The sequence below is a fragment of the Vibrio sp. 10N.261.55.C5 genome, from assembly GCF_041470505.1.
In the GTDB taxonomy this organism is placed as follows: domain Bacteria; phylum Pseudomonadota; class Gammaproteobacteria; order Enterobacterales; family Vibrionaceae; genus Vibrio; species Vibrio crassostreae_C.
Genome location: NZ_JBFRMS010000035.1, coordinates 1 through 57,671, shown reverse-complemented (window position 1 = coordinate 57,671; position 57,671 = coordinate 1). Strand labels below are relative to the sequence as shown.

Below are 57,671 nucleotides of genomic sequence, written 5' to 3'. Positions count from 1 at the left end.
ACTATCAAATACCACACCACCGCCAGCCCAAGCATAAAGCGTGTTGTTCTCGGCGACTAATGTACGAATGGTAATACTGGTATCCATTCTGCCATTTCGGCTGATGTAGCCAATACTGCCGCAGTACGCTGAACGTCGATGCGGTTCTAACTCTTCAATGATCTGCATCGCGCGAACTTTTGGTGCGCCAGTAATCGAGCCTCCAGGGAAACAGGCTCTCAGAAGGTCAGTTGCAGAGTATTGGTCATCAAGGTCCGCTCGTATCGTGCTCACTAAGTGGTGCACGGCAGGGAAGCTTTCAATATCGAAGAGCTTTGGTACATGCACTGTGCCCGGTTTTGCTACTCGGCCAATGTCATTACGAAGTAGGTCGACGATCATCAAGTTTTCCGCCTGATCTTTATCGGCGCTTGCTAGGTCTTGCGCGTTGGCATTATCAATCATCGGGTCCTCAGAACGAGGTCGTGTGCCTTTGATTGGCTTGGTTTCAATGACGTTGTCTTTGAGTTCTAAGAAACGCTCTGGCGAAACACTGATGATTGCGCAGTCGGCCAAACGGATAAAACCCGAAAAGGGCGCTGAGTTGTACTGTTCTAACTTGTCATAAGCCAGCCATTCACTACCTTGGTATTGGGCATTGAAGCGCTGAGCTAAGTTAATCTGATAGCAGTCCCCGGATAACAGGTACTCTTGAACACTATCGAACTTAGTGGCGTAGCTCTCTTCGCTCATATTGGATTGCCACGGTGTGGTTAACCCAAAGGGCGCATGTGATAGGTGTGATTGAGCCACCTGCTGCATTAGCCAATCATGATGTTCATCGATATTGCTACCGACAATACACGCCGTTTTCAATTGGTGGTCAACGATAACAGCCCATTCATACAAGCCAACTGCCATGTCAGGTGCTTCAATATCACGCTTTGCGAGTGATGGAAGTGTCTCGACTCTGCGCCCTAAATCATAGCTAAAATAGCCTAAAGCGCCGCCAACGAATGGCAACTGAGTGTGCTCTTTAGTCGCAGGCAATAATTGTTGCTGATATTGGTCGAGTAGTTCGAAAGGATCAGAGTCTGAAACCTCGCACGTCTCATTAACATTAACGGTCGTTTCTGCACCGATTGTCTCGAAGGTGGCGATGGGTTGAGCAACTAAAATATCGTATCGACTATCAACGTGGCTTTCTGAAGCGGAGCGTAATAGCATTGCCCACGGCAGGTTTTCAATATGGGAAAACAGCTGTTTAGCTAAAGTTGATTGATATTCAAGCGGCTTGATTTGGATAGAGCGAAATTCGTTGTTATTCATTTGTTTAATTTGTGACAAAGAGTTCGATCACTGCATGGCGTGTGAGAGGAAGCAAGAGTATCATAAATTGAAAATAAAATGGGTTCTTGATTAGAACGGAGTAATCCAAGTGGTTTAGTTTAAAGCTATGCAAGCGATTGCTAAAGCAACTAAATACAGCTCAACACAATAAAAAGCTAAACCACCTAATTCGATTTGGCACATATAGTCAAACTGTGAACCCACATGGAACCAGAACAATAAAGAGGCATGCAATGACGGTTATTCGTAAGCAAGATGTGATCAGCAGTGTCGCTGACGCACTTCAGTACATTTCTTATTATCACCCTTTAGACTTTGTCCAAGCCCTAGAAAAAGCGTACGAGAAAGAAGAGAGCCAAGCAGCTAAAGATGCGATCGCTCAGATTCTTATCAACTCGCGCATGTCTGCGGAAGGCCATCGTCCAATTTGTCAGGATACGGGTATTGTTACTTGTTTCGTGAACATCGGTATGGATGTTAGGTGGGAAACGGATCAAACAGTACAACAGATGGTTGATGAAGGCGTTCGTCAAGCTTACAACAACCCAGATAACCCATTGCGTGCATCTGTCCTAATGGACCCTGCAGGTAAGCGTATTAATACCAAAGACAACACACCAGCGGTTGTCCACATTAATATGATTCCAGGCAACAAAGTTGAAATTCAAATCGCGGCTAAGGGCGGCGGTTCTGAGAACAAAACCAAGATGGTTATGTTGAACCCTTCTGATGATATTGCAGAATGGGTAGAGAAGACGCTGCCAACAATGGGTGCAGGCTGGTGTCCACCGGGTATGCTAGGTATAGGCATTGGCGGTACGGCTGAGAAAGCAGCGGTACTAGCGAAAGAATCTTTGATGGAACACATCGATATTCAAGAGCTTATCGAAAAAGGCCCTGAGAACGCAGAAGAAGAGCTTCGCCTAGACATCTTCAACCGTGTAAACAAGCTAGGTATTGGTGCACAAGGTCTTGGCGGTCTAACGACTGTGGTTGACGTAAAAATCAAAACAGCACCAACACACGCAGCATCTAAGCCAGTTTGCTTAATCCCGAATTGTGCAGCAACGCGTCACGTTCACTTCACACTAGATGGCAGCGGCCCAGCAGAGCTAACGCCACCTAAGTTAGAAGAGTGGCCAGACATCACTTGGGAAGCGGGCGCAAATACACGTCGTGTTAACCTTGATGAAGTGACTAAAGAAGACGTACAAGAGTGGAAGACCGGCGAAACGGTTCTTCTGTCAGGTAAGATCTTAACCGGTCGTGATGCTGCTCATAAACGTATTCAAGGCATGCTAGAAAGCGGCGAAGGCTTACCAGCCGGCGTTGATTTCAAAGGCAAGTTCATTTACTACGTGGGTCCTGTTGATGCTGTAGGTGATGAAGCGGTAGGTCCTGCGGGCCCAACAACTTCAACACGTATGGATAAGTTCACTGACATGATGCTGAACGAAACTGGCATTATGGGCATGATCGGTAAAGCGGAACGTGGCCCTGCAACGGTTGAATCAATCAAAGAGCACAAAGCGGTTTACCTAATGGCGGTTGGTGGTGCAGCTTATTTAGTCGCAAAAGCAATTAAAAAAGCACGCGTTGTTGCGTTTGAAGATCTCGGTATGGAAGCGATTTACGAGTTTGAAGTTGAAGATATGCCTGTAACGGTAGCGGTTGACTCTAACGGCGTGAACGCACACCAGATCGGCCCTGACACGTGGAAAGTGAAGATTGCTGAAGCTGAGAAAGCGTAATTAATCGACGCCAAAAAATCGTAATTGTCGCTAACTTCAGCGTTTGAATTGCAATTTTTGACAGAAAGTTAAAGACAAAAGTGCAGCATTATCTGCACTTTTGTCTTATTATCAATGATATAGTGATAAACACATAGTTTGATATAAGAACATAGGAGAGAGGAATGCCTCGTTTTATTCAGATCCTACAGATTATCTTGGCAGTGGTGATTGGTGCTTTTGTTGGCTACGACCTGATCTTGAAAGGGATCAGTATCTTTGATAATAAATACGTGACGATTACATGTGCGCTTTGGCTAATTGCAGAGATTGCACTGTTTGTTATCTACAAGTTGATTGAAGACGATTAGACGTCGGATATCGTGCAAAAATTCTAAAGCCCCTGATTATGAATGTAGTCAGGGGCTTTTATTCATCTAGCATTAAGAATGTGTATTGCATACTCATCAACATAAGCAAAAGCATACAAACTATCCCAACGGGGAAAGAACATAGGCTTGCCTTTCTATTATCATAACCAGCTAGCCTAACTATCACGGAGTCGTTCAAATGAAACACCTAACTCAAGAAATGAGTGACTTTATAAGCAGAGGAACGGATTCTCATATTCGAGTAGCGGTCACGGGGCTCTCTCGTGCGGGTAAGACAGCATTCATTACTTCGCTGGTTAATCAGCTTCTTCATACGTCTACCCACAAAAACTTGCCACTGCTTGCATCGGCGAGAGATGGAAGAATTATTGGCGCAAAGCGTATCCCGCAACACAACATGATGATCCCACGCTTCTCTTATGATGAAGCGATGGAGTCGTTGAATGCACAGCCACCAGAATGGCCGGTGCCAACGCGTGATGTCAGTGAGATTCGTTTAGCAATCAAATATAAGCCTGCGAAGGGCGCAAAGAAGCTACTGAGTAAAAATAGCACCCTTTATCTCGATATTGTCGATTATCCAGGTGAATGGTTGCTTGATTTGCCGTTACTGGATATGGACTTCGATACCTGGAGCCAATCTCAGTTTGCCGCATTGAAAGGCGACAGAGAAACTTACTCGCAACAGTGGAACGTAATGCGTGGTGATATCGATTTGCTAGCAGAAGCGGACGAAAAGAAACTGGTCGCGATTGCCGATAGCTACACCCAGTACCTGCATACTTGTAAAAGTAACGGGTTGCATTGGGTTCAACCGGGTCGATTCGTATTACCCGGTGAGCTTGAAGGCGCACCTGTGCTGCAATTCTTCCCGTGTATCGCACCTGAGGGTAAGTTCTCAAAAACAAGTAATTACGCGGTACTGAAAGCGCGTTATGAAGAGTATCAACAGAAGGTCGTCAAAGCGTTCTACAAGAATCACTTCGCGACGTTCGACAGACAAATCGTGTTGGTGGATTGCTTACAGCCACTTAATGCGGGCTATGACTCTTTCATGGATATGCGTGGCGCGTTAGAACAGTTACTTAAGAGCTTTAAGTACGGTCGAAGCAATATCTTAAGACGTTTATTCGCGCCGAAGATCGACAAGATCTTGTTTGCAGCCACAAAAGCTGACCACGTGACACCGGATCAACATCCGAACTTGGTGTCACTGTTACAACAGATGGTGCATCCAGCTTGGCAGCAGGCGGCGTTTGAACACATCGACATGAGTTGTATGAGTATCGCGTCTATTCAAGCGACCAGCGCGGGTTATATCTCGTCGGGTTCAGACAATGTTCCGGCGTTGCAAGGTGTGACTTTGGATAATGTCCCTCAAACCATGTATCCGGGAGAGGTGCCGCGTAAGTTGCCTAATAAACAGTATTGGGAAACCAACCAGTTTGATTTCACGAGCTTTAGACCGATGGAGCAACATTCCGATGAGCCTTGCCAACATCTAAGAGTCGACAAGGTTTTAGAGTATCTCATTGGCGACAAGTTGAAGTAATTGAGGCAATCAAAATGAGTGAATTAAAAACAAAGCAGGTCTTTAATGAACCGTTGAAGACCTCTTTTGATGAGCAAGACAAGAGTGACGTTGGCCCGGATTTAGGCGCTCAACAACTGTTCACAGAGCAAGAGAAATTTGTCCCTGTCGCACCGCAAGTGAAAGCTGATCTTGATGGTGAAGCTGAGCAGCAATTGGAACAAGTGATTCGACCGAGCAAAAAGAAGAAGTGGTTTGGAACGGGTTTATTGGTCGCTTTCTCTGGCCTAGTTGGATGGCAGGCAATTGATTCGGTCATTACCGCGATTCAATCGGCTGACTGGCTGGCGTTAGGTTGGGCAGGCTTCATTGCTGCCATTGCTTCATTGGGTTTAGGCGCAATAGGCAAAGAGCTGTGGAAACTGCGTTCACTCAAAGATCACTTTAGTGTGCAAGAGCAGAGTGAAGAGCTACTCCAAAGTCAAAGTGTCGGCAAGGGCAAAGCGTTCTGTGAAAACATCGCCAAGCAAGGCGGCATTATCGCTGAGTCTCCTTCGTACGATAAGTGGCGAAACAGCATTAACCCTGCACACAGTGATGCAGAAGTGTTGGATATGTACGATGCGTTAGTCGTGAGTCAACAAGACAAAGTAGCGACTCAAATCGTCACTAAGTTTTCGACCGAATCGGCGGCTTTGGTCGCGGTGAGTCCATTGGCGGCGGCTGATATGTTGTTGGTGGCTTGGCGAAATTTCACCATGATAGACAAGCTTGCTGATGTGTATGGCATTGAGCTTGGCTACTGGTCTCGCATTAAGCTATTTAAACTGGTGTTAATCAACATGGCCGCTGCAGGAGCAAGTGAGCTCGCGATTGATGCAAGTATGGATCTCGTCTCGATGGATCTTGCAGGCAAAGTCTCAGCTCGAGCAGGGCAGGGGCTAGGTGTCGGTATCCTTACTGCAAGACTGGGCTTAAAAGCCATGACATTGCTGCGTCCTATGCCTTGGCATAACGAACGAAAAGTAAAACTGGCAGACCTCCGCAAAGCCGTCCTATCTGAAATAAAGCGTATCACTCTCAAATAACAATACCGCACCCACAAAATGGGTGCGGTTTATTTAAATTGTTCTTTTGGCAGAGACTAAAAATGCATGATGAGCTGAGCAGAAGCCCCGTAGTTATTATCTTTGCCTGCTTGTGCCGCTAAATCGAATCCAAAGATACCGAATGGTTTAAAGCCTAAGCCTACAGTGGCTAGGTCATCTGCATAGTTAGTTAAACTATGCATATAGCCTAAACGAAGTTGAGCCCAACTGAATGCATCAAGCTCAGCGCCCACTTTTGCATACTGAGTTTTGTAGTCGTACTCTTTAAAGTGCTTGACGGCGTTTAAATCAATATCCGCTGTAAGGTTGTACCACGATTTATCATAGGAAATACCTAATACATATTCTGGTTCAACAAGTACCGTTGCTTTTTGTCCCATGTGAGTTTTAGTTTTTAGCTTTTGTGACAGGAGGTTCTTAGCAGACAACCCAATAATGGTGTTATCTCCCCATTCATAAGCAGCACCAAAATCTATGTTGAATGCGGATTTTTCTACGTAATCCTCTTCAATATCAAAGTCGTCATCTAAATCATCCAGTGTTTCAACGTAGTTCAGACCATAAATTCGTTGGTATTTGGGTGAAATACCCAACATAAAATCGTGTTCTTGAAAAGTAAATGTATCAGCAAAAGTAAAACCTACATCAACAATTGCTATACCAACCGCTTGACCACTTGAGAGCAGTTCTGAATCTGTAGGGTTATCATTTTGTAAGTCATCATCATTCACATTGAATCTAGCAATGGTGGCTACTTGAGATTTAATGAAGAAGTTGGTGCTCAGGTGTTTATTTGGAATAGCGAATACTGTACCTAGATTAGCTTCTACGTTTAAGTTTCCGTTATCTAGTTGTTTTAAAGCTTTGCGCCATTCCTCTAATAGTTCTTCATTCCCGGGATCAAATTGCAATCGATCATCAATATCTTGGAAGTGATCCAACTTGTCGATCATGTCATCTGCATCATGAACCCTTGCTCCGAGAACGGGAAGAATTAACCCAAAGTTATCTCCTTCTTTATAACGAGCCGCTAAAGCAGGATTATGAAAACTGGATGTTAGGTAAGAGGCTGACGCAGCTCCAGTGCTGCCCATGCCAACACTTCTTGTATCGAAAGAAGTCATTGCAAAACTAGACGCAGAGAAGGTACTGATTATTGTGAGGAATAGTTTAGAGTATTTCATATTTAAGCCGATGTTTTTATACGGAACAATATAGGCTATGGGTGATTTGACTTTAGTTCCATAAAATAACCATTTATAAAGTAAGGGGATGTTGCGATGTGTTACGGTTGGAAATGTTGATAAGTGTGGTGAATGGTTTTAGATCTTTCTAAGGTGTTGATATCTAAAAATTGAATAGATATATGATAACTCTTCTTCTTGACTGAACTCAGAGCTTAATCCACACTACTGTCAACTTATCCTGACACCTATAATAGGACTATTTGTGCGTCTCGAAGTATTGTGTGAAGACAGACTCGGCTTAACGCGTGAGTTGCTCGATATCTTGGCCTCAAAAAGCATTGATTTAAGAGGAATCGAAATTGATGTTAAAGGTATTATTTATCTAAACTGCCCTGATATTGATTTTGATGCTTTTAGTGAACTTATGGCTGAAATTCGCCGAATTTCAGGTGTGAAGGATGTACGTAAAATCCAATTTATGCCAAGCGAAAGGCATAACACAGAGCTGATTGCTCTGCTGGCAAACCTACCTGATCCTGTTATTGCGATTGACCTTAAAGGCTCAGTCGATATGGCTAACCACGCTGCATTGAACCTTTTTAATAAGCAAGAAGACGCAGTCATCGGTGAACCGCTAGCGACGTTTGTTCCTAGCTTTAACTTTGCTCGCTGGATCGAAGGCGATGTAACGCGTCATCGTGAAGTTGTCGTGTTAGATGGTTTAGATTTCTCTATTGAGATCCTGCCGATTTACCTTGGTGGTGATGTCAACGAAGCGGTACTGGCAAGCGCAGTAATGACGATTCGCTCTTGTAATCAAGAGATGAACTCGCCAGATTCAATCCCAGAACAGAACAACCTAGGTTTCGAACACTTTGTTGGTGTCTCTAATCGCCATAAAGCCTTGATCAGCCAAGCTAAGAAATTGGCTATGCTGGATCAGCCTCTATTAATTGAAGGCGATACAGGGACAGGCAAAGAGATGTTGGCAAAAGCGTGTCATAACCGTTCAAATCGATCGTCTTTCCCATTCTTGATTCTAAGCTGTGCATCGATGCCTGATGACGTAGCGGAAACGGAATTGTTTGGTCATGCGCCGGGTTCATTCAACCATGAGCAAGGTCATAAAGGTATTTTCGAACAAGCGAATGGCGGTACCGTATTTTTAGATGAAATTGGCGAGATGAGCCCGCATCTTCAAATCAAGCTGCTGCGTTTCCTACAAGATGGTTCATTCCGTCGTGTTGGTGAAGAAGAAGAGATGCACGCGGATGTTCGTATTATTGCATCAACGCGCCACCGTCTTTCTGAATTAGCCGACTCGGGTTCGTTCCGTGAAGATTTGTTTTACCGCTTGAATGTACTGACTCTGTCTATCCCTGCATTGCGTGAACGCTCAAACGACGTAGCGCCACTGTTGGAACTGTTCGTTGCAAAGTACGCGCAGCAGTTAGGTATGTTAAAACCAAAACTGACTCAAGAGCTGATCGACCAGCTTGGTAATTACCAATGGCCGGGCAACATTCGCCAGTTAGACAACATGGTTCTACGTGCACTAACAGAGCTAGATTCAGACACACTAACGGTTGAGCAATTCCATTTGCCACAGCTTGAAACAATGACGGCTGGAATGGCGAACCTGAGCTTAGATGGCTCGCTCGATGAAATAATGAAAGACTATGAATCTCAGATTCTAGAGAAGCTTTATCAGTCTTTCCCATCAAGCCGTAAGCTAGCAAAACGTTTGAATGTATCTCATACCTCAATTGCGAATAAGCTTCGTGATTACGGTATCAGAAAGAACTGATCGAATAAGAACAAGATTATGGAAGATTTGAGTACACCAGAGCGCATTTATAAGCATGATGGTAGTCTGATTTTACGCACGGCTGAAATCGATGACGCTGGCATGATCAGCGAGTACTTTCAGGTTAACAGAGAGTACCTGAAACCTTGGGAGCCGATACGCGAAGATGCGTTCTTTGATAGAGCGAGTTGGGCGCAGCGACTGATTAAGTTAAACGAGCTTCATAAAATGGGGCTAGGCTATTACTGTTTACTGATTAACGCTGACTCTAATGAAATGTTAGGCACCATATCGTTCAGTAATTTGTCGCGTTTCCCGTTCTACGCTTGTAATGTCGGTTACTCATTGGCGCAAAGTGCACAAGGCCACGGTTACATGCGCAGAGGTTTGAGCATGGCCAAAGACTACATGTTTGATGTGCAGAACATGCACCGCTTAATGGCGGGCTACATGCCTCACAACGAACGCAGTGCTGGTGTATTAGAACATCTTGGTTTTGTCCGAGAAGGTTTTGCTAAAGACTACCTACAGATTAACGGTAAATGGGAAGACCATATACTGACAGCATTAGTTAACCCAAATTGGGAAGATAGACACGTTATTTAGCGGCAATATTGCTAAGACGTAGTACTAGTTAAAGGCAAATAGCTTTTAAACGTAAACAAAATTTAGACGCAGCGTATATCAAGCTTTGCTAATCGCCGCTGCATCAAAAAGAACAGATAGGCATGGTAAATCCATCAGCCTGAGAAGATATTTGAGGAATTTTGATGTCATACACAACTTTGGACGAATACCAAAGAAAATGGATTTTCACACACCAGTCAATGCCGCTGCCGGCAGAGGACTTGGAAAAGATTAAGCCAATGACACAGGCGAGAGCATCTCAGTTCTGGAAAGAGAACGTGAGCCCTCAAAGCCCAGACGCAGAACGACTGAGCTCGCAAGACTGGCCAAGCAAAGCATCGAACTGGAATGAAGAGATCAGCTGGATGGCGCATTGGGAAGCGGATGAGCCTGAAATGCCAGAAGAGATTCTTAACTTTATTGATTGGCAAGATGACGTAACTGTTTATTTTTGTTACGAAAAGTACAATGTTCTTGAAACCAAATGGGCGATTTTCAAGAAGCATTGGAAGAACTTCTTGTTCTACGATGATGGCCCGATTCTAATCGGTCGTCGTCGTTCAGAAGCCCTTTGGTTTGCTACCAATGGCAAGGTGAAAATCGGTAACCGTGCTTAATCTCGGTGTGATTTAATCGAGTGAGTGTTGGTGTTTCGATCAACAGATAGAAAAACAAAAAGCGAGCATCGAGCTCGCTTTTTTTGTGCCTAATGATCTTCGAAGATCATGGGGAAAGACCCACTATTTGAGCCCAACTAAAGGTGACCATATCCACTCATTTAAAGCGAGTGAATTACGAAATTGAGATCGCTATCTCATTGGGTTAGTTGAAGTTTCATGGGGTTGAGCTATCTTTATATTACTGCCTTAGTGGAGGTGAAGTATTATGATTTGGGATACTCTCGAACGTGTAAATAAACTTCGCAAGGAAGCAATGGAGGATCCAGAGTTTTTGGATTCAGCAAAAATGCATGAGGAATGGCTTTTAAGCGAAACTCATAATCAATCGAACAAAGGAGCAAAAGAGAATAAACCGAAAAAACTATCTGACATTTATGAAAATACGGATTTTCCTATCAACCCAACTGGAACCAAACATTAACAATGATGAACTGCAACACGGCTAAGGCTCTTAACCAAAAAGCTATAAGTCGATTACACATACCAGCCTTAAGCCACCAATAAAAAAGCCACTTTCAACGAATCGAAAGTGGCTTTTTCTTTTCTTGCTAGCTTCTTTACCATTAGCAACGAAAGCTAATCGTTTTCAAACCTAGTTATTGATTAGGCTTAATCCGCTTGGTAACGCATCACCAAACACACGCTTAGATTCACTCTCAGAAAGCTCAGTCACTTCACTCACTAGTGTTAACCATGAGTCAGGTACCTTGCTTTGCTTAAGCTTCTCAATCACTTGATTGCGATAGTCGTCAGAGATATCAAACTGACGGTCACCGGTTTTTCGACAAATCATCACCGCTGCGAAGGCGATCATCTGCTCTTTCTGCCAGTTCTGTTCAAGCAGTTTTGGTAACCACTGTTCAGCTTGCTCTCTAGGAATTACGCTGTGTTGGCTGCCATACAAAGGCGTTCTTGATGCTAATCGTCCTAGCGCCCACCAGTGAGCCTGTTCAAATTGGTTATGGTTGATCGCTTTGCTTAAGAACCAACTTGCCAGCAGCACTTTGTCTTCAACCTCAAGTTGCTCAAGTGACGCCGCTAAACGGACCATGGCTTCATAACCATTATCTTGCGCATCTTTGGCTGTCTTAGGGTTCTTCATTGCACCTGGGTGAAGGTATTTAGCGATGTCAGCCAAGATACTCTCTTGCTGCTCTTGGTTTAGCCCACCAGCGACACGACGCCAGAATACCCACCAGTCTGTCCAGCCTTGGTGGTTCTTGAACTGAATGTTCTGTTGGTAAAGGCCCCAAATCTGTTCGATACGCCATGAGTCAGTCGGATCGCCAAAGCCAGGACGCAGCGAGTAACCCGCCAAACGCAGCCAGTTCTTCTCGTGTGCTTCTGAGCGGCGACGACGTTTACGACCTAATGAGAAGGTATCAAATAGATGACGAAGGGTCGTGAAGTCCCATTCATCGCGTTTACCTAGTCGCTTCTCAAGATCTTTCGATAGTGTTTTGATCTCTTTCGATTCAGCACTCTTCTTGTTGCCGCTGTACAGGCGAGAAATCAACTCCTTACACTCTTCCAATCTTGGGTGAAGCGCGGAGGTATCAGATTCATCGCCTTGCTTGTTTCTTACTTCAAACTCAAGCAACCAACGCTTAGAGTCATCTTCTATACTCACACACTCCATTTTCAATGTGCCGACTTCGGTTAACTGACAAGCGAGCAGTACTTCAACACGCTCTTTTTGGTTGGCTTGAAGTTCTGCAGTACCTGAGCCTTCCAGCGTAGAAATATACGGTGGGAGAGGGGAGAACAAGTCGGCATCCACATTGACCATCACACCGTTTTGAATGGCGGTGTCATGAGCAATTTGATCGTGTGTTGAAGTCAGAAGATTAAATCGTACTGGCTCACCTAAAGTCAGCGAGAAACGACGGCTGTTCAAGCGTATCTCTTGGCCTTCTTCGGTTCCTTTGGCAAGCAGACAAAGCGCTTTACCCATCTTGTTTTTCTCTTGCAGATGCAAGAAGTAAGAACGGGCAGCACCGCCACCGATTTTCAGCTGTGCACCGCGGCGTGCTTTACCAAAGGCAACCGCGCCAAGGGCAACAGACCAATCTGGATGAGGGTTATCAAGCACTGTGATAGGAGAACCGTTCCAGTTGCCCAGTAGCTGAGTAATTCGCTCTGTTACCAGTTCACTGTTAAACACACCACCATTGAGCAGCACGCCAACTGGAATTGCAGGTTTGGTGTCATCGAACTCAATAGAGTCTGAGTTTTCCAATGCGGCTTTAGACACTTGTTGGTGCGTTGCTAGGAATTCTGCAACGTGCTTACTCACCGCAGGGTCAGCCACGTAAGGCAGACCAAACTCAACCACAGCACTGCGGCGTTTGTCGGGTGTTTCAGTAAACTCAGAAAGCGGGAAGAAACCTTCCAATGCGATTTGATGGACTTCTTGTTTAGTTAAACCAATACTCTTAGTACCGCCAAGCAGTTTTGAACCGCTGCCCAGCATGGTGATCTTTACATCATCGGGCGCATTGGCAGAAAGCAGGCTCTCTTTTGCGGCGCGAGTCTGTTGAATCAGTTTGGTTAGGCTAGAGGCATTCAGCTTTTTGTTTTGATTGAAGCGTTGCTCTGCAAGGTGGGCAAGGGCTAAATCGAGGTTATCACCACCAAGCATCAAGTGTTCACCAACACCAATACGGTCGAGTGCGAGCTCGTTATTACCGTCGCTGTTCGCATCGAATTTGGCTTCAATTAAGCTTAAATCGGTGGTACCACCTCCAACATCACACACTAGAATCAGTGGGATTTGTTGAAGTTCATCTGCTGCGGTTTGTTGGTGACGGGCATACCAGTCATAACAAACGGCTTGCGGCTCTTCGAGTAATAGAATCTTACCTAAGCCCGCCAGTTCTGCGGCTTCGAGTGTTAGCTTGCGTGCTGTCTCATCGAAGGAAGCAGGAACGGTAACCACAACATCTTGGTCTTCAAGCTTGTTGCTCGGGTTACGGTAGTTCCATGCTTGGCGAATGTGGTTGAGGTAGCTTGCACTCGCCACAACTGGCGAGACTTTATCGACATCTGCTGCGCCTGCCCAAGGCAGAATGTCGGAGTTACGATCCACCGCTTGGTGTGACAGCCAACTCTTAGCACTCGATACTTGGCGGCCTTCAACCTTAGCGCCTAATTCACGTGCCCATTCACCGACGATAACGTTCTTAATATCGCCTTCAACGGGGCTTGGTTCCCACGGCATTGTCAGGTCAGAAGGGGATATTTGACCTTGTGCTGGGTGGTAACGAAAGGATGGGAGTAAGGGCTTGCGAACCACTTCACCGGGGCCGATGAGTTGGTCAATATCGAAAAGAGAAACGGGAGCATGTTGTAGGTCGTCGTTGATTTCACAGTAAGCGACAACCGTATTGGTTGTACCTAAGTCAATGCCGACTAAAAAACGAGGAGTTGCCATACAAAACCTTATTCTTCCAGAGTGATGACCAGTTTTTTGATAGCTTTGGTCTTATTGTTGTTATTCGTAAACGTCATTCCTGAGAAACAGGCAGGACTAGATTGAGAAATGCATTGATAAAGTAACGGCACCCGCTAAGGTGCCGTTGATTCATTATGCTTGTTCGTTTGAGTCGTTATTCGAGTCTTCACGAACATCGAACTCAACGTGCCACTTCTGACCGTTGTCAGTAGCAATCGCTTCTAGGTGTAAGGTGCCTAGCTCAGTAACGCGAGAAGCCAAAGTCACTGGAACCACTTCACCTTCGCGACGGCCTTCAGAAACCGGCAATGTCACTTGGATTTCAGGAAGCTCATCAAGCTCTTCAGGCGCCCAGTGATCAAGGTGCGTACCCGCTTCATCTTCACGACGAATGGTTGAACCGAAGAACTGGAAGTGTACTGGCTGACCAATCACTAGACCGAATTCTTGGCTAGGTACTTGTACGCTTGAACCTTCTTCCATACCAAATGGTGCAACACACAAAGCTTCCATCGGAGGAGCCATACCTGGGATAGCTGGCATCGCGCTTTCAATTCCTACGTAGTAAGAAGAAGCGATACCACCGCGGATACGAACGCCTTGGCCACGACGAACTGCGCCGTAGTATGAAGCGCCACTTGCAACCGCTAGGTCTAAATCTAAACCTGAAAGCTGTTTTGCGAACTCTTCGTCAGCATTGATCAACCATTCGTTGATCGTATCTGAAAGACGATCAGCAAGTAGGTTCGATTTTAGAACACCACCATTGAACAGGATTGCTGTTGGCTTGATGAAGTCTGCCGCTGGCGCTTCTGACCCTTGCGTACCGGGCATACCGGGCATGTTTGCAAACGGGTTGAAATCTTGCTGAGCCGTTTCGCTATTTCCAGAAAGCGCGTTCGCTTGCTTAGAAAGGAATGCGGCAATGTGACGAGTAATACCTGCGTCTTGAGCGTAAGGCAGACCCATTTGAGTCAGTGCGCCACGCGTCTTTTGTACAGGGTGCTCAGTTACAGCAACTTTAGGGAAGAAGCCGTCCACTAATGTTTGTTGAACTTCTTGCTGAGTCAGTTCTGTTTTCAGTGTTGCGCCAAGCAGTTTAGAACCACGGCTTGGAACAACGATAGGCACAGATTGCAGTTCAGCATCGTTAAGCAGTGCTTCTTTCGCATCACGACATGCGTGAGTCATTGCTTGAACCTGCCAAGGAGCCAGTTCTTTGCCTTCTTGCGCCAGTTTCATCTTCAAGCGGTAAGCCAGTGCTAAGTCCATGTTGTCGCCGCCAAGTAGGATATGTTCACCTACTGCGATACGGTTCAGGCTTAGGTTGCCGTCATCTTGTGTTACTTCAACTAACGAAAGGTCGGTTGTACCACCACCGATATCGACAACAAGAACGATGTCACCAACGTTTACTTCATCACGCCATGTGTCGTTGCTGTTATCAATCCAGCTGTACAGAGCCGCTTGTGGCTCTTCAAGAAGCGTTAGGTGAGTGAAACCAACATTACGTGCAGCTTCTGCTGTTAGGTCACGAGCCGCAGGATCAAACGAAGCTGGAACCGTGATCGTTACATCTTGGTCTGCCAGTTTGTGTTCTGGGTTTGCGTGGTTCCATGCGTCTTTAAGATGCTCAAGGTACAATTCAGTTGTCTTAAGCGGAGATACTTTTTCAACTTCTTCAGGGCTGCCTGCAGGAAGGAAAGCATCGCGACGGTTAACACCACCGTGGCATAACCAAGATTTTGCACTTGCTACCAAACGGATAGGGGTTTTAGAACCAAGGTTACGAGCAATTGCACCCACTAGTGCTTTTGGCTCTGAAGACCAAGGAAGAACGCGAGAGCCCGCATTCATTTCATGTTCGTGCGGTTGGTATAGGAACGAGCCAAGTTGGCTGCGAGTTTCTACTGTACCTGGCGCCGTCAGTTGAGGGATTTGCATCACCTCAACGCGAGCGTCTTCATTTGTTGTGTCGATGAAAGACAAAACGCAGTGTGTGGTACCTAAATCGATACCAACACTGAACTTAGGCGCCTGATGTTGCTCTTGAGAAGATGGTTCTTGTGAATGTTCTTGCGATGAAGAATGGTTTTGGTGTTCCATTATAGCTCCACCTCTGCCGGTGCAATTACAGATGCATCGTAGTTTTCAGCAAGCTTAGGCAGGTTCATGTCAGTTGCTTTCCAACCTTTGTGAACTAGTGTGCCGTTGAATGGTGCATTGCCCGTTACGTTGCCAGTTAGGCGAATTTCTTGAGGGTTGAAACCTTCAGCGATAGTGATACGTGTTTCTTCATCTTCAGTGCGGATGTGAGACAGCGTTACGTAATCAGCCAATACTTTTTGACCGCCAGTGTGAATAACACGAGCTGCTGCGCCAACTTCTTCATCAGAGAATGACGTTAGGTCTTCTTTTAAGAAGTCGATAAGGCGCGCTTCTTGCTGCATGATAGACAGTAGCTGCATTGCAGAGTCTGTTGGTGCTGTAGCAAGCTTAGATTCAACTTCTACTACTTTTTCGATCACACGTTCAACTTCTACTACTTTCTCTACTTCGACAATTTTCTCAACTGGCTTTTCAACTTCAACGACCTTTTCTACTGGTTTTTCTACGACTTTCTCAACCACTTTGGTTTTACGAGAAACGGCAATTAACAGTAGTAAAACGCTTGATGCAGTTAGGCCTGCGTGAAGCATATCAAACGTTTGTGGGATTAGGTTCAAATCAACGATCATAGTGATTTCTCTTTAAAATTGATTTAACGGTATATTCGTCGGTTCAAAGGAATATACAGGTTGGAAAGAAACTCATTGGCACTAAGCCGAAACGGTCACTTTCAAGCTATAAATATGGATGGATACTAGCATATTCAAGGCTTAAGAGTGGTATTTAATGTTTTTAATCAAGTGGGTTTTTGGTGTGTTAGCTTGAAATTTAGTCGAGATTCGGTCGAATATTGGTCGTCGATGTGAGGGCAAGGTAAACAATGCCCGTTTTATGTCAGTTTTAAGACTAAACAGAAATGGAGCATGATTCCCTCCCGTTATATACTTTTAACTCATTATAGACTATTTGGAAGCCACATGCCGCACACTACCGACCCACTTACAGGGTTGAAGAGACGAACTCTCCCATTGGTCGTATTTTTGGTCAGTTTTTTGATTACTGTGTTGTGTTTTATATTAGTCGCGTTAAACCAAAACCGCGCGTTAAATATGAATTTGGACAGTTTTGCTAAACACCAAACACTGAGCTTGGAAGCGTTTATCGACAATGATGTGGCCTACATAGGTTCGGGTGCAAACTTCTTCTATTCGAATGATCCTGAAAATTGGGACAAGTTCGATCGATTCGCACAGCAAACCATTAACGGTTCAAAGAGCTTGATTGGCTTGCAGTGGATGCAGAAAGTTACGGCAGATGAGATTGCCGAACATACCGCGAAAATGGAAGCAAAGTATCCGGCTTACCAGTTGTTCACTATCCCTCAACATGAAGAGAAAGCTTATGGCTACATTCTAAATGGAGAGCCAGCTTATATCGCGACTGATATTTACCCAAATACCGAAGCCAATGACAAAGTGATTGGTTTCTACTCTTCTCGTGAACGTTTTAGACTGATCATCGAAAATATTAAGCAGACGCGCCAAGCGAATATCTCGGACAAAGTACGTCTGATTCAAGATGGTCTAACTCAAGATACGCCTAAGACAGGCATGCTGGTTTATCACCCTGTGTTTGAAGGCGAAAGTGATAACCTACTTGGTGTTGTGATTGGCGTGGTTCGTACAACTTACTACTTTGAGAACCTGTTAGCCTCTGCCGTCGGTGATATGGACGTGTACATTCGCGTTACGGATACCGGGTTTGAAGCTGAAGACTCCCCAATTCTATTTGAAACTCAAGGTTATGAGGGAGTAACAGGGCACCATATAACTAAGACAATCGAGTTGACCAACCGAAATTGGAAGATCGATTACAAGATAGATTCCTGCATCTCTTTTTATGGCTACCTTGTGTTGACTGGCATCGCGCTAGTCGGAACAACCATCTCATTGTTGTTAGCGTACATCGTGAATATGCAGATCAGAGAAAAAGAGCGCCTGTATCAAATGCTTGATAAAAGAACAGAAGAGCTTCGTTTTCTAGCCAACCACGACAGCCTGACCGAGGTTTATAACCGACGTGCTTTCAATAAGATGTTAGATAAAGCGATACAGCGAAATGAACCCTTTAGTCTCATCGGATTTGATGTCGACAAGTTCAAAGGCATTAACGACCAATTCGGTCACCCTGCAGGGGATGCTTTACTCATTCATGTAATTAAATTGATTTCAGTGAGCTTGAAAGAGGGGGATAACCTGTTTCGTATAGGTGGAGATGAGTTCTGTATCATTTCTAGTATTACAAACCATGAAGCCCTAGAACGATACTTACAATGTATTCTAAGAACAGTGAGCCAGTCTCATTGTGAGCACAAAGGTCGACAGCTCAGTTGTACTTTGAGTATTGGTGCTGCTATTTACGCTAATGAAAACACGGAAGAGATTCTGCAAAAAACAGACAGTATGCTCTATCAAAGTAAGTCGAATGGCCGAAATCGAGTGACAATTGCAGGCTAAATGAGCACTTGATACAACTAGGGTCGAGTTCTGTATTGGGCTCATGTACAATTTCACAAAATTTTTGACGAGAGAATTAGGCGACGTATGAATCACAATCGAGTTGTGTGTTTCGATTTGGAAATGTGCTGTTGGAGCGAAGACGGTGTGGGAACAACAGGAGAGATCATTGAAGTTGGTCTTGCTGAGATTGATCTAGCATCCGGTACTATCGTGAAGCGAGCACAATACTACGTTAAGCCAGAGAAAGACGAAGTCTCTCTATTCTGTGCCGAGTTAACGGGCATTACACCTCGTAAAATCGAAAAGCAGGGTCGCCCATTAGAGTCTGTCATCAAGTCGATGATTAAGAACTTTGGTGGTCCCAAAAAAATCTACGCAGCGTGGGGACGTGACGACCTCATTTTACACAAAGAGTGTATTGAAAAAGGCATTGAACCTCCGTTTAGCGAGTTCTTAAACATCGCAACGCTTTACCGTGTTCAGAATCGCTTGAAAGACAAACGCATTGGTCACCGCGCTGCTCAAGAAGCCAAAAATATTGAGTGGGAAGGTCGTCAGCACTCGGGTTATGTCGATGCTTATAATCTTGCGAAACTCACATTAACTATGTTGTAGCTAAATTTTTAGCTCCTCTCAGCCCTGTTTAGTCAGCTTTCAGTTTACCGATTCAAAAAAGCGACCGGTTTCTTAACCCGTCGCTTTTATTTATTTCAGTTTCCAATTCATTATTTCAGGCACTAATTTTCGCCTAAAACACTTAACTTACTCTTGATGAAGTCACAGTGGTCGACGTAGAGCAGTTCTGCTGTTTTACGGATCACAGAATCTTCGATAGGGTCAATTTCCCCGTCGGCATGCGCTACTTCCCACATCGCTTTGATTAAGTCGATTCGCACTGGCTGAGATAGGTCTCTGAGTTGCGATGTAAAGTCATACAGCGATACTGATTGCTCTACTTTCGGCTCTGCTTGCGCGAGCAGTACCTTTGCTTGTTCTTCATCTAAATCCAGCAAACGCTGCAGAAGCTGTAGCTTAGCGACTCTTTCTGATTCATTGATCTGATGGTCGGCACCCGCGACTTCACACAACAAACTCGCGATGGCGATATTAGGTGATGTGCCTTGGTTTTTGCTTAGGTCCTGGCCTTCAATCAATTGTTTAAACATTGATGTGAGAGAATTGAACATAACGAGCTCCAGTTAAAATTTGTATCGAGTTCCGTAACGCTGATAGCTATCAACTATAACCATAAGCATAACTATTGGGTCTACAGAGTGTGATCGCAAGCGTCTTTACTAAAAACTGACATTACGGATACGCGAGCGATAAGGAGCATTTTATCAATCGGGCTCTGGGAAACGGGTAATTTTACCGTCGCCACTGAGTGTCGTGATCGATTGCGGTTTCCCATCAGTGTCTAGCCTCAATTCTCCAATCGCACTGCGGTTTGAAAGGCGATAGAAGGTCTGATTGTCAGGGCTTCGCTTTTCGATCTTCAAGCGTTTACGCTTAGTGAAGTAGTTCAAAACTGAGCGAGGGCTGTATAACAGGCGGTCCCATACATCGCAGAATTTAAGCAGCGGAGCAGGGAACTGATTTTTAATACCACTGCAGGTGATTTGATAGATGTTCGGGCTGTTGCGACGATACCTAAGCTTGATGTCATAAGCGAAGGAGTAGTGAACATCGCCAGAAAGTACCACGAAGTTGGTCGGTGTTTTGGTATGGGTAAAGATGCTAATCAGCGTATTAGCACTGCCCGGATGTGCCATCCAGTTTTCAGCGTCAATCACTAATGGCTTGCCGATTGTGGTCGCCATCTTTTGCAGTGTTTCAATAAACTTCACGCCAAACATCGGTGCAGCAGAAACGATCACCACTTTATCTTGATTCATTAACTGATGTTGAAACTCAATCAAGGCTTCCCAGTCCATTAAACCTGAAGGCTTGTTCATGCGTGACTCTGAACGCCAACGACGCGTACGAGTATCCAACACAATGACTTTGGGTGAGGTATCTATTGTGTAATGCCACTCTTCAAAGCGACTCAGCATCTCAATAAAGGCTTGATGCTTGTCTGGCTCGATGTTGCCAATAGAGTGAGTAGTCGCTGCATTGCCGGCTTCATTATGAGTTTGTTTACTAATGCGCGGTTGTTTAGTAATGAGCGGTTGAGCGACAAAAAGCTGTTTTGCTTGCTCGATGAACGTTTCGTCGAAGCTCTCCGGTTTGTTACCCCAACCTTGACACATCCAATAAGCCGCAAGGCCGTTACCAATGACTTGGGTCGCGAACTGGTTTTGGTCGACGGCATGCTCCCAACCCACGGTAAGGTTCCAATCATCCGTCACATCGTGATCATCGAAGATCATGTACGTTGGAATATGCGCGAACAGACGTTGCACTTGCGGTAAGCCAGCAATGAAATCATCCATGATGACGCTTTCATCACGCCATTGTTGCTGCTCAGTCGGTGTTAATTGGCGTCCACCTTGAGTGAAGTTATTCTCAATTAAACGCTCTCGATTGACGCATTGCCACAGTGTCGGAGACCAAACCAATAAGTACATCGCAATAAACTCAGACAGCGTGACCAAGTGGTTTTCACAATCGGTAGAGCTAAAAATCGGCACGCCACGGTTCGGGAATAACTTATCGAGCATGGATTCTGAAGCTGTGTGGTGCGGCAAATAGTGATGACGCTGGTATAAGTGGTATTCACTGTTATACAGAGCGTCACTGTTGTTGATTTGTTTAATTTGCGAGTCAGTCGGTAAGCTTTCGCCTACAAGGCCAAGCAGGTGAATCACTTGTTGAATAGCATCAAGTGTTGGGCCTGCCACATGGTCGGCGTAGATCTGATCGCCGCTCATCATCAGCATGTCGGGTCTTTCATCGACGGTTTGATCGGCCATCTTGTTATCGCCTGCAACTAGGCTGTCTTTGCTTGGATGATGCGGGTTGCGGCAAGAGCCATGAAGAATGTAATCAGCTGAGGTCGATATCTTAAACTCAACGCGAGATTTACCGTTGTAAACAAGGTGAGGGGCGAGCTCTTTTAGTGAACCTGACTCTGTGTGAAAGTCATATTCAAGCAGCGTATTAGTCGGAAACTCACCTTGTAAGCGAATTAGCGTTATCCACGCATGTGTACCGATTTGAATCGAATCATGTTCTTCAAGCGATGAGGTATAAAACGGCTGGTCTTGTGCTGCTTCAGAATCGTCTATTTCTTGAGTATGAAGCTCGGCTCTGCCTGTAAGAGGCGAGCTGGTGGCTAACCAAAGGACTACTTCAGTCGCGGTGGTTTTTCTTAAAATGGGTCCGGCGAGTAACAGGGGAAGAGATGATGTCGTAGAGGGTTTCAATACGGTACCTAAAATCGTTGGTGGCTAGTCGTCGTGGTGTACTTTTGTTTCGATCTTATTTGTGTCTGGCTTTGTGGTTTCAAGCGTTGATGCTTCAAGTTCTACTGAGTCAGATTCTGTTGTTTTAAACTCTGCAATCTCAGGCTCTGCCATTTCAGATTCTGTTGATTCAAGAACTTCGATAACTTCTGAGCTAGAAAGTTCATGGCCCATTAGAAATATTGCCAAAAGGGCATCGGCTTTGGTCTTGGTATCGGAAGGCTCGTCTAATAACAGTTCGAGCTTTTCTCGAATCATAGCAATCTCGTGCTCAACAAAGCCACGGCCTTCTTCATCCCCTTGATTGTCTTCAGGGGCATTATCGAATTCAAGAAATAGCATGTCACCGTCTAGGTTGGTATCCACCAAACGCTCAGGCAACCACGCCTCACCCATAACAATATCTGGATCGGAATCTTTGGGTAAGTGATCTATAATGTTTTGTAATTCGGAGACTTTCACAATACTTTCATTTAACCGAGAATATTCTACATTGTAACGGTCAATGCCGAGCAAACCTAAAAATAGTTAGCCGTCATGGTTAATAAATGTCTAATCAGTAACACAATATTTTTTCAAAGAGTAATTACACAAGAATGAAGCTCAAATATTTACCGACTCTTCCTTCATCTGGATTGGTTTTACTAGGTAGCGCTTTCCTAAGTGGCATTTTCGTAAGTGCTAATGCGTGGGCCGCTGAAGAGCAAGAGTGGGGCATCGCTGCAATGTTCCGTACAGCAAGCATCCCTTATGACACGTCTGGTGGCGACCAATCGGTTAGCTCATTCGTACCGATGCTGTTTTTCAAGAACGATTATGTGTTTATTGACGGTACTGAGATGGGGGCATACCTCTATCAAACTGACGATGAGAAGTGGTCTTTCAATGCTATCTCTCGCATGCGCTTTATTGATATTCCTGCATCTGAGCAGAACGCGATTGAAGGCGATACGGCGGACTTTGGTGCTCAACTGACCTACCAACTTGATGATTATTGGTCTGTCGAGACGGAGTTAATGAGCGACAGTGAATACAACTTCCACGGTAACTTACGAGCTAAAGCCAAGTATGAAACTGGAGATTGGGAGTTTTACCCGAGCGCGACGCTGCGTTATAAAAGTGCTGATTTCAACAGTGAGTATTACTCCGCATCTAATGAAACCATTGGTGCTGGTGTTGACTTAAATGTTGGTGTTGAAACGCGTTACCATGTGGTTTCTAACTTGTACTTATTGGGTTCAACCAGTGTGACTCGATTGGACGATAACGCTTACGATTCTTCGATTGTTGAAGACCGTTATCAGGGGGAATTGTACCTTGGCTTTGGTTTCTTTAACGACAAAGAGAAAGCGCCAAAACCTAAACTGAGCAATGCGCCGTACTTACGTGTCGCACACGGCTGGGGAACGCCATCCAATATTGGCGACATCATGAAGTTCAATCGAGAGAAAGACGAATACAACAACCAGTTGACCTCGTTCTTCTATGGACACCCGTTAACCGATGAGATCTTCGGTTTGCCACTGGATATCTATTTAACCCCAGGTATTGCGCACCACTGGAGTTCAGACGTTCAATCGAGCAGCACCGAATACATTATCGCAATCAAAGCGTATTACACCTTTGATTGGCCAACTCAGTGGCGTGTTGGTGTGGCAGAAGGTATGTCTTACATCGATTCGATTACCTATATCGAAGGCTCTGAGATGGACCGTAAAGGTTACACCGCAAGCCATCTATTGAACTACTTAGACTTCTCATTCGATGTCAACGTTGGCGACTTGATTGGTAAGAATGACTTGAACAACTTATGGTTCGGTTATTCATTGCATCATCGTTCTGCGATCTTTGAAAAATCCTCTCAGTATGGTCGTATCAAAGGCGGCAGTAACTACAACACGGTCTACTTCCAATATGAGTTTTAAGCGCAGTTTTTAACGTTAGCTTTAAACCAGAGTTGACTAAGTACGAATTACATTTGACCGCGCTTTCATAGCTCCTGCGAGTGTTAGCGAGATTAATCAGCCTGATAGCTAAAGGTTTTCCCTTTGCTGTCAGGCTTTTTTGTTTGAGACTTGTGATATAATCGCGCGAGTTTAATAAGTACAAGAATAGGACACGCTTTGACTTCGTCTCCGGAAAAAGCAGATAACAACAAGAATGCAGCACAGCCAAGTTCTTCACAGAGCAAAGCGAAACCAAACCAAGCTGCATCGAAAAAATCTGCTGAACAATCAGCGACAAACAACAAATCATCTCAGAATAGCCCAGCCTCTCTTCGTAAAGCGCTCAACGAATGTATGATGCGCGATCGCTTCCGTTTGAGTAAGCGAATTGCTGGTGCGAGTAAAATTAAGAACGAACAAGCTAAGCACGCTGTCTTTGATGAGATTGCGTTAGACATTGCTAAGTCAATGATGACGGCAACTCAGCGCGCGGCACAGAAACCAACGATTGAATACCCAGAAATTCTCCCGGTTAGCCAAAAGCGCGAAGACATCGCGAAAGCCATCGCTGAAAACCAAGTGGTTATCGTGGCGGGTGAAACGGGTTCGGGTAAAACCACTCAGCTACCAAAAATCTGTTCTGAGCTTGGCCGCGGCCGCTTTGGCTTAATTGGTCACACTCAGCCCCGTCGTCTTGCGGCGCGTTCGGTTGCGAACCGTATTGCTGAAGAGATGGAAACACAGCTGGGTGAGTTCGTTGGTTATAAGGTTCGATTCAACGACCAGATTTCTGACAATACCCAAATCAAACTGATGACCGACGGTATTCTACTGGCGGAGATTCAACACGACCGTTTCTTAAATCAGTACGACACCATCATTATCGATGAAGCGCACGAACGTAGCCTGAACATCGATTTCATCATGGGTTACCTGAAAGAGTTACTGCCAAAGCGTCCTGATCTGAAAGTGATCATCACGTCGGCAACCATCGATCCAGAGCGTTTCTCTAAGCACTTTAACAATGCACCGATCATTGAAGTGTCTGGTCGTACTTACCCAGTTGATACGCGTTACCGCCCATTAGGTGGTGATGAAAGTGATTCAGACCGCGACCAAATCGAAGGCATCTTTGAAGCCGTTGATGAGCTGTGTGATGAAGGCCTTGGCGATATCTTGATCTTCATGAACGGTGAGCGAGAAATTCGTGATACCGCAGATGCATTAAGTAAACGCAACCTTCGTGATACCGAAATTGTCCCGCTTTACGCGCGTCTATCGGCGGGTGAGCAGAACCGTATCTTCCAGTCTCATACTGGTCGACGCATCGTTCTGGCAACCAACGTGGCAGAAACCTCGTTAACCGTTCCGGGCATCAAGTATGTTATCGACCCGGGTACGGCGCGTATTAGCCGCTACAGCTACCGAACTAAAGTACAACGCCTACCGATTGAACCAGTATCTCAAGCGAGTGCTAACCAGCGTAAAGGTCGTTGTGGTCGTGTTGCGGAAGGTATCTGTATTCGTCTGTACTCAGAGGAAGATTTCGAATCACGCCCAGAGTTTACTGACCCAGAAATCCTTCGTACTAACCTAGCGTCTGTAATTCTTCAGATGACAGCGCTTGGTCTAGGCGACATTCAAGCGTTCCCATTTGTTGAAGCGCCGGATAAGCGCAACATTCAAGACGGTGTAAGGCTGCTTGAAGAGCTTGGTGCGATCGCCACCGTTGAACCGTCAGCGAACAAAAACAAGAACCACGGCGACGACAAGAAGAAGCTAACCGCGATTGGTCGTAAGCTGGCAAAACTGCCTATCGATCCACGTTTAGCGCGTATGGTAATTGAAGCGCCACGTAACCGATGCCTACACGAAGTGATGGTGATCGCGTCTGCGTTGTCGATTCAAGATCCGCGTGAGCGTCCATCAGATAAGCAACAATCGTCTGATGACAAGCACAAGCGTTTCTTCGATAAAGAGTCTGACTTCATCACGTTTGTGAACTTATGGGATTACATCAAGCAGCAGCAAAAAGCATTGTCGAGTAACCAGTTCCGCAAACAGTGTAAGCAAGATTACCTCAACTATTTACGTATCCGTGAATGGCAAGATGTGTACTTCCAAATTCACCAAGCAATGCGTGAACTGGATACTAAGTTGAATACAGAACCGGGCAGCTACGATGGCATTCACATGTCACTGCTATCAGGTCTGCTTTCGCACATCGGTATGAAAGACCAAGAGAAGAATGAGTATCAAGGTGCACGTAATGCACGCTTCCACATCTTCCCTGCGTCTGGCCTATTTAAGAAACAGCCTAAGTGGATCATGTCTGCGGAGCTGGTAGAAACCTCAAAACTTTGGGGCCGTGTTATCGCGAAGATTCAACCTGAATGGATTGAACCGCTAGCGAAACACCTGATTAAACGCAGTTACAGCGAACCACATTGGTCGAAGAAACAAGCAGCGGTAATGGCACACGAAAAAGTGATGCTTTACGGAATCCCAATCGTACCTAAGCGCCTTGTGAACTACGGCGCGATTGATGCAACCGTCAGCCGTGAGTTGTTTGTACGTAGTGCATTAGTAGAAGGTGAGTGGGAAACCAAACACGCTTTCTTCAAGCAGAACCGTAAGCTTCTACAAGAAGTCGAAGAGCTTGAGCATAAATCGCGTCGTCGCGACATCTTGATCGATGATGATGAACTGTTCGACTTCTATGATCAACGTGTTGGCGAAGAGGCAGTGTCAGGCCGTCATTTTGATACGTGGTGGAAGAAGACCAGTCAGAAAACTCCTGAGCTGCTTAACTTTGAAAAGTCGATGCTGTTCCGAGGCGATGCTAGCCACGTTACTGATTTGGATTATCCGAACTTCTGGCACCAAAACGGTATTAAGTTGAAACTGAGCTACCAATTTGAACCAGGTGACGACAACGATGGTGTAACGGTACACATTCCGCTGCCTATCTTGAACCAAATTGACCAAAACGGTTTTGATTGGCAGATCCCAGGCCTGCGTCAGGAACTGGTGATTAGCCTAATTAAGTCACTACCTAAAACGCTACGCCGTAACTTTGTACCTGCGCCAAACTACGCAGATGCATTCTTGGCACGTGTGACACCGCTTGAAGCACCGTTACTGGATTCTCTTGAGAAAGAGCTACGCCGCATGACGGGTGTGGAAGTGGTACGTGATGACTGGAAGTTAGACCAGATTCCAGAGCACTTAAAGGTAACATTCCGCGCTGTAGATCATCGCAAGCGTAAGCTGAAAGAACAGAAAGATCTGCATGAGTTGAAAGAGAGCCTGAAAGACAAGGTTCAAGAAACGCTTTCTAAAGTGGCAGACGACGATATCGAGCAGCAGAACCTGCACACGTGGAGCTTTGGTGAATTACCAAAAGTCTACCAACAGAAACGTGGTGGCTACGATGTTAAAGCCTTCCCTGCGTTGGTGGATACCAAAGACAGCGTAGAGATCAAACTGTTCGAAACCGAGCAAGAGCAGATCTCGGCAATGAAATCGGGCCAACGTCGTTTAATCCTGTTGAACGTGCCATCGCCGATCAAATATTTGCACTCTAACTTGCCGAACAAATCGAAACTTGGCTTGTACTTCAACCCATACGGACAGGTACTTGATTTAATCGATGACTGTATCGCTTGTGGTATTGATAAGCTGATTGAAGAGAAGGGCGGTTTGGTTTGGGAACCAGAGCAGTTTGAAGCACTGAAAGAGCACGTACGTGCAGAGTTGGGTGATACGGTAGTTGAGATTGCTCAACAGGTTGAAACCATCTTAACCACGGCATTCAGCATCAGTAAGAAGCTAAAAGGCCGTGTCGATCTTTCTATGGCATTCGCACTTTCTGACATAAAAGCTCAAGTAGAAGGTTTGATTTTTAAGGGGTTTGCCACAGAATGTGGGTGGAAACGCCTGCCGGATATTCTACGCTATATGAGAGCGATTGAACGCCGCATGGAAAAACTGCCAATTGACCCGAATAAAGATCGTCTTCACATGATCAAAGTTGAGTCAGTAATGAATGATTACAAAGAACTGCTGAATAAAATTCCAAAAGGGATCGCGGTTCCAGAAAATGTAAAAGAGGTGCGTTGGATGATAGAAGAGCTTCGTGTAAGCTTCTTCGCACAGCAGCTCGGTACGCCTTACCCAGTATCAGATAAGCGTGTTAAAAACGCGATTGATGCTTGCTAAAGGAATAAAGCTAGACGCAATGGCAAGGTTTGGGTATAAATCTTGCTTATTGCATTACTAATTGAATAGTTATTACATACAGGGCGACTTGGTGGCAATTTATTACCACTCAAGGCCTGCCACTAGGACGAAAAAGGTCGAATATGAAAAAAACGTTATTGGCACTAGCACTACTAGGTGCATCTTCAACAGCAATGGCTGATTCTTGGTTGTACGGCGGTGTAATGGGTGGTCAAAACTCATTCGCTGGTGAAGATGAAAACGCGGTGGGCATCCACGTAGGTACAGGTATCCTTCCACTAATCGGTGTTGAAGCGGGTTACTGGGATCTAGGTTCTTTCGGCAGCGTTAATTACGGCAACCGCGATCTTAAGAATTTAGACGCAAGCACTGCTTACCTAGCGATTAAACCAAGCATCGATTTTGGTCCTCTTCACGTATACGCGAAGGGTGGTCTTCACTCTTACGAGCTTAAAGCTGATGGCTTCAAGCAAGACGATGTTGATATCATGTACGGTGTAGGCGCTGAATACTTCATCTTTGGTCCACTATCTGTAGGCGCTAGCTACCAAAACTTCAAAATGAAAGATGACGACTCTGGCGTATTCACGCTAAACGCAACTATCCACCTACTGTAATTACTTGCAGTCAGTGACAGACGTACCGTTGGTCACGGATATTTGTAGAGTTCGTAAGAATTCGTAAAAAATGCCAGCTTGATAGCTGGCATTTTTGTATCTGTTAACCGTGTAATCGCTACTCTGTTTTCTTATAACAGATAGCAAGCGGATGGTTACTTTTTACTGTTCAGAATACGCTGAATTCTTGGGTTAATCGCTTTACCGTGTTTACTTTCGTACTCTTCACGTTTTAAATCGTTCAGGTTCTTTACAGAGTTAGCGGCAAGAAGGAATTCTGGTAACTCAGTTTCAAGCATGCCTTTCTCATCTAAACGTTTCGCTTCCAAGTAATACTTCTTGAACAGGCCATCGAGTTTGTTTTCAGCCGTGCGCTTTAAATCGTACAGTTTATTCTGGATTAACCATTGTTCAATCTTATTATCTGCAGAGCGTGACAACACTCGAATACGGCTATCCAACAACTCCTCTTCAGTCAAAGAATCTTTCAGGATCCAAAGCTCACCCATTTGCGGCGGCCAACTGTTGCCAAGTTGAATACGTTCATGACAGTGCATTAGCACGCGGTTAAGGCCGTCTGAATCGACTGAGTTGGCAAACTCAATGAACTTACCGCTTGGCTCACTACCGTACTGATATTCCCACTGCGTTTCGTACACGCTCAAGAAAGAGCCGAACACGTGAATACACCAATCGGTTAGTTCCAGCTCTGCAGGATCTTGATCAACAACAGGTACTTGTTGAGACGCACCAGAATCCGCAGCTTGTGCAGCCGCTACTTTCACTTCGGTACTTTGCGCTTCAATCACTTCAGGTACTAATGGACCTGTAGCGTCAGGTACAAAAGGTTGAGCTGGCTCAGAAGGTTGGCTTTTTGCCTTTTTGAATGAGCTGCTGCCTGAAGCGTTCAGATGGGCTAAGCTTTTGTCTATACCCATTTCCTTGAGCTTGTCCTGCATTTCCTGAATATTGAGAGGTCTTCTGCTGTTGTTGTCTTTCATTTTGCTTCTCGTTAACTAGCCAGTACTGCAGCTTGGATTCAATCCGAGATAATGGCATTAATTCATTGGCTTTGGCTTTATACCAGAGGACAAATTTCTTCCATACTAAACTATGGTCACCGGTCAAACCGGAGAATTTAAACGCACGTTCTGCCCATGATGGTATCTCTTCTTCGTTGAGATCATGAGTAGAGACGGTGTTGCTGTTCATTGAGCCTCGACCTTGTGGGCGAGGGGCCTGCTGCATGTGTTGCATTGGTGCCGGAGCAGGCTGAAACTTAGGTGCAGGTGCAGGTGCAGGTGCAGGTGCAGGTGCCGTAGAGTAGACCGGAATACTATTGGTCGGTTGAACCTCAACGTGCGCCGCAGTTTGCTCTTGCTCAATGAGCATTTTGAAAACGTGAATCTCTTTTTTATCCCGATAATCTACTTTTACCTTATCGAGAAAACCTTGGTCGACTAAACACTTAAGACAGTCGGCTAAACCAAACGTAGAGAGAGCACAAAGTTGACCTGCTGTTTGTAGGCACACATTGGTGTAGCCGAATTCGTCAGCACCGTCTGCAAGCATCAATAAAACCAGCTTTTCTGCAGGGCTAAAAGTATTCACTTGCCAAGCTAAATAAGAATATTTGGCGCTCAATATCGTGTTCTCAAAAAAGGTAAGTCGTTGTCACTATTGTAAGTCACCCCTTACCGAATTTATAGCAACTTAACAGAAAACGGCATTAGTAAGCCAAATATTGACCATAAGGAGACGTCTGCCCCATAAAGTAAGCCTACAGTCATTCATTCTTGTGGTTTAAGCTAGGAATCATTGGGCATGAAAACGCATAGCAGCTTAAAGTGCCGACATTCTTTGTTAGGTTAAGAATGCCCAATTCGCGTCCACATTCTGTTGGTCACAATACAGGTCTTCTTTTAAAGTCTTCTCTTTAGGTCAACTATTGATGATTTTCTTAGCTATATCCCATTTATTCTCTTTCCATTCACAAAATGTATTTAATTTACAAAACCCCTTGATATGATCAATATTTGCGCTATTATGACGATAAGTCAGAAATGACGAAGCGTCACAAAATGGTTAACTACATGAATTTACTATTCGTGTTAATATATTGGATAGGAGTGTTTTAAATACTGGCGAAGCTTAGATAACGGCTAAGCTCATATACGGACTAAAAAATTATGTTTGGCTTTGGTTGTAAAGGCGATAAACAAGGTATCTTTGGTTGCAAAGGCGTGTTGTCTAAAAAGCAGCAGTCTATTGCAGACCGAGAAGTAGAGTTGATGTTGTTAGCAAAAGATCTGGTTCGAGAACAAGGTTTCGGAAACCTCACGATGGACAAGCTAACGGCAGCGAGCTCTTATTCTAAAGGTACGATATACAATCACTTTTGCAGCAAAGAAGACGTCGTTTTAGCGTTATGTATTCACTCTCTCAAGACAGAAGCAATGATGTTTGCTCGCTCTGGAGAGTTTGAAGGCAACACACGTGAAAAGATCGTCGCATTGCACGTTGCTTACCGAATCTATGCTCGCATGGAACCGGTACTATCAACCTGTGCGATCATGGCTAAAAGCCCGTGGGTACTAGAGAAAGCGTCTAGTGCACGCGTCGCCGAGATGAATGAACTGGAAGAGTTGGTGATTGAACAATGCGACTCTATGGTTAACCAAGCGGTAGAAGCGGGTGACCTAAAGTTCTCTTCTGGCGTTGGCTCAGATGCCATCGTTTTTGCTAACTGGTCAATCGCATTTGGTTCAAATGCTTTGTCACAGAATGCATCAAACAGTCATTGTATTAAGCGGTTACAAGACCCGTATTCAGTATTACACAACGCGAACATGATTCTAGACGGCCTCAATTGGCAGCCCCTTTCTAGTGACTGGGATTACCGCAAAACTTGGCGTCGTGTAGAACAAGAACTGTTCAGTGAAGAAGTCGCTTACTTAGAGTCAGTAGGTCGATAAGCTTCAACTAAGCCCACCTATGTGGGTTTATTAATAACCATTAGTGACGATTCGTCATAAATTTAAGTTTAGCCTAGTGTGGTTTTGGTTTTCTTGAGTGTTTGACTAAGCATTGTGTCTTTTGTCAGCTTCGGCTGGCTTTTTATGACACAAATATGACGAATCGTCACAAATGGAGACTGTGATGAAACATGACAGCCAGAAGCCCACGTTCGATCAGCAAAACCGAGATAACCCTAATGCCGATAGCGCAAACACAGATCTAAACAGTTGGCACTCAATACCTACCAAGCGTTCGTTTATCGTTCTGCTGGTGGTGTTTTCAATCATCATTCTCTCTGCATTAGGGGCTAAGAACCTCTACTTTAGAGGGGACTACAACATCTTCTTCGAAGGCACCAACAAGCAGTTGATGGCGTTCGATGAAATCCAAACCACCTTTGCAAAAACCGACAACCTTGCGATTGTTGTCGCACCTGAAGATGGCAATGTCTTCACCCCTGAAACTCTCACCCTGATTCAAAATCTCACGGTTGATGCGTGGCAGATCCCGTATTCAAGCCGTGTCGATTCCCTTGCTAATTATCAGCACACCGAAGCCATTGAAGATGATCTTTTGGTAGAAGACTTGCTGTATGAAGAGTACGAACACACACCAGAACGCATCGCCAAAGTAAAACAGATCGCCCTTAACGAGCCGTTGCTTAAGAATGCCTTGGTGTCGGCCTCTGGCGATGTGACGATTGTGAACGTCACCGTGCAACTGCCAGAAGTGGACAAAACCGCAGAAGTGCAAGAGGTGATTGCGGCAATCAATACCATGATCGGCAAGTACCAAGCTCAGTATCCTAATGTCGAATTCCATAAAGCGGGCATCATAGCCATGAACAACGCGTTTATGACTTCGGCTCAAGAAGACAGCTCAACGCTCGTTCCCTTAATGCTGTTGGTGGTACTGGTGTTCCTGACCTTTATGCTGCGCTCGTTCTTTAGTGTGGTGGCGACGCTCATTGTGATCATCTCTTCGATTGTTGCCACCATGGGATTGTCTGGTTGGGCAGGGATGTTCTTGAGTACCGCAACCGTGAATGTGCCAACCTTGGTTTTAACTTTGGCGGTGGCTGATTGTGTTCACGTGATTGTGACCATGAGACAAGCGATGCAGCGCGGTATGGAGAAAGCACAAGCCATTCAATACAGCATCAAGCTCAATGCGATGCCGATTCTGATCACCTCGGTGACCACTGCGATTGGTTTCCTGATGATGAACATGTCGGACTCACCAGTGCTGCGTGATTTCGGTAACTTATCGGCACTGGGTGTACTTATTGCGTGCTTCTTGTCTGTGACTATGTTGCCAGCGTTGCTAAAACTGCTGCCAGTCAAACGTCTACCTGCCAACCCTAAGGCGGCAGACAAAGTCACCTTCATGGATAAGCTGGGCGATTTTGTCGTAACTAACCGTAAAGCACTGCTGCCGATTTCTACGCTAGTGATTGTTGGCGCTGCCGCGTTAATTCCGCTCAACAAAGTCAACGATGAATCGGTGAAGTATTTCGATACCTCAAGTGAATTCAGACAAGCGGCCGACTTCATGGAAGAGACCGTAAGCGGCATGACAACCCTCAGTATCGCAGTGAAAACTAACGAGTCTCAAGCGATTGCTGATCCTGTGTTCTTGCAAGCGATTGGTGACTTTACTGAGTGGCTACGTGTTCAACCAGAAACCGACCATGTCGCCACGCTTTCTGATGTTTACATGCGTTTGAACAAGAATATGCATGCCGACGACGACAGCTACTACAAGCTACCGCTGAACCGTGAACTTGCCGCGCAATATCTGCTGCTTTACGAAATGTCTCTGCCGTACGGCTTGGACTTGAACAACCAGATCAACGTCGATAAATCATCGATCAAAATGGTACTCACCGTCGATAACCTTGGCAGCGTTGAGCTAGTCGAACTCGAAGAGCGCATTTACTCATGGTTTGCAGCCAATGCACCGCAATATGAAGTGGTGGCTTCGAGCCCGTCACTGATGTTTGCTCATATTGGCGAAACCAACATGGCGAGCATGCTATCAACTTTGCCTATCACCCTAGTGCTTATCTCTGGCTTGATGATCTTTGCATTGCGCTCGGTTCGCTTAGGCATGATCAGCCTAGTGCCCAACATTGCGCCTGCGATCATTGGCTTTGGTTTATGGGCGCTTATCTCAGGTGAAATCAACCTAGGTTTGTCAGTCGTGGTCACGCTCACGTTGGGTATCGTGGTTGATGATGCGGTGCACTTCTTGAGTAAATACCAGCGCGCAAGAATCGAAGGGAAATCAGCAGAAGAAGCGGTTCGATACGCTTTCCACACCGTAGGTCGCGCTTTGTGGATCACCACTGTTGTGCTAGTGGCCGGTTTCTCTGTACTGGCGATGTCGAGCTTCAGACTCAACTCCGACATGGGCTTACTCAGCGCGATTGTGATTTTCATTGCGCTGGTGGTCGATTTCATCTTGCTACCAAGCTTACTGATGATCTTCGACAAACAGACCCACTATTCAGCTAAAACTCAGCACGAATCAAAGCCAGATACCAAGTCGCAGCCTAGATCGACAGCCGAACTGACTACTTCGACCAAATAAGGAAACGTCGGCCTGCTGCGGTGGGCTGACTCAAGGAGATATTTATGAAAAGCGTTAAACAAACATTCGCTACTACATTACTTACTGTTAGCTCGTTGGCACTGAGCACATTCGCCGCTTTCCCAGCATTAGCAGACCCAGCGAAAGGCTTAGAAATTGCCGAACAACGCAAAGCGGTCGATGTCGGGTGGGGCGATTCTGTCGCAACCATGGAAATGCTACTTCGCAACAAGCAGGGCGAAAGCAGTACACGTCTGATGCGATTGAAATCTTTGGAAGTCGATGACGATGGCGACAAAGGCTTAACCATTTTTGATGAACCACGCGACGTAAAAGGCACGGCTTTCCTAAACCATTCGCACATCACCAAATCCGATGACCAGTGGTTGTATCTTCCTGCACTCAAGCGTGTAAAACGCATCTCTTCACGCAACAAATCTGGCCCGTTTATGGGCAGTGAATTTGCGTATGAGGACTTAAGCTCGTTTGAACTTGAAAAGTACACCTTCAACTACATTGAAGACGCGAAACTGGAAGGCGTAGACACCTTTGTTTTAGAGCAAGTACCGACCGATAAAAACTCAGGCTACACCATGCAAAAGGTATGGCTAGACCAACAGCACTACCGCCCAATGAAAGTCGAGTTTTACGACCGCAAAGGCGCACTGCTTAAAACTCTATCGTTCCAAGATTACAAACAGTACCTAAACCAATACTGGCGCGCACACACCATGGCGATGCAAAACCATCAAACAGGCAAAAGCACCGTATTAACCACGACAGATTTAGTGTTCCAGACCGGTCTTAAAGACAAGGATTTCCAAAAGAACACACTAAAACGTGCGAAATAAGGCAGGAATATGAAAAGGATTGTGGCAACAGGAACCCAATTATCCTTAACCTTGGCGGCGACCGTCGGGCTTATGCAGGTGTCGTTGCCTTGTGTGGCGGCAGGCTTTAGTCCTGATATCGCAGGGCAGGTTAACCTTGAACATAGGCAGTTCTTTAGCGACGGCTTACAAGGGCAAGACAAAGGACAAAGCTCACTGGTGTTGCAGCCAGAGTTTTACTGGGAGCAACAAGAGGGCAACGGCAGCATTACCTTCACCCCGTTTTATCGCCTAGACAGTGAAGACGATGAACGAACTCATGGTGATATTCGCGAAGCCTTGTATTTAACCTATTGGGATGATTACGAACTGCGAGCGGGTGTTGGAAAGGTATTTTGGGGCGTAACCGAATCGGCGCATTTAGTGGATGTGGTAAACCAGACCGATGCCATTGAATCGGTCGATGGCGAATCCAAGTTAGGTCAGCCTATGGTGCACTTCACCTCGATAAAAGAGTGGGGCACCATAGACGCCATGTTACTGCCGTATTTTCGTGAGCGTACCTTCGCAGGCGAAGACGGTCGATTAAGGCCAACCGTGCCAGTATCGGACCATGCGCTTTACGAATCTTCACGAGAAGAAAAACACGTTGATGTGGCATTGCGTTACAGCCAAATGTACGGTGATTGGGATGTCGGTTTAAGCTACTTAGGCGGCACAAACCGCGACCCTTATTACCGTGTGGAAGGCAATCAACTCAAGCCATACTACGCCCAAATGCAACACTTCGGATTGGATGTTCAAGGCATTATCGGTGACTGGTTATGGAAGCTGGAAAGCATTTATCGCGACAGCTACGACAACCATACCGGCGTGGCGACAGGCTTTGAATACACTTGGGTTGGAGCGCTTGAATCGTATTGGGACATCGGCTTCATTGCGGAATACTTGTATGACAGCCGAGGCAACAATGCCCAAACCATCGGCCAAAACGATGTGTTCCTTGGCGCCCGTTTCGCCTTGAATGATGAAGACGGAACCGAAGTGCTTACAGGCATCACACAAGACTTAGATAACAGCGATGTCTACAGTGCAAAGCTGGAAGCCTCAAGCCGCATCAACAACAATCTCAAGTGGCGACTGAATGCTTGGTTGTTTGAGAACGAAACCCCAGAAGACTTGTTGTTCTTCGCACGCAAGGATGACTTTGTTGAGATGGCGTTGGAATATTATTTCTAGTGTTAGCTTCGTGGGGCGTTCCTGTTGGGGGGGACGTCTCAAATTTAAGATGAGCCATATTTAGAATGTTCAAAGTCGTCTTTTTATAAAGTGGATCAAACAATCGAATAAACCTACAGGTAAAATGGTTATATTTTTTCAGTATCTATAACCTCCGAATATGCATGTAAATCGTGCTGGTGGTATCGGCCTTAAGGGATTTATGAATTCATTTAATTGGGATAAAAACTTTGAAACAGGCATTGGTGTTGTAGATGAACAGCATCAATATCTTGTTGGTATTATCAACCACTACGGAAATCTGTTGTCAGAGAACACTATCTCTATCGACGACATAAACGTCGCTTTACTCGATCTCACATGCTATGCCGAATTTCACTTTAAAGAAGAAGAATCTTTGATGAGAGATTGCGGTGTGTATGAGCGACACATTGAAGAGCATATCAAAGTGCATCGTGTATTTATGCAAGATATCTACAGTATGCAAGCTTTCATCATGGAAGAAGATCAGTCGTCAGCACGGCAGTTACTTGATTTATTGATCCACTGGCTTGCTTACCACATCCTCGGCATCGACCAAAACATGGCGCGACAAATGACCGCGATAGAAGAGGGCGCGACACCTCTGCAAGCCTTTGAAGCGGAAGAAAAGCAGCAAGATTCTGCGACTGTCCCGCTGTTGGCTGCGCTTAACGGCCTGTTTGAACAAGTCTCTGAACGAAACAAACAGTTGTTACGCTTCAACCAGTTACTCGAAGATAAAGTTGAGGAACGTACGGCAGAATTAAAACGAGCGAATAAGAGACTTGAAGAACTGTCATTAACCGACTCTCTTACTAATTTGCATAACCGTCGTAGTGCTTTTAAACAGTTAGCGCTGCATTGGCAAGACTCCAAAGAACTGGGCATGCCTTTAGTGTGTATTATGATTGATGCCGACCACTTCAAGCGCATTAATGACACCAGCGGCCATGATGCAGGCGACTTGGTGCTACAAACCCTCTCGCGTGAACTGAAAAACACGTTCCGTAATGATGATATTGTTTGCCGGTTAGGTGGCGATGAGTTCTTGGTTATTTGCCCAAACACCGACCTTAAAGGTGGGATGTACATCGCGGAAACCGCTCGACAGAAAGTGTCTGAATTAGAGGTTGAAACCAGTCATCAAGTTTGGATTGGCAGTATTAGTGTCGGTGTCGCTGAAATGACCCAAGAATTCGAAACCATGAACGAATTGATTAAAGCGGCGGATGAGTCCGTCTATTTAGCAAAAAACGCAGGGAAGAACAGCGTTTGTTCTATTCAGATCTAGCCTTCAGGTCATTTCCAAATTAAGAAGTGGAACCTGTAATTGTTCCACTTCTTCCTACTCCTCATTAATATCCTGTTAAATTTGCCGTGTTTTTAGGCAATAACTTGTTCTTTTAGCGATTCAATTTGGCATTGGTTGCGTGTTTGATTACTATGTGTAGCTATCTAAAAAACTAATCATCCGATACGGACACTACCAACTGGTAGATGAGGAAATGATGCAACATCTAGAAGAGATCATTGCTAATGCAACGACTGCTATTGATACAGCAGATTCGTTAGTCGCACTTGATGAAGTGCGAGTTCAGTATTTAGGTAAGAAGGGTGAACTCACTCTTCAACTACAAAGCCTAGGTAAACTTCCACCTGAAGAGCGTCGCACTGCTGGTCAAGAGATCAACAAAGCGAAAGGTGCTGTTCAACAAGCGATCGCAGCTCGCAAAGACGCACTACAACGTGCAGAGCTTGAAGCGAAACTAGCTGAAGAAACTATCGATGTGAGCCTACCAGGTCGTCGCATTGAGAACGGTGGTCTTCACCCAGTTACTCGCACAGTTGAGCGTATCGAACAGTTCTTTGGTGAGCTTGGCTTTAGCACTGAGTCTGGCCCTGAGATCGAAGATGCATTCCACAACTTTGATGCACTAAACATCGCAGACGATCACCCAGCTCGTACTGATCACGATACTTTCTTCTTCAACCCTGATCTAATGCTACGTACGCACACTTCTGGTGTTCAAATCCGTACGATGGAAAACGGCAAACCGCCATTCCGCTTCATTGCTCCGGGTCGTGTTTACCGTAACGACTACGATCAAACTCACACGCCAATGTTCCACCAAGTGGAAGGTATGTTAGTTGATGAGAACGTAAACTTCGCACAACTTAAAGGCATTCTTAACGATTTCCTTTGTAACTTCTTTGAAGAAGAAGTTGAAGTGCGTTTCCGTCCTTCATTCTTCCCGTTCACAGAGCCTTCAGCTGAAGTTGACGTGAAACGTAAAGATGGCAAATGGCTAGAAGTTCTAGGCTGTGGCATGGTTCACCCTAACGTACTTCGCTCTGTTGGCATCGACCCTGAGAAATACTCTGGTTTTGCATTCGGTATGGGTGTAGAGCGTCTAACGATGCTTCGTTACGGCGTAAATGACCTTCGTGCGTTCTTCGAGAACGACCTTCGTTTCCTTAAACAATTCAAGTAATCCGGGGCAGTCGAAACTATGAAATTCAGTGAATCTTGGCTACGCGAGTGGGTTAAACCTGCAATTAACAGCGAAGAGCTAGCTCACCAAATCACTATGGCTGGTTTGGAAGTTGACGATGTAGAACCTGTTGCTGGTGAATTCACCGGCGTTAAAGTAGGTAAAGTGGTTGAGTGCGGTCAGCACCCAGACGCAGACAAACTACAAGTAACTAAAATTGATATCGGCGAAGAAGAGCTGTTAGACATCGTATGTGGTGCATCTAACTGTCGTCTTGGCCTAACTGTAGCAGTAGCAACAGTTGGCGCAGTACTGCCTGGTAACTTCAAAATCAAGAAAGCAAAACTACGTGGCGTTCCATCGCACGGCATGCTTTGTTCTTTCTCTGAGCTAGGTATCGACGTAGAGTCTGACGGCATCCTTGAGCTGCCAGAAGGCACAACGCTAGGTATGGACGTACGTGAGCTTCTTGAGCTTAACGACGTAACTATCGATGTAGACTTAACAGCAAACCGCGCAGACTGCTTCAGCATCCGTGGCCTTGCTCGTGAAGTTGGCGTACTAAACCGCGCAGACGTTACAGAGCCAACAGTTGACGCTGTTGCAACAAGCATTGAAGACACAGTATCTGTTGAAATCAAAGCAACTGATGCTTGTCCACGTTACCTTGGCCGTGTGGTTAAGAACGTAAACGTGAAAGCGGAATCTCCAATCTGGATGCAAGAAAAACTGCGTCGTTGTGGTATCCGTTCAATCGACCCAGTTGTAGACATCACAAACTACGTGATGCTAGAGCAAGGCCAACCAATGCACGCATTTGATCTCGCTAAGATCGAAGGCGGTATCGTGGTTCGTCTAGCAGAGCAGGGCGAAAAGCTAACACTTCTAGATGGCAACGAAGCTGAACTAAACAGCAACACGCTTGTTATCGCTGACCAAAACAAAGCACTAGCAATCGCTGGTATCTTTGGCGGTCAAGATTCAGGTGTTACTACTGAAACGACAGACGTACTTCTTGAAGCAGCATTCTTCGCACCGGATCACATCCGTGGTCGCGCACGTGCTTACGGCCTTCACACTGATTCTTCTCTACGTTTCGAACGTGGTGTTGATTCAACGCTACAAGCAGCAGCTATGGAGCGTGCAACACAGCTTCTAGTTGAAATCTGTGGTGGTGAAGTTGCGCCAGTAAACGGCAGCGAATCTGAAGCCTCACTTCCTAAAGCAAACGTAGTTGCTCTACGTCGCGCTAAGCTAGATAGCCTACTAGGTCACGAAATCCCATCTACAGACGTGGTAGAAATCCTAACTCGTCTAGGTTGTGAAGTGGAAACTACGGACGCAGGTTGGACGGCAAAGTCTCCATCTTGGCGTTTTGATATCGCAATCGAGCAAGACCTAATTGAAGAAGTAGGTCGTATCTACGGTTACGATAACATTCCAAACCAAGCGCCTAAAGCGGCACTTAAAATGAATGACCACAAAGAAGCTGACCAACCGCTTAAGCGCGTTCGTGACCTTCTTGTAGACCGTGGCTACCACGAAGCAATCACATACAGCTTCGTAGAACCAGAACAGCAAAAGCTTGTTGTACCTGGTGTTGAGCCGCTAATCCTGCCATTCCCAATCTCTGCGGACATGTCAGCAATGCGTCTTGGCCTAATCCAAGGTCTTCTAAACACAGTGGTTCACAACCAGAAGCGTCAACAGTCTCGCGTTCGTCTATTCGAATCAGGCCTACGTTTCATCCCTGAAGCAACGGCTGAAAACGGCATGCGCCAAGAAATGATGCTTGCGGGCGTTATCTCTGGTACTCGTGGCGAAGAGCACTGGGACATTGCAACTAACACTGTAGATTTCTTCGATCTTAAAGGTGACCTAGAAGCAGTTCTTGAGCTTTCTGCAAACGAAATCGCATACAGCTTCAAAGCAGCGAAGCACCCAGCGCTTCACCCAGGTCAAACTGCGGCTATCGTAGTAGACGGCAAAGAAGTGGGTATCATTGGTACTGTTCACCCAGAACTAGAGCGTAAGTTTGGTCTTAACGGCCGTACTATCGTATTCGAAATCGAATGGGCAGCTATCAACACTCGCGTGCTTCCAGAAGCAGTAGCCGTATCTAAGTTCCCTGCAAACCGTCGTGATATCGCAGTAGTTGTTGACGAAGCAGTCGCTTCTGGCGACATCGTAGAAGCGTGTATCGCTGCTGGTGGCGAATTCCTAACAGGCGCTAAACTGTTCGACGTATACGTTGGTCAAGGTGTTGAAGAAGGTAAGAAGAGCCTAGCTATCGCACTTAGCCTACAGTCTGTAGAGCGCACACTTGAAGATGCAGACATCGCTGGTTCAGTAGATGCTATCGTAGCTTCAATCTCAGAGAAATTCGGCGCAGCACTTCGCGACTAATCTCTTCTGATAGATAGAAAAATCAAAGGCCTCGCATTGCGAGGCCTTTTTGTTGCTATGAGTGAGAGCAAAATAAAATGCTGATTGAAAATTGAACAAAACCTATTTATACGGTCTGTTTAATCAGGTGTGTTCGGATGATACTTCGCTTTGTATAGAACTATAGGAGTGTGTTTATCATCTAGTTGAGTAACAAATCCATCGTATTCCCCTCTTTATATCGATAAAACAAACCTAAAGATGGAAATCCTAACCTAATATAAGTATTATCAAATTGTTATTTACATAATTTCATATTGAAGTTTTGTCATGTTCAATTTCTGAAGTGAAAAAATGAAGCAAAACATTTTTAGAATCTTGTTTAAGCTAACCCAAAAGCAACCGTGGCTCGAAGATAAAGACGATGATTTACAACAACTTCTTTTTTCAGACTGTAAAACGGATGAAGAACGTGAGCTGATTCTTGAATTACTTGAAAGATTTACACATGTTTCACATAAAAAATTTAGTGCTCTAATCAATGAACTAGTTGAAGATATTGTTACTGAGCCCACCTTGACCGATGATACGACCCAAATTGTAGCGATGACAGGAGACTACAATACAGATAGTGCTCAATTTGTACTTTACTCTCTTAAGCCTATATTTGAAAAATTAAAGTGGAGACAACACATTACTGTCACTAATTTTCAAAAGTCGTTGAAGCAGTATAAAAAGTTGGGCTGTGTACACTCAAATATTATACTCGTTGACGAATTTGTAGGAAGCGGAAAAACTATAGTCGGTAGAGTTAGGACGCTTGAAAAACTATTTTCTGACAATGGTTTCAACAATGTATCAATACAAGTAAAAGCGATAGCGGCATCAAGTATTGGAATCAAGTACGCACAAGAAAACAATGTTCAACTAACTTCCTATTTAACAATTGGTCAGGGGATTTCTGACTATTATCACGGTCAAGAAATCACAAGTAAATTTGCAACTATGGATAAGCTAGAAGCAATTTTGTCTACATCTTATAAAGGTAGAGATCTTCCATACTATGGATATGGTAGAACTGAGTCTTTATATACAAGAGATGATGGAAACACTCCCAATAGTGTATTTCCTATATTTTGGTGGCCATTTTTTGCTGATAACACAGATAGAGAGACACTTTTAATAAGAGCTATGGGAGATGCCTAATGCCAAAGTTATCAACAAGCGAACTCAAAGCGCTAACAGTAATATGGAAATCATCCAAAGGCCTCGATGCTTTTAGCTTTTTCCGTAGGCTTGATATTTCTTTCTCAGACTTTTCAAAGACTATACGCTTGTTATCCGAAAAAAAGCTAATCAAGGAAGAGCATGACGACTTCTTTGTCATTACAGCCAAAGGTATTGAGCTAGCCATTTCTAGCAGTTCTGATAAAAAGAGACGCTCTTGGAGAGATATTCCAGAAAGATTTTTAGCGCCTAAGATGGCATCTTCTGAATTATACATCCCAAGCATAAGCCTATTAGACAAAAAATTCTTTTCATAACCATTAGGTTAGTATATATTCGAGCCTGGCTTGTAGAAGCTAGTATGTTGGAGTGTAGTCGCTCCCAGACTAAGGTTAGCGTTAACCACAACTAACAATTTTCGGTGAAGATAAAAATTGTTAGTTAGCGTGAATAGCTTCGCTATTCTAACGGCATTAAAGTCTCACATCTTTCGCAAGCGAAAGGCTGCAAGACTTTAATGTAGGTGCATAGTATAGAAGGTAGCTTCTACAAGTCATTATCCTATGAAAAAATCACATAAAATCGCAATTGATAATTGGAATATATTCCTCAAAGACCGAGGTATCTCTGAAGACTTAACAGTTCAATATATGGACTATGTTGAGAAGTTAATACCCCAAAATCTTCCCGTTATTTTTGAAATTGAACATTTATCAAAATTAGTTGGTATTGAACTTACTGAACTACAAAAAATGATTAACAGCCCACAATTTTTTTATAGAGAATTTTCAATTCCTAAAAAGCGTGGTGGAAAACGAAAGATAACTGCTCCATACCCCTCATTGCTCTCATGTCAAACTTGGATATATGAAAATATACTAAAGACTATTCAACCTCATTTTTGCACTCATGCATATCGAGAGACCAGGTCGATTATTAGTAATGCAACTCCTCATTTGAATCAAGAAGCCATTTTAAAAATGGATCTGAAAGATTTTTTTCCTTCGATACCTATAAATTGGGTGATTAACTTTTATTCAAGTTTAGGTTATCCACGTAATATTTCATATTATTTGGCATCTTTATGTTGTATCGATGGTGCGCTTCCACAAGGAGCAGCTACGAGTCCGTGTTTAAGTAATGTTCTACTTAAACATTTGGACAGTCGTTTATTCAAACTAGCGAAGAAGTATGAGCTAAATTACACTCGTTATGCTGATGACTTAGCATTTTCAGGAGCTTATATTCCTCACAAACTCATAACTATAATCTCAGAAATTATTACAGAATCAGGTTTATTAGTGAATGAGAAGAAAACAAGCTTAATCATTGGTAATAAGCAGAAAATAATTACGGGCTTATCAGTCAAAGGTGAGATGCTAGCCCTACCTAGAGCAACCAGACGACTAATTAAACAAGAGATACATTATATTAAAAAGTTTGGTCTCATATCACATATAAGTAAACTTAAGATTAAAAACCCTTATTACCTTCAGTCTCTTGAGGGAAAGTTAAGGTTTTGGTTACAGGTAGAACCAGACAGTACTTTTGCATTTAATTCTTTAAATTTCATTCTAAGTCTTAAAAAAGTCAAATAATCAGGGGAGTAATGCTCTCGATCGTTGCTAGTTATTAGCCTTTTTATGTCAAAGATATCAGATTACAAACTTGGTTTGTCGAGGCGTAAAGCTTTGGCCGAAAATTAGCTAGTCAGAACCGTATCTCCTCTTTGTAATACAAATGTTACTGCTCTTAAAGTCCCCTTGACCCGTCTACAACTTCACACTTTATAGTGACTACATTGATTGAGAGGGGCACTTTCTGTGTTTCCTCCAAAGTAAGTAGAGAGACACTATGAAACGTTTAATTCTAAACATCACACTCTTGGTATTCATGGCGCTTGGTAGCATGAATACCATGGCTCATGATTCAACGGTTAAGTACGGTGTTGCGATATCTCACGATGGTGAGCAAATTGCGTATGGCGAAAGTGGGAGTGGGGAGACAGCGCTGATCTTCATTCATGGTTGGAGCTTAGACAGTAGGCTGTGGCAAAACCAAGTGAGTGAGTTTTCAAAGCAGTACCAAGTGATCACCATGGACTTAGCAGGGCACGGTAACTCGTCGTTTAACCGCGAAGAGTACACTATGGTTGCATTCGCCGAAGACATCAAAGCCGTAATCGAGAAAGAACAACTCGAATCTGTCATCTTAGTCGGCCATTCCATGGCGGGTGGTGTTATTGCAGAAGCCGCTAAACTGATGCCGAAAAGAGTGAAGAGTATTATTGGTGTAGACACATCGCAAAACGTCGCACTAGCGGTATCACAAAGCGATCTAGACGCAATGACCAAACCTTTTGAAGCAGATTTCCAAGCGGGCATTACTATGTTCGTGAAAGACTCGCTACCAAAAGACGTAGACGCGGATTTACTTTATTGGGTAACGCAAGACATGGCATCAGCACCGCCAGCTATCGCGATAAACCAGTTCCGCCATTATCTAGGTCAATACGTGACAGGCGAAGCTCACCGCGTGTATGAGAACGTGAATGTGCCAGTAATATTGGTCAACGCTCGTCTATGGCCAACGGATTCAGAAGCGAACAAGAAACACATTAAGGATTACAGCATTTACTACATCGAAGACTCAGGCCACTTCCCAATGCTAGAGCAACCACAGCAGTTCAACACTACATTGATGAAAGCGGTTAAGTCAGTGAAGTAGGGCGCTGTAGTTGTTAAAAGGTGGATGTAATCGGTGATGATAAAACTAAGGCCTCGCGTGTGCGAGGCCTTTTTGTTTCTTGGGGTACCTCAACCTGAAAAGGTTATATGGTCGCATCTGTCTTAAAGAGTAATACCTTGTTATCCGAGTAGCGATAAAGATATGGGTAAGGCGATGTATTCATTGCCTCTACATCAGCCTTGAATTTTTCAGGGTTAGCTTGGTATGTTTCTTGTTTAGCTGAGTCCATCCAACCGAAGTAAGGAACATAGCGGTAGAAGTAGCGTTGGTTTTCGCTGGTTGCCATCATTTCGTCAGAAACAGAATACACTAGGTAACGATTTGCTTGTGGTACACCCTCAATGAAATCAATCTCACCTTCTACAATTTTCTTGAAGTAGTCTGGCCTACGTTTCGAAAGAAAGCAGTGGTCTAATTCATCTTCAACAAAAGTGGTATCAGGCGTAAATTCGGCAGATTGTCTAAACTCGGCACATTCTGGTTTGGTAATATCCATTGCGCTGACACTTGTATTTCTAACATTGAGAAAATCTTGCTCAAACTCAAAAATTTCCGCATTCGGATATTTTTGCTTCATCATTTGTTTTAAGCGATCTAAGTCTTCGCGATAGATTGAGTCGTAAGTGACATCATCGCCAATAGGCTCGATAGCAATATTGTGCTGACGTTTGAAGGCGTAAGGAAGTTTGTCTGCTGTTTGCGTGCCCAAAAAGAACGTCGCTATATCGAGGTTTGATGCCAGGTTGCCAATTAACATGGCTGCGGTTGCGGTGGTACTGACCGTGTTTTTGATTGCTACTTTATCGTAGTAATCTTTCGCCAGAACATCGGCATTACCTAGCTTAGTCGGCTCACGCTCTGTGTAAACATACATGATTTGCATTGCTTGGCTGTATTGCTCGTAATTGTCATTCTGATAGATATCGAGTTCTGATGCCTGTTTGGTGTTGTCCACCATGGCTTCTCTATCGTGTCTCACCGTACAACCAGTGAGTAATAATGCAGCCACTGATGCTGCGAGTATCGTTTTATTCATTTTCTAGAACCACTAACTATATAAATAATGTAATTGTTTGGTATTAACCATTTGTTTAGTTATTGAATATTAAATAATTCTATTGAAAATAGATACTTAGCAAGAGGTATAAATGTGACTTGGCACGTTGTTATTGAAAATTGAGCAAGGTCTAAAGCGAATACAATTGAAGACTCAGGCCACTTCCCAATGCTTGAGCAACCAAAGCAGTTCAACGCAACGTTGATGAAAGCGGTTAAGTCAGTGAAGTAGGGCTGTTGCACGTGAGAATAGGCTGATAATCCCCTCCTTACCTCCCCTTGGTTTACATCTCCAATCTCTTGTTGGCAACGATAAAGGGGAGGAACTGAATACCGATCGTGACAAGTGCTGCTATATGTTCAGCGACAAAGAATGTTCTCCCCCTCATTCCTATATCTCAAGAGATCGGGTCACTCCATTCGAGGGGGAGCTAGAGGGGGAGGCTTTGGTCTACTAGAACCATTCCACAATGTTGATGAAAGCGGTGAAGCCAGTGAAGTAGGGCGCTGTAGTTGTTAAAATATGGATGTAATCGGTGATAGATAAAACCAAGGCCTCGCGATTGCGGGGCTTTTTTATTTTGGGAAACCTGTCGTTAGGTGATCTGATTCGGCAACCTAATCATCAAGCTTATATAGTCTATCATTTGCATATTTCAAGGGGCTTAACTAACTTTAATCATGTCAATGGTTAGAGAGAACATAATGATGAGTAAATTCTATGTAGACTATTGGTCTCGTAAGTGGATTGATGAGAATCATTTCCCTGAGGCTGAATTGTTGAGCTTTAAGGAAGACTATGCAAACAGAGATTTAGGTGTCGCTTTTTCCGGTGGAGGTACACGTTCAGCTGCATGTACTTTGGGACAGCTTAAGGCATTAGATGAGTTAGGCTTGCTGCCTAGAGTTAAATATATCTCGGCAGTATCCGGAGGGGGGTGGGCGGCAACGCCATTCACCTACACCAAAGATACAGATCAGTATTTTGGTGGGATACGCGATCCTGAGAGTATCACCTTTTCTAACAGCAAATCTGTACATCCCAAATCAATGCAAAGTGCGATTACAGATTCTCCGCTCGTAAGTAAACTTGTTGCTGGTGGCTTAAAGCTAAAAGGAGATGAGAGCTTTGCTTACTCACTTGGTAAAGTGTTTTTAAAACCCTATGGGCTGCACGACCCGAGTCGCTATTTTACTTTCGATCAAGAGACCGAAGCCTTAACACGACAAGGCTTTCCCTCTAATGCTGAAGTGGATTTTTATCAGGCACGCAAAGGGGCACCTTATCTTATTCTTGGGGCGACTTTACTAAATGAAGATGGGTTAGCTTCAGACAAGAAATATCATGTGGAATATACCCCCTTTTATTCAGGAGTAAGGGTTGGTCATATAGATAAAGATCTTTGGAGTAGTAATGACTATTTTGGCGGTGGATATATCACGAGTTGTGGTTATGACTGTATTGGTCCCTACAGCAAGCGAGACATAGAAGGTCGCGAAAAACTGCTGGTGAAGCAAGCTCCCGTAAGGAGCTTCGATATCACTAATGAAAAAGCTTTTTCTCTAAATGATATTATGGCCAGTACTGGCGCAGCACCACAAGAAATAACGAGCAATATAGGATTAGGAGCTCTTGGCTTCCCTGAGTTTAATCACATGCCATTGAATACATTAGAAGGGGATCACTCAGTCTCTGAGGAGTATCCCCATTCGGACGGGGGCCATCTGGAAAATCTTGGCATCATGCCATTACTGGCACGAAAGATGACCAAAATTGTGGTTTTTGTGAATACCAAGAAACCATTTTCTCCCAATATTAAAAAGCCGTTGGATAGCGGACTGAACAAATCGGTGAAAGCTCTATTCGTACCTATCGATAACTTATTTAAGAAAGGAGATTTTGCTGTCAATGTGGTATTTGATAATGGTGAAGAAGAGTTGAGCAAACTCATCGAACAATTCACTCAACTGGTGAAAAAGGAATCTAGTAGTGAAGAGTACATTGCTAAAACTGCTTTGTTTACGAAAAGTAAGCTCGTAACTACGAGCAACGATCATTATGGAATCGAAGGCGGTCTTGAGGTCGAGATTACCTGGGTATATAACTGTCGAAGTTCTGCCTGGGAGAACAAATTGAAAGACAAGGACCTTACGACATTGATTGCGAAGAAGAAGCGATTGATTGGCGATCAAGAAGGGCTAGAGGATTTTCCTCACTACGGCACCTTCTTTGAAAACCTTAGGGGAGTGGTCGAACTTACTAAGGTGCAAACTAATCTTTTGACCAATCTTTCTTATTGGGTAGCCAAGAAATCTCTAAAAGGGATTTAACCTAGTAAAGGATTTAAACAGGACAATGTTGGGATGCAATCATTGTTATCGAGAGTTTCCTGTTGTTATTGGACACATCATTTATGGTGGATACTTTACTATAAATGATGTGTCTAGGACTTAAAGACCAATATACCTAAAGCTGTCGAGCTAATTAGATTAGGCTCGGAGGGATACAGTGGAAATAATTAATACTACACGAAGTAAAAAGACGATCGTCAACTACAGGCGAGTTGCTACGTGCAGATACCTATTTTAGTTCTTAACAAGGCCAAGACTACTTGAAGTCTCGCTCATATCTACGGGTCGCAAAGCAGGCTCTATGTACTTAGATTTTACTACTGACCAACTATCTAGATCATGCCGAACTACTTTGTCAAACTTGTATGTTTTCTTCCTATCTTTTATTACAGAATCAATGATACCAGCTGAAAGTTTAACTAACTCCCCTTCAAGTACAGCGTAAGCAGATTTATCTTTCTCTGCATGCATTTTTCTATCTTGTAGGTTGTATGCACCATATGCCATTATACGAGCTTGGTCATCTCGTTTAGTATGAGACTCCGAATATGAATCCTGAAGTACGTGGAGAAGCGAACCCAATGCGATGTTTCTCGTCGTTTCTTTCGTATATTTAGAATGAGTGCATTTAAGCTTCCGCTTTACCTTTGTTCTTGTGCAATCAAAGCTAAACATTCCTTCAGCTCGCCACATGCTTCTACCTTCATTGTTTGAGATCATCGTTTCCTTGAAGGTCGTTGAGGTATCGGGTTCCATTCGATAATGCACGCTACGAAAACGAAGGTCTGAAGGCATGGAACCCGTAGCAGTTTTATAGCTAAACTCCATCCACGAGATGATATTTTGATACGTATATTGAGCGGTTTCATTTTCTTTTGACGCCATAGCGTGAAGAAACTGCATATCTCCACAATGAGTTCTATAAAATAGATCCCAGTCAACATCGATTTCTAGAGATGTTTTTCTTTTGCATGAGTGAGAAAAAGACAAGACTGCTATAAAAAGGTGCTTCCGAAACATTTGGAGGGGATCATCATTCCACCTTACTCCAATAACTAAATCTTCAATTAGTTTAACTTTGTCCTTGAACGTATAACCAGGAAGTTCAGCAGCCATAACTGATTTGACAATAAGGTTTTCATGGACAGGCTTACCTTTTCCTTTAAATGTCTTAGTATTGTCGAACCCGACCTCTCGACTATCTTTCTGTAGTTTACTTTTTAGATCTAGTTCAAAGGAATTTGTGTTTGTAATGAAAAACACAAGCGAAAAAGTTGAAAGAAACTTAAAAAATTTCATTGTAAACTCCCTTTTTTCTATCGTCTTTTATACTATTCAGTATTACTCGTGCTTTTGCATGATTATTATTGATAGTTCAATAGTATCGCTTTTTCAACTTATACAGCTCCCTCTAGCATCGAAACATTAATTTTGAATATATCTTCGAGTTTTAGATTCTTTCTGTAGTGAGTTATTAACTTTGGACTACTTTTGGGCGGTTTATTATTAGTCCAAATAAGTGAAATAAACTTGCTTTTGTCGTCACGATACGTGTTTTTACCTCATTTAAAGCTTCGTCTTTGTTTTTATCTGACCGAAGGCGAAGCTTGAAATATTTGGCAGGTGAGTTAATGGTTCACGGATAAACTGCTCGTAGCTTTTGAGCTTCTCGTCAATGGTCAACCGATTGAGAAGCTAATAAAAAATACATCAAAGATTACCGCATTTACTACATTGAAGACTCAGGGCTTTCTCAATGCTAGATAATCAGAGCAGTTAAACACACGTTGATGAAAGCGGTGAAGTTAGTGAAGTAGGGCGCTTGTAACCGTTCGATAGATAAAACTAAGGCCTCGCGATTGCGAGGCCTTTTTGTGTTCCGACTAAAACTCAATATTAATCGAGCTTAACGAAAACTTGGGATAATCGCTGGAATCCCCGGTAGAAGGCCAACCAATGCCATTACACCACTTAGCACAATAAACATAATGCCAGGCAATACCCAGCGGCTCATTTTACTCAGTTCACTACTACGTTCTTTACAACCGACTAAGCCTAAGTTATCTAACAGCATGGTGAGAGCCCAGCCAAATGCAGGGTTAACGAGCGCTGAAGAGAACACAACAATCGCTGCCGACTGTGTGGTTTTTCCTTCACGCGTCATTTCCATTCCAGCTTCTAGCAATGGAACAAATACCCCAACAATCAGCGCCACACACAGTACAGGTTGCCAGATAGCTAAATCCATCGGGTAACCCCAAACTGCGGCGATGATACAGAACAGAGCTGCGAGCAGCGCGCCAGCAGGAATAGGGCGTTTAGCTATCGCCGCTGGTACGATGTAAGTACCCCATGAAGATGTAAAGTTAGTACCACCGAGCAGAGAACCGAACGTTTGACGAATTGAAGCCGTGGTCATGGTGTCGTCGATGTTCATATGTACTTTTTCGGTACGCTCTGGGTAGCTGATCTTTTGGAATACTTGATGGCCTAAGAAATCTGGCGACCACATCGCCACGGCTAGAATCGCAAACGGCAATACCACCATGAAGTGTTCAATCGTCGGCAGGCCTAGCATCCAACCTGTATCTTCGCCCCACCAATACATAGGGTTCATGTTGGGCAAGCCTGGCTCAGTGTGGAAAGCAAATGGGGCGCCCATGGCAAATGCAATCGTACCACCCAACAAGCAGCTAAGAGGTACTGCTAACCAACGTTTGCGGAAGTGTTCCAGTAGCGCGTACAAGATAATGGTGCAAAAGATCACCACAAACGCGATGTGGCTCATACCGATTCCTTCAGCCCAAGCGAAAAGCTTTTTCACTTGAGAGGCGGTTCCAACAAAGCCGAGGTAGAGCAATAAGCCGCCACACACGCCTTTACTGGTGAGGTTGGCCAACATGCTGCCACCTTTACTGATGGCTAAGATGAGGCCAAAAGCGCCAATCAACAGGCCAAACGCCATCGGGTGTCCACCTGCTGCAACCACAATCGGAATCAAAGGGATAAGTGGGCCGTGGGTCCCTGCGAGGTTTGCAGTCGGCAATAAAAAGCCAGAGAAAATAATAATGAAAACAGAGGCGATGAGCAGTTCATAACGAACGTTTTCTAGAATGAAGTCTTCATTTAATCCGAGAGCCCCAGCAAAGGTGGCTGCAATCGCGCCCACCATAACCACTTTACCAATGGTCGCCGCCATCGCTGGGATGGTGTCTTCTATCTCAAATCGATAATCTTTAAACGGCAAATTTGGACGCCAGCGCTTAGGCGACATGATTTGCAATTCGTGTTCTAGATACTGTTCTCGGGATTCAAACTCTGAGCTTGGTTTATGTTGTTGTTCATAGGTGAGTTCATCCTCATTGGCTTGAGGCTTCTCTGTTTGTATATGTGCGGACTCTAAAGTAGTGCTCATTTTGATTCCTTTCGTTCACACTCTTAGGTGTGTTATTCCAACAAACGTTGTTGACTCACGGTATGAAGTGTAAACAATGCGTCAACTTATAATTAAAAACCCATTAACATTTAGTTGTTAGTACCTTATACCAAACCAAAAAAAACAAATAGACTCAGTCGGTTAGACATTAGTCGTAGAGTCGGACGACTAGTATTAGACCCTGTAGATAGTATGTGTCTGGTTATTTGTAGTCCCTTAATTTCTCCCACGTTCTGCACTTGATAGTGATAGAATCTCCGCATTAGAGTTATCGAGAAACTAGGTATTTATAAACAATGTTTATCCATCACGTAAATGGCATCGACTGGCTGGTAATTACAGCCTTTGAAGAACTGAAAACTATGTTTATCGAAGATGCAGGCCCAATCCCAGCTTGCTTTTCTACCGCCAGCGAGTTGAGCCTGATTGATCAAGCCAAACGCAGTTATGGATTTTTGCCTAAACTCCGCGGTGTGATCACCGATACCGGCACTTTTCAAAGTAGAGATATTGAAGAAGATTTGAACCCACAGCTTGCGTGTATCGTTGAAGGGCGTGGTCGGGTTTTTATCTATCACGGCGACTACGTGGCTTTTGTCGATGACGAGCAAACCTTCATTACCCGTATGGACTGAGAGTGATTCAGTGAGTTGAGATCGGCGAATTGGTAAATCGGCGAGTTAGCCCACCTAGAATTTAAAACTAAAGGATTAATATGATGGCAAAAACGATCTCATTGGTACTTGGCAGTGGTGGCGCAAGAGGCTTGGTTCACGTTGGAGTCATCCGCTGGTTAATTGAGCATGGCTATCAGATAAAATCCATTTCTGGCTGTTCAATTGGCGCACTTATCGGTGGTGTCTACGCTGCGGGCAAGTTGGATGAATTTGAAGAGTGGGTCACCAGTATCGACCAAGGTGATATGGCGATGTTGTTGGACTTTTCATGGCAGTCGAGTGGTATGTTCAAAGGGGACAAGATCATCGACACTCTGCGTGGACTGATCGGCGAGATTTCAATTGAAGATCTGCCCATCCCTTATACCGCAGTTGCCGCTAACGTCGCCGATGAAAAAGAGGTTTGGCTGCAATCAGGTTCTCTGTTTGATGCCATTCGCGCCTCTATCTCTTTGCCACTGTTCTTGACCCCTCACGTTATCAATGGAGAAGTGCTGATTGATGGCGGCGTTCTTAATCCCGTACCGATTGCGCCTACCTTTGGTGATAATACAGACTTTACACTAGCTGTGAATTTAGGTGGTGAACCTGAAATGGTTAAACAGGAAGTGATACCGGTTTCCCTGCCAACAAAAGAGAGCAACCTGCATGAGAAGGTTGTGCATTTTATCGATAACCTCGGTAGCAGTGTAAAAAGCAAAATGAGCTTCAACTTTGCTTTTTACGATATTGCCAACCAAGCATTTGATGCGATGCAATCGACCATTGCTCGCCAAAAGTTGGCCGCTTACCCCGCCGATATCACGCTTGAGATCCCACGCAATGCTTGTGGCACCCTAGAGTTTGATCGCTCACAAGAGATGATCGACAGAGGCTACCACTTAGCACAGGCTAAACTGGGCAATCGACTTTAATGTATTTGCTGCTGAATGAGGGTAACTATGGAAACTGAACTCAAACTATCTGAACTCAAAGAATTGGTCACAACAAAAGATGTCATCGTGCTCACCAGCATAGAAGAGCCTGCTGTATCTTGGTTGATAGATTGCTATCAAGAGAATGCTGATATCCAAATTATCGAGAACGCACACCAACTAGATACTGAAGCGATTTTGCGGCAATGCAGAAGCAGCCTTAACGAAAGTAAAAAGGTCATCCTTACAGCGCAGTTTCGTAGTCAACTGCCTATCATCAATATCGCTTCACTGTGTAATGAGCAGCGCAAATCATTGATCAATATTGAGCTATTAGGCTGGGATGAAGACAAACGCGTTCCTCATTCTTACAGTAGTTTCTAGCTTATATTTGTTGCTAGCTTATATTTGTTGCTAGGTAACTGCAGTTTTTAGGTAACCGACAGCGTCTCTATAACCAGAGCAGTTCAACACAAGGTTGATCAAAGCGGTTAAGTCAGTGTCCGGAATTTGTTGACCACTACAGGGTGGTTGTATCGAATCAGGAGTAGAAAAGTCTCTTGAGATTTTACTTGTCTAAATTGTGCTTAATTATTTGTTCCACCACACCATTCATCGTCCTTGAGCTAATCTCCGGTTTCAAATACAAGGAATGATACTCAACTCCTGTTCGGTCTATATAGGCTGCTTGTAAGCCAGCGGATAGCGCACCATGAGTGTCCCAATCATGAGTAGCGACAAGACGAAGGTTTTCGACAGGCTCTTTTAAAGTTTCGGCTGCAAAGTTATACACATCTGAATTGGGTTTGAAACTGCCTGTTTCTTCAACGGAAATGACGGTGTCGAAATAATCTTCTAAGCCTGAGTTCTTGATTTGAGAAGTGATGAGATCGAGGGATGAGTTGGAAAAAGCGACGGTTTTAAACCCGTTCTCGCGCAATTTGAGCAAAGACGCTTTGATATCTGTGTGCGGTGGTAGATTGGCAAAAGAAGTTAACAAGGCACCTTTGCTTTCCGCCGTTAAATCACACTTGTACCGTTGTGCAATAGCGTTGAGCGCTGCATTCGCTAATTCAGAAAAAGTAGATTTTACGTTTGTTGCGATGCAAACCGTTGAAGAGTGTAAAAGCTTTGAAAACCAAAGTGATAATGCATCCTCCTTTCCAAACACCGCTTTAAATTTAGGCTGTAATGACTCCAAATTTAAAACCGTTTCGTTTATATCAAAAAGTATCACTTCTTTTTTCATGCAAAGCCCCCAGATTTAATTGAATTTTATGCTTACATAATCTGCTCTGACGATATGGTTTTCAACCTCCATTCAAGTAACTAAAGCTTTGCTCTCTAATTTGAAAAGAAGCTGGAATGCGTCAACGACAACCCGCCAACTCAAATCTGGCGTTGCTTTATGAGTATCATGCAACGCCAAATCTGAAACGATTTAGCTTAATTTGCGGCTTCGATGGTGCCTTTGAAAGTGCTGTCTAAAAAGTCATTGATCTCTTGTGAGTGGTAAATTGAGATAATCTTTTTATACGTTTCATTATTTTTGTCTTCTTCTCGAGCCGCTACAACCATCACGGCTAAAGGTGCGTCTTTTTTCTCTAAGTAAATGCCTTGTTTCTTAGGGTCGAGTCCAGCCGACATTACATAGTTCATGGTGATTGCAGCAGCATCTACATCGTCAAGAGAGCGGGGTAGCTGCGCGGCATCCACTTCAACAAATCGAATGTTCTTCGGGTTGCTAACAATATCGTTTAAAGACGCGTTGAAACCAGCGTTGTCTTTTAATGAGATCAGCCCTGCATCTTCAAGCAGTAATAGTCCACGCCCGCCATTCGTTGGATCGTTTGGAATCGCGATTCGAGCGTTTTCGGGAATAGAATCAAGCGAAGTGTACTTGTTCGAGTAAACGCCCATACGCATCAAAATTGAACGTCCGATAGAAACTAACTGGCTATCGTGATTGGCATTAAAGTTATCGAGGAATGGCTGATGCTGGTAACTGTTCAGTTGGATACTTCCATCATCTAATGCTGCGTTAGGGGTGATATAGTCTGAGAACTCGACGAGTTCAATGTTTATCCCTTGCTTTGCTGCTTCTTTGGCAACAGCTTGTACAACTTGTGCATGTGGGCCAACTGTCGCCCCAATCTTGATGACAGCCTCGTCTTTTTTTCCACATCCTGTTACACCGAATACGAAAGCTAATGCCAACAGGGATGCTGTGATTTTTTTGTAGCTGTTCATGATAACTCCATTTAATAAATAAAAGACATGTAGACGTCTAGCTATCTATATTATCTATTTGCGCGATCGGGTCAATAGGTTTGTTTGAAGCGAAGTTACATTGATGAGCGGTTAAGTCAGTGAATCAACGAGGCTTCTGTACGTGAGACTCGACCGACAATCCCCTTCTAACCCCCTTGGTTTACATCTCAAACCTATTGTTGGTAATGGGAAAAGGGAGGAACTGATTACCGACCAACAAAGGCCTCGCGAGTGCGAGGCCTTTTGGGTTTTGTAGGGAATAGGGCAGTCACTCGGAATCTAAAGAAAACGGGTTCAGTAAAGCTAACTATTAAGAAAGCTTTTGGTTAAAGAACTCAAGTGTACGTTTCCAAGCTAACTCTGCTTCTTCTTCAGCATAGCGGCCAGTTGAATCGTTATGGAAGCCATGGTTCACGCCGTCATAGATGTAAGCTGTGTAGTCTGCTTCGTTCTCTTTGAGTTCGGCTTCATAATCTGGCCAAGTCGCATTCACGCGTTTATCGATTCCCGCAAATTGGATGAGCAAGGGGCCTTTTACATTTTTTCTTAAATCTGGTGCGGCAGGAGTACCATAAAATGGAACGCCTGCATCGAGTTGCTCTGGCATGACAGCGGCCAACATATTCACGATATAGCCACCGAAGCAGAAACCGACTGCGCCTAGCTTACCGTTACTTTTTTCATGGGACTTCAAGAAGTTTGCCGCTGCGATAAAGTCTTCTTCGATTTTCTCTTTTGATAGCGACTTCTGCATCGTTCGACCTTCATCATCATTACCTGGATACCCGCCAAGCGAATAGAGTGCATCAGGTGCAAACGCAATAAACCCCGCCGCTGCGAGTCGTCTTGCCACATCCTTTATGTATGGATTGAGGCCTCTATTTTCATGAATGACCAATACAACAGGCGCATTGCCCTCTAACTCTTTGGGTACAACCAAGTAACCATAGCCTTCGCCGTGTCCTTTAGGTGAAGGAAACTTCTCGTAGGTTGCTTTGATGGAAGGGTCATTGAAAGAGACTTGCTCTGCCTGCGCATAATTAGGAATCAGTGCAGAAGTTAGCGTCGTCATGGTTAAGCCAAGTACAGCTAGCCCAGATAGACGAGCCATAAACTCTCTGCGATCAATCAGGCCGTGTGCATATTCGTCGTACCAATCAAATGCTTCTTGAGGGATAGATCGAGTCGGCGTTGATTGAGATTCGGTATTTGGATTCATAACTTTTCCTTGTTGTGAGTTGTTTGACCAATCAACTATAGTGGAAAATTTGATACAATTGAACGATCGCTCAATAATTTTTGAGCTATTTGTTATATCAAAGTACAAAAATTAGATGACAGTCCGATAAAACGATCACTTCGAATCGATTTCCATCGCTTTGGTTTGTTTTACGGAGCAATTCAATACAAGGTTGATTTGAGGGTTAAGTCAGTGAAGTCGGGTGTGATGATTGTTTGTTTTTAGGGAGGCTCTAAATCGAAGTTGGGCACATTAGAGCTAGGCTTATTTTCCGCAGACATGGACAAGTAAGTTTCAATGCAAAACGCTTGATTTTACTCTGGTATAATCTTTCCTTATAAGGGAAGCCATAGCGTTATTAGAACCGTTTTGATGAGAGATAAAAAATAGATGTTAAGACTTTTGCGTCAGATAGAAAAATGGAAACTTGTAACGTTTGGCTTACTGATGCTCATTGCCGCTTTTTTAGGTTCATCGCGGATTAGCG

44 protein-coding genes and 3 pseudogenes (1 of these 47 running past the window's edge) are annotated in these 57,671 nt (G+C 44.3%); 30 read left to right on the top strand and 17 right to left on the bottom strand.

The features are described 5' to 3' along the window. A protein-coding gene (pabB, locus tag AB4263_RS14050) for an aminodeoxychorismate synthase component I (RefSeq protein ID WP_372098402.1) crosses the window boundary here: on the bottom strand, nt 1–1,308 show its 5' portion. The gene continues 72 nt to the left of window position 1, outside the view; only the first 1,308 of its 1,380 coding nucleotides appear in the window; its start codon is at nt 1,306–1,308; its stop codon lies beyond the left edge, outside the window. Between the two features lie 254 nt (nt 1,309–1,562). Between pabB and AB4263_RS14045 the strand changes: the two genes are divergently transcribed. The 4 genes from AB4263_RS14045 (at nt 1,563) to AB4263_RS14030 (ending at nt 6,070) form a co-directional block, all read left to right on the top strand. Continuing rightward, nucleotides 1,563–3,080, top strand: coding sequence for a fumarate hydratase (locus AB4263_RS14045; RefSeq protein WP_102320448.1), 1,518 nt, complete (start codon nt 1,563–1,565; stop codon nt 3,078–3,080). Nucleotides 3,081–3,244: 164 nt separating this feature from the next. Continuing rightward, the gene (locus tag AB4263_RS14040) at nt 3,245–3,430 is read left to right on the top strand and encodes a hypothetical protein (protein WP_004734731.1); all 186 of its coding nucleotides are present in this window, start codon (nt 3,245–3,247) and stop codon (nt 3,428–3,430) included. 199 nt (nt 3,431–3,629) lie between these two features. Beyond that, the gene (locus AB4263_RS14035; RefSeq protein ID WP_017065428.1) at nt 3,630–5,003 is read left to right on the top strand and encodes a YcjX family protein; all 1,374 of its coding nucleotides are present in this window, start codon (nt 3,630–3,632) and stop codon (nt 5,001–5,003) included. 14 nt (nt 5,004–5,017) lie between these two features. Then, nucleotides 5,018–6,070, top strand: a complete 1,053-nt coding sequence (locus tag AB4263_RS14030) for a YcjF family protein (RefSeq protein WP_102333205.1) — start codon at nt 5,018–5,020, stop codon at nt 6,068–6,070. A gap of 56 nt (nt 6,071–6,126) precedes the next feature. Here AB4263_RS14030 and traF read toward each other — a convergent pair whose 3' ends face one another. Continuing rightward, entirely contained in the window at nt 6,127–7,275 is a 1,149-nt protein-coding gene (gene traF, locus AB4263_RS14025) for a conjugal transfer protein TraF (protein WP_029236450.1), read from the bottom strand. A gap of 265 nt (nt 7,276–7,540) precedes the next feature. Here traF and tyrR point away from each other — a divergent pair, with 265 nt between their 5' ends. The 4 genes from tyrR (at nt 7,541) to AB4263_RS14005 (ending at nt 10,813) form a co-directional block, all read left to right on the top strand. Further along, nucleotides 7,541–9,085, top strand: coding sequence for a transcriptional regulator TyrR (gene tyrR, locus AB4263_RS14020; protein WP_372098401.1), 1,545 nt, complete (start codon nt 7,541–7,543; stop codon nt 9,083–9,085). An 18-nt stretch (nt 9,086–9,103) separates the two neighbouring features. After that, entirely contained in the window at nt 9,104–9,691 is a 588-nt protein-coding gene (gene rimJ / locus AB4263_RS14015; RefSeq protein WP_372098400.1) for a ribosomal protein S5-alanine N-acetyltransferase, read from the top strand. A gap of 164 nt (nt 9,692–9,855) precedes the next feature. Next, on the top strand, nt 9,856–10,329 hold the full coding sequence (locus AB4263_RS14010) for a DUF2947 domain-containing protein (protein WP_017060433.1): 474 nt from the start codon (nt 9,856–9,858) through the stop codon (nt 10,327–10,329). A gap of 268 nt (nt 10,330–10,597) precedes the next feature. Continuing rightward, nucleotides 10,598–10,813 carry a hypothetical protein gene (locus AB4263_RS14005; RefSeq protein WP_017065431.1) on the top strand — a complete coding sequence of 72 codons (216 nt, stop codon included), beginning with the start codon at nt 10,598–10,600 and terminating at the stop codon, nt 10,811–10,813. A gap of 171 nt (nt 10,814–10,984) precedes the next feature. Here the strand turns inward: AB4263_RS14005 and AB4263_RS14000 are convergent, their stop codons facing one another. The 3 genes from AB4263_RS14000 to AB4263_RS13990 form a co-directional block, all read right to left on the bottom strand. Beyond that, the gene (locus AB4263_RS14000) at nt 10,985–13,825 is read right to left on the bottom strand and encodes an Hsp70 family protein (RefSeq protein WP_017067721.1); all 2,841 of its coding nucleotides are present in this window, start codon (nt 13,823–13,825) and stop codon (nt 10,985–10,987) included. Between the two features lie 153 nt (nt 13,826–13,978). After that, nucleotides 13,979–15,952 carry an Hsp70 family protein gene (locus AB4263_RS13995; protein WP_372098399.1) on the bottom strand — a complete coding sequence of 658 codons (1,974 nt, stop codon included), beginning with the start codon at nt 15,950–15,952 and terminating at the stop codon, nt 13,979–13,981. Further along, nucleotides 15,952–16,584, bottom strand: a complete 633-nt coding sequence (locus tag AB4263_RS13990; RefSeq protein ID WP_017060436.1) for a DUF2760 domain-containing protein — start codon at nt 16,582–16,584, stop codon at nt 15,952–15,954. The genes AB4263_RS13995 and AB4263_RS13990 overlap by 1 nt, the downstream gene beginning before the upstream one ends. Before the next feature lie 348 nt (nt 16,585–16,932). Here AB4263_RS13990 and AB4263_RS13985 point away from each other — a divergent pair, with 348 nt between their 5' ends. Together AB4263_RS13985 and AB4263_RS13980 are read left to right on the top strand one after the other, a co-directional pair. Continuing rightward, on the top strand, nt 16,933–18,471 hold the full coding sequence (locus AB4263_RS13985) for a diguanylate cyclase domain-containing protein (protein WP_372098398.1): 1,539 nt from the start codon (nt 16,933–16,935) through the stop codon (nt 18,469–18,471). An 87-nt stretch (nt 18,472–18,558) separates the two neighbouring features. After that, on the top strand, nt 18,559–19,089 hold the full coding sequence (locus tag AB4263_RS13980; RefSeq protein ID WP_017068784.1) for a 3'-5' exonuclease: 531 nt from the start codon (nt 18,559–18,561) through the stop codon (nt 19,087–19,089). A 122-nt stretch (nt 19,090–19,211) separates the two neighbouring features. Here AB4263_RS13980 and AB4263_RS13975 read toward each other — a convergent pair whose 3' ends face one another. The 3 genes from AB4263_RS13975 to AB4263_RS13965 form a co-directional block, all read right to left on the bottom strand. Further along, nucleotides 19,212–19,661: a TerB family tellurite resistance protein gene (locus AB4263_RS13975; protein ID WP_017060439.1), complete on the bottom strand. Its 450-nt coding sequence runs from the start codon at nt 19,659–19,661 to the stop codon at nt 19,212–19,214. Between the two features lie 153 nt (nt 19,662–19,814). Next, nucleotides 19,815–21,842 carry an alkaline phosphatase family protein gene (locus tag AB4263_RS13970; RefSeq protein WP_372098397.1) on the bottom strand — a complete coding sequence of 676 codons (2,028 nt, stop codon included), beginning with the start codon at nt 21,840–21,842 and terminating at the stop codon, nt 19,815–19,817. Between the two features lie 24 nt (nt 21,843–21,866). Then, nucleotides 21,867–22,397: a hypothetical protein gene (locus AB4263_RS13965; RefSeq protein WP_372098396.1), complete on the bottom strand. Its 531-nt coding sequence runs from the start codon at nt 22,395–22,397 to the stop codon at nt 21,867–21,869. Between the two features lie 80 nt (nt 22,398–22,477). Between AB4263_RS13965 and AB4263_RS13960 the strand changes: the two genes are divergently transcribed. From AB4263_RS13960 to AB4263_RS13950, 3 genes are all read left to right on the top strand, one after another. Further along, nucleotides 22,478–23,806 carry a MipA/OmpV family protein gene (locus tag AB4263_RS13960; protein ID WP_372098395.1) on the top strand — a complete coding sequence of 443 codons (1,329 nt, stop codon included), beginning with the start codon at nt 22,478–22,480 and terminating at the stop codon, nt 23,804–23,806. A gap of 198 nt (nt 23,807–24,004) precedes the next feature. Further along, the gene (gene hrpA / locus AB4263_RS13955) at nt 24,005–28,048 is read left to right on the top strand and encodes an ATP-dependent RNA helicase HrpA (protein WP_065584190.1); all 4,044 of its coding nucleotides are present in this window, start codon (nt 24,005–24,007) and stop codon (nt 28,046–28,048) included. A gap of 143 nt (nt 28,049–28,191) precedes the next feature. Continuing rightward, nucleotides 28,192–28,686: an outer membrane beta-barrel protein gene (locus AB4263_RS13950; protein ID WP_017065440.1), complete on the top strand. Its 495-nt coding sequence runs from the start codon at nt 28,192–28,194 to the stop codon at nt 28,684–28,686. A gap of 155 nt (nt 28,687–28,841) precedes the next feature. Here AB4263_RS13950 and AB4263_RS13945 read toward each other — a convergent pair whose 3' ends face one another. Both AB4263_RS13945 and AB4263_RS13940 read right to left on the bottom strand, forming a co-directional pair. Then, on the bottom strand, nt 28,842–29,624 hold the full coding sequence (locus AB4263_RS13945) for a hypothetical protein (RefSeq protein ID WP_136982515.1): 783 nt from the start codon (nt 29,622–29,624) through the stop codon (nt 28,842–28,844). Then, complete coding sequence (locus AB4263_RS13940) at nt 29,545–30,330, bottom strand: hypothetical protein (protein ID WP_372098394.1); 786 nt, start codon at nt 30,328–30,330, stop codon at nt 29,545–29,547. The genes AB4263_RS13945 and AB4263_RS13940 overlap by 80 nt, the downstream gene beginning before the upstream one ends. A gap of 545 nt (nt 30,331–30,875) precedes the next feature. Between AB4263_RS13940 and AB4263_RS13935 the strand changes: the two genes are divergently transcribed. The 11 genes from AB4263_RS13935 (at nt 30,876) to AB4263_RS13885 (ending at nt 45,217) form a co-directional block, all read left to right on the top strand. Next, complete coding sequence (locus AB4263_RS13935) at nt 30,876–31,661, top strand: TetR/AcrR family transcriptional regulator (protein ID WP_372098393.1); 786 nt, start codon at nt 30,876–30,878, stop codon at nt 31,659–31,661. Nucleotides 31,662–31,833: 172 nt separating this feature from the next. Beyond that, nucleotides 31,834–34,296, top strand: coding sequence for an RND family transporter (locus tag AB4263_RS13930; protein WP_240700408.1), 2,463 nt, complete (start codon nt 31,834–31,836; stop codon nt 34,294–34,296). Between the two features lie 44 nt (nt 34,297–34,340). Next, the gene (locus AB4263_RS13925; RefSeq protein WP_017060448.1) at nt 34,341–35,147 is read left to right on the top strand and encodes an outer membrane lipoprotein-sorting protein; all 807 of its coding nucleotides are present in this window, start codon (nt 34,341–34,343) and stop codon (nt 35,145–35,147) included. A gap of 9 nt (nt 35,148–35,156) precedes the next feature. After that, complete coding sequence (locus tag AB4263_RS13920; protein WP_372098392.1) at nt 35,157–36,365, top strand: hypothetical protein; 1,209 nt, start codon at nt 35,157–35,159, stop codon at nt 36,363–36,365. 202 nt (nt 36,366–36,567) lie between these two features. Continuing rightward, entirely contained in the window at nt 36,568–37,677 is a 1,110-nt protein-coding gene (locus AB4263_RS13915) for a GGDEF domain-containing protein (RefSeq protein ID WP_029235308.1), read from the top strand. A 217-nt stretch (nt 37,678–37,894) separates the two neighbouring features. Beyond that, nucleotides 37,895–38,878, top strand: coding sequence for a phenylalanine--tRNA ligase subunit alpha (gene pheS / locus AB4263_RS13910; RefSeq protein WP_004734764.1), 984 nt, complete (start codon nt 37,895–37,897; stop codon nt 38,876–38,878). A gap of 18 nt (nt 38,879–38,896) precedes the next feature. Beyond that, on the top strand, nt 38,897–41,284 hold the full coding sequence (gene pheT, locus AB4263_RS13905; RefSeq protein ID WP_372098391.1) for a phenylalanine--tRNA ligase subunit beta: 2,388 nt from the start codon (nt 38,897–38,899) through the stop codon (nt 41,282–41,284). A gap of 333 nt (nt 41,285–41,617) precedes the next feature. Next, nucleotides 41,618–42,469 (top strand): hypothetical protein, encoded by an 852-nt coding sequence (locus AB4263_RS13900; RefSeq protein WP_372098390.1) that lies wholly within the window; start codon nt 41,618–41,620, stop codon nt 42,467–42,469. Further along, complete coding sequence (locus AB4263_RS13895) at nt 42,469–42,807, top strand: hypothetical protein (protein ID WP_372098389.1); 339 nt, start codon at nt 42,469–42,471, stop codon at nt 42,805–42,807. The genes AB4263_RS13900 and AB4263_RS13895 overlap by 1 nt, the downstream gene beginning before the upstream one ends. A gap of 246 nt (nt 42,808–43,053) precedes the next feature. Next, nucleotides 43,054–44,088 (top strand): reverse transcriptase family protein, encoded by a 1,035-nt coding sequence (locus AB4263_RS13890; protein WP_372098388.1) that lies wholly within the window; start codon nt 43,054–43,056, stop codon nt 44,086–44,088. Between the two features lie 256 nt (nt 44,089–44,344). Continuing rightward, a complete protein-coding gene (locus AB4263_RS13885) occupies nt 44,345–45,217 on the top strand; it encodes an alpha/beta fold hydrolase (protein ID WP_372098387.1) in 873 nt (290 codons plus the stop codon). 103 nt (nt 45,218–45,320) lie between these two features. Here AB4263_RS13885 and AB4263_RS13880 read toward each other — a convergent pair whose 3' ends face one another. Next, nucleotides 45,321–46,274 carry a hypothetical protein gene (locus AB4263_RS13880; RefSeq protein WP_372055771.1) on the bottom strand — a complete coding sequence of 318 codons (954 nt, stop codon included), beginning with the start codon at nt 46,272–46,274 and terminating at the stop codon, nt 45,321–45,323. Between the two features lie 165 nt (nt 46,275–46,439). Between AB4263_RS13880 and AB4263_RS13875 the strand changes: the two are divergent. Both AB4263_RS13875 and AB4263_RS13870 read left to right on the top strand, forming a co-directional pair. Beyond that, nucleotides 46,440–46,526, top strand: a pseudogene (locus tag AB4263_RS13875) (alpha/beta fold hydrolase); the annotation flags it as partial. 473 nt (nt 46,527–46,999) lie between these two features. Further along, on the top strand, nt 47,000–48,625 hold the full coding sequence (locus tag AB4263_RS13870) for a hypothetical protein (RefSeq protein ID WP_372098386.1): 1,626 nt from the start codon (nt 47,000–47,002) through the stop codon (nt 48,623–48,625). 255 nt (nt 48,626–48,880) lie between these two features. Here AB4263_RS13870 and AB4263_RS13865 read toward each other — a convergent pair whose 3' ends face one another. Together AB4263_RS13865 and AB4263_RS13860 are read right to left on the bottom strand one after the other, a co-directional pair. After that, nucleotides 48,881–49,945, bottom strand: a complete 1,065-nt coding sequence (locus AB4263_RS13865; protein WP_108100096.1) for a hypothetical protein — start codon at nt 49,943–49,945, stop codon at nt 48,881–48,883. A 267-nt stretch (nt 49,946–50,212) separates the two neighbouring features. After that, nucleotides 50,213–50,323 (bottom strand): annotated as a pseudogene (locus AB4263_RS13860) (Lrp/AsnC family transcriptional regulator); the annotation flags it as partial. Between AB4263_RS13860 and AB4263_RS13855 the strand changes: the two are divergent. After that, a pseudogene (locus tag AB4263_RS13855) lies at nt 50,314–50,463 on the top strand (alpha/beta hydrolase); the annotation flags it as partial. The pseudogenes AB4263_RS13860 and AB4263_RS13855 sit on opposite strands and share 10 nt — an antisense overlap. 89 nt (nt 50,464–50,552) lie before the next feature. Here the strand turns inward: AB4263_RS13855 and AB4263_RS13850 are convergent. Continuing rightward, nucleotides 50,553–52,061: a DUF3360 domain-containing protein gene (locus AB4263_RS13850; protein WP_372098385.1), complete on the bottom strand. Its 1,509-nt coding sequence runs from the start codon at nt 52,059–52,061 to the stop codon at nt 50,553–50,555. A gap of 317 nt (nt 52,062–52,378) precedes the next feature. Here AB4263_RS13850 and AB4263_RS13845 point away from each other — a divergent pair, with 317 nt between their 5' ends. The 3 genes from AB4263_RS13845 (at nt 52,379) to AB4263_RS13835 (ending at nt 54,057) form a co-directional block, all read left to right on the top strand. Then, a complete protein-coding gene (locus AB4263_RS13845) occupies nt 52,379–52,717 on the top strand; it encodes a hypothetical protein (RefSeq protein ID WP_017059071.1) in 339 nt (112 codons plus the stop codon). Between the two features lie 83 nt (nt 52,718–52,800). Further along, nucleotides 52,801–53,673 carry a patatin-like phospholipase family protein gene (locus AB4263_RS13840; RefSeq protein ID WP_017070388.1) on the top strand — a complete coding sequence of 291 codons (873 nt, stop codon included), beginning with the start codon at nt 52,801–52,803 and terminating at the stop codon, nt 53,671–53,673. A gap of 15 nt (nt 53,674–53,688) precedes the next feature. After that, complete coding sequence (locus tag AB4263_RS13835) at nt 53,689–54,057, top strand: hypothetical protein (RefSeq protein ID WP_372098384.1); 369 nt, start codon at nt 53,689–53,691, stop codon at nt 54,055–54,057. A gap of 184 nt (nt 54,058–54,241) precedes the next feature. Here AB4263_RS13835 and AB4263_RS13830 read toward each other — a convergent pair whose 3' ends face one another. From AB4263_RS13830 to AB4263_RS13820, 3 genes are all read right to left on the bottom strand, one after another. Next, complete coding sequence (locus tag AB4263_RS13830) at nt 54,242–54,922, bottom strand: haloacid dehalogenase type II (RefSeq protein ID WP_017065459.1); 681 nt, start codon at nt 54,920–54,922, stop codon at nt 54,242–54,244. A 197-nt stretch (nt 54,923–55,119) separates the two neighbouring features. Next, the gene (locus tag AB4263_RS13825) at nt 55,120–55,923 is read right to left on the bottom strand and encodes a MetQ/NlpA family ABC transporter substrate-binding protein (RefSeq protein WP_017059075.1); all 804 of its coding nucleotides are present in this window, start codon (nt 55,921–55,923) and stop codon (nt 55,120–55,122) included. A gap of 331 nt (nt 55,924–56,254) precedes the next feature. Further along, the gene (locus tag AB4263_RS13820) at nt 56,255–57,163 is read right to left on the bottom strand and encodes a dienelactone hydrolase family protein (protein WP_017059076.1); all 909 of its coding nucleotides are present in this window, start codon (nt 57,161–57,163) and stop codon (nt 56,255–56,257) included. Between the last annotated feature and the right edge of the window lie 508 nt (nt 57,164–57,671).

What these genes read in the sequence shown, in the direction of transcription:
- AB4263_RS14045 (WP_102320448.1), top strand. Translation starts at nt 1,563, where the DNA reads ATGACGGTTATTCGTAAGCAAGATGTGATCAGCAGTGTCGCTGACGCA.
- AB4263_RS14040 (WP_004734731.1), top strand. Translation starts at nt 3,245, where the DNA reads ATGCCTCGTTTTATTCAGATCCTACAGATTATCTTGGCAGTGGTGATT.
- AB4263_RS14035 (WP_017065428.1), top strand. Translation starts at nt 3,630, where the DNA reads ATGAAACACCTAACTCAAGAAATGAGTGACTTTATAAGCAGAGGAACG.
- AB4263_RS14030 (WP_102333205.1), top strand. Translation starts at nt 5,018, where the DNA reads ATGAGTGAATTAAAAACAAAGCAGGTCTTTAATGAACCGTTGAAGACC.
- traF (WP_029236450.1), bottom strand. Translation starts at nt 7,275, where the DNA reads ATGAAATACTCTAAACTATTCCTCACAATAATCAGTACCTTCTCTGCG.
- rimJ (WP_372098400.1), top strand. Translation starts at nt 9,104, where the DNA reads ATGGAAGATTTGAGTACACCAGAGCGCATTTATAAGCATGATGGTAGT.
- AB4263_RS14010 (WP_017060433.1), top strand. Translation starts at nt 9,856, where the DNA reads ATGTCATACACAACTTTGGACGAATACCAAAGAAAATGGATTTTCACA.
- AB4263_RS14005 (WP_017065431.1), top strand. Translation starts at nt 10,598, where the DNA reads ATGATTTGGGATACTCTCGAACGTGTAAATAAACTTCGCAAGGAAGCA.
- AB4263_RS14000 (WP_017067721.1), bottom strand. Translation starts at nt 13,825, where the DNA reads ATGGCAACTCCTCGTTTTTTAGTCGGCATTGACTTAGGTACAACCAAT.
- AB4263_RS13995 (WP_372098399.1), bottom strand. Translation starts at nt 15,952, where the DNA reads ATGGAACACCAAAACCATTCTTCATCGCAAGAACATTCACAAGAACCA.
- AB4263_RS13990 (WP_017060436.1), bottom strand. Translation starts at nt 16,584, where the DNA reads ATGATCGTTGATTTGAACCTAATCCCACAAACGTTTGATATGCTTCAC.
- AB4263_RS13985 (WP_372098398.1), top strand. Translation starts at nt 16,933, where the DNA reads ATGCCGCACACTACCGACCCACTTACAGGGTTGAAGAGACGAACTCTC.
- AB4263_RS13980 (WP_017068784.1), top strand. Translation starts at nt 18,559, where the DNA reads ATGAATCACAATCGAGTTGTGTGTTTCGATTTGGAAATGTGCTGTTGG.
- AB4263_RS13975 (WP_017060439.1), bottom strand. Translation starts at nt 19,661, where the DNA reads ATGTTCAATTCTCTCACATCAATGTTTAAACAATTGATTGAAGGCCAG.
- AB4263_RS13960 (WP_372098395.1), top strand. Translation starts at nt 22,478, where the DNA reads ATGAAGCTCAAATATTTACCGACTCTTCCTTCATCTGGATTGGTTTTA.
- AB4263_RS13950 (WP_017065440.1), top strand. Translation starts at nt 28,192, where the DNA reads ATGAAAAAAACGTTATTGGCACTAGCACTACTAGGTGCATCTTCAACA.
- AB4263_RS13945 (WP_136982515.1), bottom strand. Translation starts at nt 29,624, where the DNA reads ATGGGTATAGACAAAAGCTTAGCCCATCTGAACGCTTCAGGCAGCAGC.
- AB4263_RS13935 (WP_372098393.1), top strand. Translation starts at nt 30,876, where the DNA reads ATGTTTGGCTTTGGTTGTAAAGGCGATAAACAAGGTATCTTTGGTTGC.
- AB4263_RS13930 (WP_240700408.1), top strand. Translation starts at nt 31,834, where the DNA reads ATGGAGACTGTGATGAAACATGACAGCCAGAAGCCCACGTTCGATCAG.
- AB4263_RS13925 (WP_017060448.1), top strand. Translation starts at nt 34,341, where the DNA reads ATGAAAAGCGTTAAACAAACATTCGCTACTACATTACTTACTGTTAGC.
- AB4263_RS13920 (WP_372098392.1), top strand. Translation starts at nt 35,157, where the DNA reads ATGAAAAGGATTGTGGCAACAGGAACCCAATTATCCTTAACCTTGGCG.
- AB4263_RS13915 (WP_029235308.1), top strand. Translation starts at nt 36,568, where the DNA reads ATGAATTCATTTAATTGGGATAAAAACTTTGAAACAGGCATTGGTGTT.
- pheS (WP_004734764.1), top strand. Translation starts at nt 37,895, where the DNA reads ATGCAACATCTAGAAGAGATCATTGCTAATGCAACGACTGCTATTGAT.
- pheT (WP_372098391.1), top strand. Translation starts at nt 38,897, where the DNA reads ATGAAATTCAGTGAATCTTGGCTACGCGAGTGGGTTAAACCTGCAATT.
- AB4263_RS13900 (WP_372098390.1), top strand. Translation starts at nt 41,618, where the DNA reads ATGAAGCAAAACATTTTTAGAATCTTGTTTAAGCTAACCCAAAAGCAA.
- AB4263_RS13895 (WP_372098389.1), top strand. Translation starts at nt 42,469, where the DNA reads ATGCCAAAGTTATCAACAAGCGAACTCAAAGCGCTAACAGTAATATGG.
- AB4263_RS13890 (WP_372098388.1), top strand. Translation starts at nt 43,054, where the DNA reads ATGAAAAAATCACATAAAATCGCAATTGATAATTGGAATATATTCCTC.
- AB4263_RS13885 (WP_372098387.1), top strand. Translation starts at nt 44,345, where the DNA reads ATGAAACGTTTAATTCTAAACATCACACTCTTGGTATTCATGGCGCTT.
- AB4263_RS13880 (WP_372055771.1), bottom strand. Translation starts at nt 46,274, where the DNA reads ATGAATAAAACGATACTCGCAGCATCAGTGGCTGCATTATTACTCACT.
- AB4263_RS13870 (WP_372098386.1), top strand. Translation starts at nt 47,000, where the DNA reads ATGATGAGTAAATTCTATGTAGACTATTGGTCTCGTAAGTGGATTGAT.
- AB4263_RS13865 (WP_108100096.1), bottom strand. Translation starts at nt 49,945, where the DNA reads ATGAAATTTTTTAAGTTTCTTTCAACTTTTTCGCTTGTGTTTTTCATT.
- AB4263_RS13850 (WP_372098385.1), bottom strand. Translation starts at nt 52,061, where the DNA reads ATGAGCACTACTTTAGAGTCCGCACATATACAAACAGAGAAGCCTCAA.
- AB4263_RS13845 (WP_017059071.1), top strand. Translation starts at nt 52,379, where the DNA reads ATGTTTATCCATCACGTAAATGGCATCGACTGGCTGGTAATTACAGCC.
- AB4263_RS13840 (WP_017070388.1), top strand. Translation starts at nt 52,801, where the DNA reads ATGGCAAAAACGATCTCATTGGTACTTGGCAGTGGTGGCGCAAGAGGC.
- AB4263_RS13835 (WP_372098384.1), top strand. Translation starts at nt 53,689, where the DNA reads ATGAGGGTAACTATGGAAACTGAACTCAAACTATCTGAACTCAAAGAA.
- AB4263_RS13830 (WP_017065459.1), bottom strand. Translation starts at nt 54,922, where the DNA reads ATGAAAAAAGAAGTGATACTTTTTGATATAAACGAAACGGTTTTAAAT.
- AB4263_RS13825 (WP_017059075.1), bottom strand. Translation starts at nt 55,923, where the DNA reads ATGAACAGCTACAAAAAAATCACAGCATCCCTGTTGGCATTAGCTTTC.
- AB4263_RS13820 (WP_017059076.1), bottom strand. Translation starts at nt 57,163, where the DNA reads ATGAATCCAAATACCGAATCTCAATCAACGCCGACTCGATCTATCCCT.